Here is a 57,671-nt window from a genome sequence, read left to right on the forward strand (position 1 = left end):
CAGCTTGAGGGAACAAACAAGGGCGTTTTTGAAACCTTGCAGAATGCGGTCAATGAGTATGTTAACACCAATCAGTGGACTAATGCCCAGTTTTCGCCTAACGAGAAAATTGAGTGCACCCTGTTTTTCACGATCACGAAATATGATGAATCGTCAGGAGCAATGGAAGGTTCGCTTCAGGTGCAGTCGATCAGACCGGTCTACAATTCGTCATACACAACAACTCTGATCAACTTCAAGGACAACAAGATTGAATTTTCATATCAGGAAAACGAACCTCTGATCCATTCCGAAACCAGCATGGAGAGCCAGCTGACACAGATCCTGAATTTCTATATCTATCTGATTCTCGCTGTGGATTTTGATTCGTTTTCTCCGCGTGGAGGCGATCAGTTCTTTGAACGTCTTGAAGCGATTGTACATCAGGGCCAGTCATCGGGCGAAAGCGGATGGAAAGCGTTTGAAGATACTAAGAACAGAGCAGCCGTGCTTGCGGCTTTCACTGATCCGTCAATGCGCAAGATGCGCGATCTGTATTACAGCTACCATCTGCAGGGGCTTGACCAGATGTCGGTCAGTCCGGATAAAGGGCGTAAGACCATTGACGAGTCATTGGACATACTGACTGAAATCTATAAGGTAGCGCCAATGTCCGTCGGGCTTTCGATGTTCAAGGATGCCAAACTTGACGAACTTGTAAATATATATTCAAAGGGCACTGCAGAAGAGCGTCAGCATGCCTATGACGTGCTTTCGGCGATATTTCCCACTGAGCAGCAGCGTCTCGAAAAAATCAGACGTGGCGATCAGTGATAACCTCCGTGCTAAGATTATATACATATTATATACGGTATAAAGCCTACTCTCTCACTGAAACTCTCACTCATAAAATATTCAAGATTTGTTAGAATCACTCCACATATCGAACTATGCGTTGATTGACCTGATTGACATTGACTTCCATCCCGGATTCAATGTTATCACCGGCGAAACCGGAGCCGGCAAGTCAATCATTCTTGGTGCTCTCTCACTCCTGCTTGGCGCGAGGGCTGATACCCGTGTGGTGACAGACCCTGAGACCAAAAGCGTTATTGAAGCAGTGTTTTCAGTCAAAGACTATCCCTTGCTTAAGGAATTCTGTCTGCAGGAAGACATCGAGTGGGATGATGACCGCTGCATTCTGCGGCGTGAGATTTCTCCCGCAGGGCGTTCGCGCGCTTTTGTAAATGACTCCCCGGTTCCTCTTGCGAAGCTGAGAGAGGTCAGTCTCCATTTGATCGACATACATTCCCAGCATCAGAATCAGCTGCTTTCAACCCCCGCTTTTCAGCTTGACGTGATTGACACTCTTGCCGGTAATTCCAGTCGGCTTAAGGCATATCAGGTAAGGTTCAATGCCTTGCGTGAGGCAATCAAGCGACTGAAAACCGCGCGGGCGAGAATAGAACGTTCGCGTGAGGACGAAGAGTTTACCCGCTATCAGCTTGAACAGATCGAAGAACTCGGATTGCAGCGTGGCGAACAGGCCGAACTTGAACGTGAGCGCGATGTGATGACAAATCTTGCATCCATAAAGGAGGCCTTGGCCAAAGCTACGGGTGCGCTCGACGGAGATAATGGCGGAGCTTTGCGTCTGGTGGATAGGGCAATCGAGGCATGTAATGAACTTGGAGACCTGCTTGATGCCTCAGATGCAATTCCGGAACGTCTGGAGTCTGCGAAAATAGAACTGGCAGACATAGCCTCGACTTTCTGTGTGCTTGACGAAAGCCTTGGAGCTGATCCGGCTGCATTGGCCTCGATTGAAGAGCGGCTGGGGGCCATCTATTCTCTCTGCCACAAGCATCATGTGGCTGATGCCGATGGCCTGATTGATCTGCGTGATTCTCTGAGAGAGAAACTCAGGGCTCTTGACAGTTCTGACGAGACTCTCGAAGAACTTGAACGTGACGCGCGCAGGGCAAAGGCGCTTGCCAGAGAGGCCGCTCAGGAAATATCCAATGCCAGAAAGGAAGAGGCCGAGCGTTTTGGCCGGCGGCTGACAGAAATAGCAATGCCTTTGGGTATGAAAAATCTGCGTTGTGAAATCAGCGTGACTCCGGCAGATATGACCGCTACCGGATGTGACAATGTTGAATTCATGGTGGCATTCAACAAGAATCAACCTCTGATGCCGGTTGGAGCCACTGCATCCGGCGGTGAAATTTCCCGGCTGATGCTTTCAATAAAGTCGATCATCGCTTCGCGTATGCAGTTGCCAAGCATTATATTTGATGAAATTGACACCGGAGTGTCAGGTGATGTCGCTAACCGTATGGGGCAGATGATGAAGGATATTTCAGAAAATATTCAGGTCACTACGATTACGCACCTTCCTCAGGTGGCATCAAAAGGCGCACATCAGTATCGGGTCTATAAAGAGGATGACGAGCAGTCGACCCACACCCGCATATCGCTTCTGAGCGATGAAGAGCGAGTACGATCGATAGCTGCTATGCTTGGAGGAGCAGACATTGATGAAACGGCCATTGCGGCGGCAAGAAGCCTGCTGGCCCAGAGATAATAAGAAGGAATAAGTTACAAATATAATAGAAAATAGAATAAAGACGTGGATCGCAACGATTATATCTATGGCCTCAGGGCTGTTATGGAGGCTATCGAAGCCGGCAAAGAAATTGACAAAATCTTTATAGCTAAAGATCTGCAGGGAGACCTTGCGTCGGAGCTGATTGCGTTGGCTCGTGCCAACAGAGTTGTGATGCAGCGTGTGCCCGTGGAACGCATCAACCGTATCACCCGTAAGAATCATCAGGGCGTGTTGGCAATGATGTCGGCTGTGACATATCATAGGCTTGATCATCTTGTGCCTGAATTGTATGAGGCCGGAATATTGCCGTTTATCGTGCTGCTTGACGGTATGACAGATGTCAGAAATTTCGGAGCTATAGCCCGTACATGTGAATGTGCCGGGGTTGATGCTATTGTTATTCCGGAACATGGCAGTGTGTCGGTGGGTGGAGATGCGATAAAGACATCAGCGGGAGCCTTGCATCATATTCCGGTGTGTCGTGTCTCTTCGATCGCGTGGGCTGCTAAGTTTTTGCGTGAGAACGGATATAATGTTGTTGCCGTGACAGAGAAATCTGATATTAACTATACGGAAGGGAAGTATTCCGATCCGGTGGCCATCGTAATGGGGGCTGAGGATGTTGGCATCTCTCCGGAGGCCATGAAGCAGTGCGAGACACGCGTAGGTATTCCGATGTTTGGAAACATCGGATCGCTTAATGTTTCGGTGGCAGCCGGGGTAATGATCTACGAGGTGGTACGCCAGCGCCTGGAAGCCAACCTTGAAATTATCTGATACTGAACGATTCCTTAAAGCAAAAAAATGCAGGGGCCGAAGTTTTCCCGAACTTCGGCCCTAATTTTTTTGCCCGCAGGGCAGACCCATCGATGTGACGACCAGAAGTTTTTGGCCGTCAGGGCCTGTCGTGCCGAATGCCATGCAGTTTCCTCCTTCCCTTATTTTCAGTTTTGCAGCAAGCTGTGGTGCGCTCAGAGGAAAATTCCTGACCGCTACATTTATATGTGGGTAATTGGCGGAGAAACGTTTCACTGTCTTTTTGTCGAATGGCAGTACCTCAAGTATGCTGAAATATTCACCGGGAAAGGATGTCGGCAGTGACCGAGTGGTAAATAGATTAGTGTTAGGGTGCAGCCTGTCCACATCGTAACGTGCTGACAGCAGTTTCATGCCGCCTCCTTTCATCACGGCGGGATATGGTTCAAGCAGAAAACCTCCTTTTTCTGGCAGAGCGTAGGCCGGTACTGCCTGAAGTTCCTCTTCAGGAGTAAACCGGAACGGCTCCTGGCCGACTGTCAGGCAGGATGTTGACAATCTTGACGGCTGATTCTCAGCGTAGCCTTCGTGATTGTCAATCACAAGCACAAGTTCCTTGCATTCCTTTACGGTGCCTATGGTCATGATGTCGCAGCTGATACCTGATTCTTCAATAGTCTTTTTGATGTCAAGCATCGGCGAGGCCTTGACGATCAGCCTCCGGCAGCGTGACAGGAGCAGAGGCATGATGGGGATTATGTCTGGCTGGCAGTCTTTAAGGGCAAAGTGTCGTCCGGCATTGTCTCGACGGGCAGGATCGATGAAAATAATTTCGAAACATCGGTTGTTATCCTTCAGCCAGCTGATGCTGTCACCTTCAATAAGGGATAGATTCTGGATACCGAGTGCCTGGATGTTGGCTTTGCCGGTCGTGTAGGTGTCATGGTTATATTCCAGCGCTGTCACATGTGCGGCCTTTGATGCGAAGTGGAATGCGTCGATTCCAAGACCGAATGTCATGTCAAGCACATTGCTTCCGGCTGCTATCAGATCAGTGTGGAGCCGGGCGATGGCATCGGAGGTAGCCATTTCGGCCACTGCGAGAGACGGAAAGCTGAAATTTTCGCATCGAAGGGTCTCAGGAAGCTTTGACGCCGTTTTGCTGCGGCATTCAAGCTGCAGGATATGGTGCATCATGGTGGGATCTCCATGATGTTTTAGCCGTAGTCTGTTGAAGTCCTCTTTCACTCCAATACGTTTTTCCGGGGTGTCGAAGCCTGAAAGTCTTTGATGTAGTTGGGGACACTGTAGGCGATGTCTATGAATTCCTTGCGGGAGTAAGCGCGTTCGGCAAGAGCTATCATGTCTATAGCCAGCGGATGGATGTCAGGGATGAAAGTTACATTAGGTGCTGAGATCACTTCGCGGGCCTTGTCGCTGCCGTTGCCGAACATAAGTATGCGCGGATAGCGGGTTATGAGATCCTGGTAGCTGTCAGGGTCAAGGATAAGGGCTTGCTGTTCCATTACCGGTTCGAGGGCGAAGTTGAAAGCGGCGGTATAGACCTCCATGCGTCGGGCATCGACCATCGGGACGAAAATTTCATCGCCTTCAAGTTCCTGTGTGAACATTACGTTGCAGGCCATGATTCTTAACGTGTCTATTCCGATCAGGGGAATGCCAAGTGCGTAGGCAAGCCCTTTGGCTTCAGACAGACCGATGCGCAATCCGGTGTAGCTTCCCGGACCTAAAGAAACAGCGACAGCTTCAAGCCGTAGGTCCTTTTCGCGGGCAAAATCGAGGCAATATTTGATATAGTCGCTGAGAAGGGCGGCATGATTTCTGCCACCGCCTTCTTCCTGATGGGCAAGGACCATTCCTTCGGCGGTAAGAGCCACCGAACAGTGGTCGACAGAGGTTTCGATGTTTAGGATTACGGCCATTGTGATGCAGTAAGTTATGGATTGCAGACCCGGAGAAAAGGCCTGATAGTGAAAATTTAAAACAAAGTTACTTGTTTCTCCCGATAAATTACTAATTTTGTGAGAAAATATTGCTCTAATAAAACCTCATATCATGTTATACTCAATGACGGGATTCGGAAAAGCTGTGGCCGAGCTTCCCGGAAAGAAAATCACGGTTGAACTTAAGTCACTTAACAGCAAGCAGATTGATATAGCAGCCAGAGTGCCGTCTTCTTTGCGGGCTGAAGAACTTGCAATGCGCAACCTGATTGCGGCGTCATTGGAACGTGGTAAAGTCGATCTTACGATATACGTTGAAAATGTCGCATCTGAAGCCACTGTGCGTCTGAATGTATCCGCTCTCAGAGCCTATAAGGCAGATGTGGAGCAAGCTGCGGCTGAACTTGGCATACCATCGCCTGCCGACTGGTACACGGTGCTGATGCGTTTTCCTGATGTCATAAAAAGTGAGACTCCGGCCCAGGCTGACGATAATGAAGTGGAGGCTGTGATGACAGCCCTTTCAAAAGCCATAGAAGCTCTGATGGCTTACCGCCGGACTGAGGGCGAAAAGCTGGAAACGTTTTTTGCGGAACGCATAGACCGTATAAGCGAATTGCTCGCTCAGGTGCCGCAGTATGAGACTGAACGTGTGGAGCGCATACGCACACGCATGGAAGAGGGCTTGGCCAAGATTCATAATGTTGATTATGACCGCAGCCGTCTGGAGCAGGAACTTTTCTTCTATATTGAGAAGCTTGATGTCAATGAGGAAAAGCAGCGCCTGACCCAGCATCTGAATTATTTCACAGAAACCCTTGCGACAGCAGGAGGCCAGGGTAAGAAACTCGGATTCATTGCTCAGGAAATGGGGCGAGAGATCAATACTCTCGGATCAAAAAGCAATCATGCACAGATGCAGCGTCTGGTAGTGCAGATGAAAGATGTGCTGGAGCAGATAAAGGAACAGGTGCTTAATGTGATGTAAAAAAAATCTGGCTAAACCGATTTTTACAGATGAAAGGTAAGATTATCATAATTTCAGCCCCTTCCGGAACCGGCAAGTCGACTATCATCAATGCTCTGCTTGATCGAGGTGAGATTGACATGAAGTTTTCAATCTCGGCTACAAACCGTCAGCCTCGCGGAGAGGAAGTGCATGGAGTCAATTATTATTTCCTTTCCGATGATGAATTCCGCAGCGCTATAGCCCAGGATGCTTTTGTAGAATATGAAGAGGTATATCCCGGCCGCTTCTATGGCACTCTCAAAAGCGAGGTGGAAAGAATAACAGCCGAGGGGCATAATGTCATACTTGATATTGATGTCAAGGGCGGAGTCAATGTCAAGAAACTTTACGGAGAAGATGCTCTCAGCATATTCATACAGCCACCGGGGCTTGAGGTGTTGCGTCAACGACTGACCTCACGAGCGACTGACAGTGCCGAAGCTATCGAGCAGCGTCTTGCCAAGGCTGAATATGAGCTTTCGTTTGCTCCGGAATTTGACCGGGTCGTGGTCAATGACTCTTTGGACCGTGCGGTTGCGGAAGTTGATACAGTGATTAAAAATTTTCTTTCAGTTTGTGTGGAAGAGTGTTGAGATCCACCATCTTACAGATAAGGAGAAATAAATGATCATAGGTGTATTAGGCGGCTCGTTTAATCCGGTGCATATCGGACATATGATGCTTGCCAGCTATATCCAGCAGTTTACAGATCTTGATGAAGTGTGGCTCTCGCTTTCACCTCTGAATCCACTGAAGGCCGGATCAGATGAGCTGATACCGGATCTGATACGGCTGAAAATGCTTGAGCTGGCCATTGGAAATACCTCAGGACTGAATATCTGCGACTATGAACTGTCGATGCCGCGGCCGTCATACACAATAAATACGTTGCACTACCTTGCGAAGCGTTATCCGCGTCATAACTTCAAGCTGATCATAGGCAGTGACAATTGGAAAATCTTTGACCAATGGAAAGACCATGAGGCAATAATATCGGAATTCGGAGTAATTGTATATCCGCGTCCGGGTTATCCGGTTGGAACGATATATGACGATGGTGTGGATGTGGTCAACGCTCCGATGGCTGATATCTCCAGCACGTTCATCCGTAAGGCGCTGGCGCGCGGATGGAGCATGAACTATTTTTTGCCTCAGGGCGTATATGATTATATAATTAAAAATAATCTTTATGGAACTGGCTCCTAATTCACTCGCTTTTATAGCGTTGTGCAATGAATATTGCTGTGCGGTTGAAAACTGCCGAGAATCGGATCCGTCTGATTTTGTATCGTCGATGCTTCGGTTGCTTCCGAGAATCTATATCGTAGCTTCGGATCTCAGGCCGACACCTCTGATGGAGGATGTAGACCCCTATATCGAAAGTTATCTTGAAGAAGACTATTATGAATCTCTCAGACGGGAGATGGAGAATATGTTAGGCCCTGATGATGTCTATCTTGAAGTGTTCGAGGAAGATATGAAGTATTCCGATACTCCGATCGGAATGAGTGTGGCCGAAGGCCTGAGCGATATATTTCAGGTGCTTTACAATTTCATCGCTATGGTGAAAGATGCGCCGGAGGAGGTTGTCAACGTGGCTCTGCATGCTGTGAAGGCGGATTTCCAGGCTTACTGGAGCCAGCGTTTATGCAATCTGCTCAGACCGCTAAACCACATCCACTATTCATCAGACGCAGAAGATGATGATGAAACTGATGACTGAATCCGGCCTGACGGCGATATTTTAATATTGAATAAGAAAAACAATATATTTTTACAGATTATGTCAATTCTGAAGGAAAATTGTCCTGTAGGGTTCTGTAGCGATCATGCGGGCTATGAAATGAAAATGGTGCTTGAAGGCTATTTTGATTCAATGGGTATCGAATATAAGGATTTTGGCACCAATTCAACTGAGAGTTGTGATTATGCTGACTTTGCGCATCCGTGTGCAGCGGCTGTCGAAAACGGAGAATGTTATCCGGGTATAGCACTATGTGGTTCCGGCAATGGCATCGGCATGACTCTTAACAAACATCAGGGCATACGTGCCGCTCTCTGCTGGAATGTGGAGCTTGCCGAACTGGCACGCCGTCATAACAATGCCAATGTGCTTGTGCTTCCCGCACGTTTTATTGATAACGTTACCGCAATAAATATTGTCGAGACTTTCCTCAACACTCCCTTTGATGGCGGACGTCATGAACGTCGCATCGAAAAAATCCCCGTATCGGGATGCGGATGCAAGCCGGGGGAATAAGATCATCAAACAGTTGTTCGCAGGATGTTTCTGTGACAAAAAAATAAAAAGATGCGGCCGGAGGGGGCTGCATCTTTTTATTTTTTGCGCTGTAATGTTTTTTAGCGCGATGATTTGCAGTGGGAAAATCAGTCACCCATCGTGCGGAGGAGTTCGTCATTGTCGGAAGTGCGTTCCATGCGGTCCTTGATGAATTCCATAGCTTCGATTGAGTTGCGATCGCTGAGGAAGCGGCGTAGAATCCACATGCGGTTAAGGGTTTCATTGCGCAGGAGCAGGTCGTCGCGACGGGTTGAGGATGCCATGATGTCGACTGCCGGGAAGATGCGCTTGTTGGAGAGCTTGCGGTCAAGCTGGAGTTCCATATTGCCGGTTCCCTTGAATTCCTCGAAGATCACCTCGTCCATTTTTGAACTGGTTTCTGTGAGAGCTGTTGCGATAATGGTGAGCGAGCCTCCGTTTTCGATGTTTCGTGCTGCGCCGAAGAAGCGTTTGGGTTTCTGGAGGGCATTTGCATCGACACCGCCGGAGAGGATTTTGCCTGAGGCCGGTGCGCAGGTGTTGTAGGCGCGGGCCAGACGGGTGATGGAGTCGAGCAGGATTACCACATCATGGCCACATTCAACCATTCGTTTTGCTTTTTCAAGTACAATGGAGGCGATTTTGACATGACGCTCTGCCGGTTCATCGAATGTAGATGCGATTACTTCCGCATTGACGCTGCGGCTCATGTCGGTTACTTCTTCCGGGCGTTCGTCAATAAGGAGAATCATGATGTAGGTTTCGGGGTGATTCTCGGCAATTGCGTTGGCGATGTCTTTCAGAAGTATGGTCTTACCTGTCTTCGGAGGTGCTACTATCAGACCTCGCTGTCCTTTTCCGATGGGGGAGAACATGTCGACCACACGTGTGGAAATGTTGCTTGAACGGCCTGAGGTCAGGTCGAATTTTTCGTTAGGGAAAAGCGGGGTGAGGTGCTCGAATGCCACGCGGTCGCGGATGTATTCGACAGAACGTCCGTTGACGCTTTTCACAGAGCTGAGCGGGAAGTATTTGTCGCCTTCGCGTGGGGCTCGTAACGTGGCATCGACAACGTCGCCTGAGCGAAGGGCATATTGCTTGATCTGTTCTTTAGTGACGAGTACATCGTCAGGAGAAGCAAGGTAATTGTAATCGCTTGATCGGAGAAATCCGTGTCCTTCGGGCATGATTTCAAGCACTCCGGTTGTTTCGATTATTCCGTCAAAGTTATAGGCCTGTTGTTGCTGGCGCTGTTCGAACTGCTGGTTTTTGTTGCGGTTCTTTTTGTTCTTTTTGCCTTGGGGCTGCTGTTTTTCCATGCCCGGTTCGCCGAGGACTATAGGAGCCTGTGGTATCTGGGGCTGTGGCTGCTGCGGCTGAACAGGCTGCTGTTCTTTTTCCTGCTGCGAACGGGGTGCGAACGTGCGTCCGCCAGAACGGGGAAAGAAAGAGCCGAAAGAACTGTCTTTAGGGCGAAAATCGCGTTTAGGCTGTGGCTGCTGGTTGTCGACGTTGGAAATGGCGGTCTGTTCGTTGGTTTGGCCTGGGCGGATAAACACGCCGTGGCGTGGGCGTTCATCCTGGGCAGATTCCTGGTTTGAAAAAGCCGGTGCCGGCAGCTGTTTGGGCATGGGCCCAGTGATGCCTGCGGTTTCAGCATTGCTTCCTTCGGTTTTGTTTTCTTCTTTTGGGGATGAAACCTCAGCGTTGTTTTCATGCGGTGCGGAGTTTTCTGAATCAACGGTTGCTGGGGGGGTGTCCTGTTCAGGCTGCGGATTGCGCGGCGGGCGACCGCGACGACGTTTTGGCTGTTGTTCGCCTTGTGTCTGTTGGCCTTCGGTAATTGTTGCTGGGGTGTTGTCTGTGGCCGGAGGTGTCGGTTCAGCAGCTTCAACAGCTGTTTCAGCGGCAGGTGCGGATTCCATTTGGCTGTCGGCGGCTGCTGCCGCACGCGGTTTGCGGCCACGTTTCTTCTGCTGCTGAGGCTGTTCGGTGGCCTGAGGCGCGTCTTGTTCAGAGGTTTCCGGTGCCGGTTCTTCTTTCTTTTTTCGTGTCTGTTTCTGCTGATTCTCGTCTTTTACGTCTTTGGATTCTTTTTTGCCGCGACGGTTTTTTTGAGGGGTGTTAGCGGTCGAGCTGGCTGCGACATCACGCGCCTGCTTGTCAAGAATCTCGTAGACGAGATTTTCTTTATCGTCAAGGTTGATTTTCTTTATGCCGTTGGTTTGTGCGACTTCCCGCAGTTGCGAGTCGTCCATGGCTTCGAGTTCGGAGTAATTATACATATATAATAATATATAATGTCAGTTGGAAAGCAAGTGCGTCACCACACTTGGTTTGCCTTAAAGTATTATTTTAAATGCAAAAAAATGATTGTCTTGGGGGGAGTTGGATCAAGATTCCGTATATCCGCAGTAATCACATTGAATAAAATGGAGTTTAAAACGGAAAAATAAATAGAAGAAGTTGATTTTGTGACTCTCTTGTTTTTGGCAGCTTCCCATTTCAGAGATTCCGTGAAAACGGATCATAGGTGGATACATTGTGGCCAATGTGAGATGGTGGAATAGCGGTGCCGGAGATTGGTGGCTGACCTGTGAGGTCTCAAAGCCAATGCAAAGATACAATCATTTTTATGATTTAACAAATTAAATTCAAAAAATGTTTTGTGCTTCGATTTGGAATCTTCGGGAATTTTAATTCAGAATATCATCGGTAAACATAGAAAAGGTTTTGAAGTGAACTTTAACTTTTTGCATTGATGAATTTTCAGATAGTTGAGTTGCTGCTGTCAGATTAGTTCGTAACTTTGCACCCTCGAAGTGGAGTGCGTCTGACAAGCACTCTCAATAACACATATTTGAGATTATGATACTACAATGTGCTGTGCTATTCTCGTTTTTAGCATTAGGAGAATTGGTTGTGTGGCTTACGGGCATACCGATTCCGTCAAGCATTATCGGCATGCTGTTGCTTACAGCGGCACTGAAGATGAAAATCGTTCGCGTTTTCTGGGTTGATAAGGTGGCAGACTTTCTGTTGAAGAATCTTGGTTTCTTCTTTGTCCCCGCCGGCGTAGGCCTGATGAATTGTCTTGGGCTGCTGAGTGATCAGTGGCTTCCGATAGTCGGGTCATGTGTGATAAGTACATTTTTGGTAATTGCGGTGACCGGCTGGGTTCATCAGTATGTGCGCCGCGCAGCATCTTCACATCGTCATGAACTTTATAGAGAATAAATTTTTCCTGATAGCACTGACTTTTGTAGTCTATCTTGCATCGCAGCTTCTGCAGAAGCGTACCGGCATATCATTTCTCAATCCGATTTTGCTGACAATAATTGTGCTGATCTGCATACTTCTCGGCTGTGGGGTCGATTATGAGTCATATGCCGAAGGCGGACAGTATATAGAATTCTGGCTTAAGCCTGCGGTGGTGGCTCTCGGTGTGCCTCTTTACAGACAGCTTGAGTCTATCCGCAAGCAGTTATTGCCTATTTTGGCTGCAGAACTGGCCGGATGTGTTATCGGCACTGTCTCGGTGGTTGTTGTTGCCAAACTTCTGGGCGCGACTTCAGACGTGGTCATTTCTCTTGCGCCGAAATCAGTCACTACTCCCATTGCGATGGAAATTGCATCGACTCTTGGTGGTATTCCGGCTCTGACTGCCGCAGTGGTGGTGTGTACAGGAATCTTCGGCGGGATCGCGGGTTTTAAAATGATGAAACTCTCACATGTGAAGAGTCCGATTGCCCAGGGGCTGTCGATGGGAACTGCGGCACATGCTGTCGGGACTTCCGTGGCAATGGAAAGCGGCTATCGATATGGCGCTTTTTCATCGCTTGGGCTGACCCTCAACGGGCTGTTCACAGCTCTGCTTACCCCTTTTATACTTTCGGCTCTCGGTTATACTCTCTGAAAACTGTGGTTAGGCTATAGTTATAGTGAGCAGAGTGTATAATATAAATGTACAATATATTAAGGTGGTGAAGCCTGATGGTGGTCCCGGTTGTGTCCGGATTGATAAAGTGGCAGATAAAAATCATAAAAAACAGTCTGTATAGGCAGGTTGATTTAAGAAAAATTTGTAAATTTGCAGCGTTAAAAACATTAACGACGAAAAAAAATAGGTCTTTAAAAGTATGATAAATCGAGTTTTGATCCGAATCAAAGTGGTCCAGCTGCTCTACTCTTATCTGTTGTCACAGAGTGAATTCAAAATAGAGCCTCAGGTTGAAAATCTTTCACGCGACAAGAAATATGGTCATGAACTTTACCTCGATTTATTGTTGATGATTCTTGAATTGTCGGGTTTCGATGTTTCAGGTGGTCGTCGCCAGTCGCCGTTACGGGGTATTGCCTTGAACAAGCATATTGAACGCAATGCCTTGGGCCGTTCATTGAACAGCATAGATGAGATCCGCACACTGATTCTCCGTGACCGTTCCGGAGTGGCTCTGTTTGATTCCGTTATTCCGTCAATTTACGATGCTATTCCGTCACTGCCTGCCTACAAAAGCTATATCCGCTTGAAAAAGGCTGAGCTGAAGGATGATGTGGCTCTGTGGGTGTCAATTATCAACAATCTGATAGCTGACAATCCTGAGTTCATCACAGCCGCCCGTAAGAATCCTGATTTCACAGTGGCCGGCTTTAATCGTGGTATCAGCTCGTTGCTCCACACATTGAACGAGTATAACGACAACCGTTCTCTGTTCAACCATGCCCGCCATGCGCTTGACTATTCGCTTGACAAGGCATATGAGCTTTATCACAATCTGCTTCTGCTTTCGGTTGAGATCACACGTATGCAGGACCAGCGGTTGGATGCTGCCAAGCATAAGTATCTGCCAACGGATGAGGATCTTCATCCGAACATGCGCTTTGTTGACAATAAGTTCATCAAGGCTCTCTGTGAAAATGAAGATTTCAACGCCTACATGGATGAGCACAAGCTTTCGTGGGATGCGGATTCCATCATGGTCAGAGGTCTTCTTGACAAAATAATGGAGAGTGATCTCTACAAGGAATATATGGCGCGCCGCGAGGAAAGCACCTATGAAGAAGATTGTGATTTCTGGCGTCAGGTCTATAAAAATATCATCCTTCCGGGTGATGACCTTGCCGAGGTCCTTGAGTCGAAGTCTGTGTATTGGAACGATGACCTCCATGTTGTCGGTACGTTTGTACTGAAAACAATCCGCAAATTCGGCCAAAGCAAGACTGAAGGTGCTGACATCAGGCTCCTTCCGCAGTTCAAGGATGATGAAGACAGCCGCTTCGGTGCACGTCTGTTTGAAATCGCTGTTAAGAACTGTCAGGAGTATCGCGAACTGATTGATTCATTCGTGAATGAACATAGATGGGACTCAGAGCGTCTTGCATTTATGGACATCGTTGTCATGGTGACAGCCATCACCGAGCTTCTGAATTTCCCGGCTATTCCGATCGCAGTTACACTCAATGAGTATATAGAGATCGCAAATGCCTACAGCACACCGCGCAGCGGCGCGTTTATCAACGGTATTCTCTACTCAGTGATAAATCATCTCAAGTCAGAGGGCAAGCTCATCAAGGCCTGAATCCTTCCGGCTCAATAAAAATGAATTCATAATTATAAAACAAAAGATTTATGCTTAACACAATTCTCCTCCAGTCAATGAACAGCAGCTGGGCAAATATTCTTATGATCGTGGCGCTCATCGCAGTGTTCTATTTCATGATGATCCGCCCCCAGCAGAAGCGTCAGAATGAAATCAAGAAATTCCGCGAAGGTCTCAAAGTCGGCGATGCTGTAGTTACAGCCGGCGGTATTTACGGTAAGGTGAAAGGAATCGATGACACTACTTTCACAATCGAGATCGCACGTGACGTACGCATCACCGTTGACAAAGGATCGGTATATCCTTCAGCTCAGCAGGCTGCAAATGACGCTGCTGAAAAGGGTAAGTAAAGACGATCGGTAGATTGGCATCCTAACTACTACGTCAACGGCTCAGGCCATGAACGAAAAGGCAAAAAAACTAAACGAAAAAGTGACCGCGGCTCTGCATTCGAGCCGCGGCCAAAATGTTTTGCTCTATCTGCTGTTTGTGGCTGTGGCTTTTGTGTTCTGGGTGTTTCTGTCGCTTGACGCAGAGGTGCAGCGTGATTTCGATGTGCCGGTAGAGATTCAGGAAGTGCCTGACAGTGTCACGATGATAGGGCTGGCTCCAGCTTCGATCGGAGTCAGTGTCAAAGGCAAGGATTCGCAACTGCTCCGTTTTTTCTGGGGCAAGATGTCGCCCGTCAAATTCAAATGGGAAGAAAATATCGAAGGATATTCGTTTGTGCTCGGTCGTCCGAAACTTGAAGCTAAACTGCGGGACTATTTCGGCAATGCCGTGCAGGTACTTTCATGCCGTCCTGATTCATTACGCCTGCCGTTTACTACCCAGTCGGGCGTCAGAGTCAAACTGAATGTTCAGGCTGATGTCCATCCGAATCTTCAGTATATAATTTCAGGTCCGGTTTATGCAGATGTGGACTCTGTGACTCTTTATTCAGTGGAAGATTTGCCACATACGCTCAAATTTGTGTCGACAGAGCCTATCGTCAAGTCTGATCTGCGTGACACGATGCGCTATGAAGTCCGTGTAAAGCCCATAGCCGGAGTCAGAATTATTCCGGATGTTGTTACAGTGACAGTGCCCGTCGAACCGCTGATTTCCAAGAAGCGCAAAATCTCCATTGAGGTGACCAACCGTCCGGATGACAGGAATCTGATCACATTCCCGTCAAAAATAGAGATCAGTTATCTTGTGCCGATGAGTGCTTATAATGACGACTATCCGGTCAAAGCTTATGTGGACTATCGACAGGCGCGTTCCAGTGTCAAAAAACTGCCGGTTACTCTTTCGGCTCTTCCAAGTGTGTATCACAATCTCAGTTTCGCTCCTGACAGTGTGGAATATATTATCGAGAGTGTGAAGTAAAAATCATAAACGAATGCTGACAGCGATAACAGGTGGAATAGGGAGCGGGAAAAGCATCGTGAGCAAAATTCTTGCCGCGATGGGCTATCCGGTGTATGACTGTGACAGCCGGGCAAAGTTGCTGATGGATCAAGATGATCAGATAAAAAAGGCTCTATGCAGCGAAATCCATGCAGATTGCGTCAGAACCGACGGCAGTATAAACCGAGAACGGCTGAGTGAGATTGTATTCGGAGATGCCGGAGCCCTTTGCAGGCTAAATGCGATTGTGCATGCTGCCGTGAGGTTGGATCTGAAAAGGTGGTGCGGGGCAAACATCGGCTCAGGGCGGCTGTTTGTGGAAACTGCAATCCTGTATCAGAGCGGACTTGATGTAATGGTTGATGATGTGTGGAGTGTCGATGCGCCGGCAGAATTGCGCATAGAACGTGTGATGGCCCGCAATTCGTTCAGCCGACAGCAGGTTGAGGCAAGAATCGCATCGCAGGATTCGTATGTTCCTACCATATTACATCCGAGGGTGTTTTCAATAATTAACGATGGATGCATCCCGCTGTTGCCTCAGATTGAAAATTTGCTCGGCCAGGAGATGTACTGAGTCTCGTTTGTTTTTTCTCATTTTTTCGTTTTTTTCTCGTTTTTTTGCCGGGCGGTTAATTTGGCTCTGTGTGAAACAATATTTCATGTCATGGGGCGTTATTCATAAAGGCCATGTCTGCTTGCTGCAGAGCAGGGTCAATATATTCACATTGTGTAAATACGCTGTGTGAGAACATTCACAGTTAGTTTTCGGTAACCTTAGAATCAAAAATATAATGAAGGCTCAGTTCGCAATTATCGGCATAGCCATGCTCCTTGCTGCCACATCGTGCAGAACATCAAAAGATTCGTTGAATTATTTTGAAGATACACGGGCAACCAATGATATAGAGTTTAATCTTCAGGATTGTAAAATAAAACTTGAACCGCATGACGAGCTTTTCATTTCGGTTACGTCACTCATGCCAGAGGCTACGGCGCAATATAATCTTCCTCTGGCAAATCCGGCAAAATTAGGATCTCTTCAGGAATCAAGCCAGATGCGTCAGCAGACATATGTTGTAGATTCCAACGGAGATATCAAATTTCCGATGCTTGGCCAGATTCATGTTGAAGGCATGACTACCGAGCAGCTTGCCGGATATCTTACTGAGGAAATATCGAAAGAGGTAAAGGACCCGATAGTAAAAGTGGAACTGGTAAATTTCAAAGTCAGCGTTCTTGGTGAAGTCAGGATGCCCGGCACGATAACAATTCCGGGAGAGAGAGTCTCGATTCTTGATGCCCTTGGCCAGGCTCAGGATATGACAGAATATGGTGATCGATCAAACGTATTGGTCATACGCGAGGAAAACGGCAAGGCCACATATCACTATATCAATCTGAACAAAAGCGATGTGATGACATCTCCGTATTATTTCCTCCGGCAGAATGATGTTGTGGTAGTCTCTCCGAATAAGGTGCGCCAGGACAATTCGAAATACAACAACAACAATGCGTATAAGCTTCAGGTGACATCTACTATTGTCAGTGCCTGCTCTGTTATTGCGTCTTTGGTTATAGCTCTTACAGTTAAATAAGATATTGATTTTTAGAATTATGGATTTGACCAACGATAATATAACTGAAAAATTCGATTTTCGTTATTATATCCGGTTGTGCCGCCGTTATTGGTACTGGTTTGTGATCTCGGTAGTGCTCTGTGGCGGAATCGGCGTCTTCTATGCTCTGTCTACAGTGCCTGTTTATCAGGTCGTGGCCAATATTCTTATTTCGGATGAAGACAGCAGCCGCCCGTCCAATGCCATGAGTGAGCTTGCCAGCCAGTTTTCTGCAGGAAACATGATGGGAGGAACCAACTCTGTGGACGATGAAATCAATGTGGTCCGCTCTCACTCCAATCTGCGCCAGACAGTAAAGGATCTTGGATTGAATACCGGTTATACAGTAACGAGATTCCGCGTTTTTGATCGTGATGTTGCTGACAAGACTCCGGTTGTCATGACCTGTGATCCGGCTATAGCCGACACACTTGGCTGTTATATCGGTTTCAAGGTTGTAGTCAATAAGGAGCATAAGGTCAGTATAAAAGCCAAAGCTAATGACAAGACTGTAATAGCAGATGTAAAGGATAAGCCTTTCCCGGTCACGCTGTCTACGCCCTATGGCGATTTCGTTTTTGACAAGACCAAGTATCTGAAAAAAGGGAAAGGGGTCAAAATGACGGTCGGTTTCAGTAGCTATGACGCTTCGGCTGAGGGACTTGCCGAAAGTGTATCAATATATATACCGAGCAAAAGGGCGAATATAATATCGTTTGCTGTCCATAGCCCACATTCGCAGTATGCACAGCGGATTCTGAATACTATAATTGATAACTACAACATTTCCGGTATAAATGAAAAGCGTAAAAAGGATCAGAAAACAGCCGATTTTGTTGCAGAACGTCTCGCTTCGATAAGTAAAGACCTGAATCTTTCGGAAGAGGATATCGAGCACTATAAGCGAAGCAATAAGCTGACTGATGTAGGTGCGGATGCAAGCAAATGGATGTCTCGTTCAACCACTCTGGAGTCACAGATAATGAATGCCGAGACTGAGCTCCATCTTCTTGAGATGACACGTGATTTCATTAACGAACCGGGAAATGAATGGCAGCTTATACCGGCTCTTAATGTGAATGCGGCTGTACCGGTAGATGCTTATAACGGGCTGCTTCTTCAGAGAATGCAGTTGCAGAACACGGCACGTGGCGAAAATGCGATTCTGAAAAAATTGGATGAACAGATCTCCGCATTGAGAGATAATCTGAAAAAATCACTTCATAAGGCCTATGAGAATGCCTCAGTGAGACTGCATGATCTTCGGGTACAGGCTGGAGAATCAAAAGCACAGCTGAGCAAATTTCCTGAATATGAACGTCAGTTCGGGAATATAAAACGCCAGCAGGCAATAAAAGAGGAATTGTATCTTTACCTTTTGAAAAAGCAGGAAGAAACCAGCATCGCATTGGCTAATTCAATGCCGAGAGCCAAGATTGTAGATGAGGCTTACGCGCTGTCTGAGCCGGTCAATCTGTCGAAAAAGAAACTCGTTGCGATCGCTCTGTCCATAGGGCTGATAATTCCGGTAGTTCTCATCTTCTTGTTTGACAAGTTGAAAAATAAGTTTGATACCATCGGCGAACTTGAGCGCCTCACTCCGGTTCCTGTCCTGGGTGAAGTATGCAAGAAGACAGATGCCGGTTCTCCGCTGGTTGTGAAATCAGTTGGTGGAAGCACATCTGTGGCGGAACTGTTCAGACTTATCAGATCGAACCTTCAGTTTATACTTGGCAATACCGGCTCTAAGGTAGTATTGCTGACATCTACCATTTCAGGTGAGGGCAAGTCGTTCATCTCCATAAATCTTGCGTCCTCGTTTGCGGTGCTTGGCAAGAAAGTGCTGCTGATGGGTCTTGATATCCGCAATCCGAAGCTGGCAGAATATCTTGAACTGTCTTTAACAGACGGATTCACATCATATATCGCCAATGAAAATATCACATTGGATTCGATAATACAGCATGATGTGCTGGAAAAAAATCTCGACATAATTGTCGCCGGCCCGATTCCTCCGAATCCGTCTGAACTTTTGCAGTCTGAAAGGGTTGATGACCTGTTTGCCAGACTCCGGACAGTCTATGATTACATCATCATAGACTCCGCTCCGGTCGGAATGGTAAGCGACACATTCTCACTGGTGCGTGTAGCCGATGCGACTGTCTATGTCACCCGCGCTAACTATACCACGACCAAGGAGATCGGCTTCCTTAACAAACTTTATGCAGGAAAACGTCTGCCGAAACTGTCGGTTGTGCTCAATGGCACTAAGACAGCTGCCGGTTATGGCTACGGCTATGGCGAGAAATCCGGCAAATAAATCAATCAAGTGTCGGGAATGAAAAAGGCTCTGTTTGTCCTGACTCTGTTTTCAAGCATCGGATTTTTTAATCCGATGCAGATTTTTTCGCCTCAGTTGACGAAGCTGATGTTCTATCTGTGTATCTGCATGTGTGCTTTGCTGGCTGTGACTGACGGCCGCTCACTCCGGGGGATTGATTATCCTAGGAAGAGCTATTGGCTGTTTATGCTGATGATTGCGGTTTCAACTGTTTCAGCAACAGCTTTTCATCCGCAGTCTTATTCGGTAACACTGATGTCGACTCTGCCGTATTTCTTAGGATATTTCTTTTTCTGGATAATGTTGAAGCTGGCTTTGCCGGAAAGGTTTATTCTGAAATGGATGTTTATCGGTTGTCTGTTGGCCGTGCCGGTATATTTCATAAATCTTTTCAGTTTCCCTAATGTGGTTTTCGGGGAGGAATTTAACCTTGATACTTCAAGAGGCATGCTGCGTGTCCCGGTGTTTTTCTTGGAGATAATGGCCTTTTTTCTGTTCTATGGTATCAATCAGCTACTGCTTGGCCGCGGGCGCAAGAATTTATGGATAATGATCTGTGGAGTTTGTACACTGATGATTTTCATGTCTGTGGTCCGTCAGGTTATTTTGTATTCAATGGTGCTCTGCATTCTGTTCCTGCTGAAAAGATCATCCTGGACAAAAAAACTTATGGTTGTTGCGGCCGGTATTATTGTTGTTGTATATGTCCTGCCGATGATTCCGGCTTATAATACAATGCTGGAACTTTCAGGTGATCAGCTTGAGGAGAATGAAGAAAAAGAGAATGTCAGAATTGGAGCCTGGCGTTATTATACGTTTGAAAATCAGACAAACGGGCTTACTCCGATTATCGGTAATGGCTCTCCGTCATTTGGCAATAGTGTCTGGGGAAATGTATTTGATGACGCGATCGAGGACAATGGATATTTATATGCCGATGTGGCTTGGGCCGGTATCATTTATCTTTTCGGATGGACAGGATTTGCCGCTTTGCTGATACTGATACTCAAAGCCGTGTTTAAACGGAAAATTCCTGAGCAAGAGTACCTTACTTACTGGTTCGTTTTTATCTTCCTTTGTGGCATCGGATCAGGCGTGTTTATCTATTATAACTCGATCATCAGTATAATGATCGGCCTTTATTTAGTTTTTGGGACGAATGAAAAAAACAGCGATAATAATCCTCAACTACAACAACCCGTCTGATACCATTGCCTGCATAAAGAGCGTGGAGCGGTATAATACAGCTCCTGTAAAGTATGTCATAGTAGACAACGGATCAACAGACGGCGTTTCTGTCCCTGAAATAGACGCATTCCTGTCAGGCGCTTTCGCCGGAGGGTATAAGTGTGTACAGGAGACCGATGCAGTGTCCGGCATTCTTCCGTATGTTACATTTCTGACAAGTCTGTCGAATGACGGTTACGCGCGAGGCAATAACAAGGGAATAGCATTGACCGCAGATGATGACGAAATTGACCGTCTGATGATCCTGAATAATGATATTCTTTTTATCGAGGATATAATACCTGCGTTGAAGGAGGCTCAGGACAATCTTCCGGCCTGTGCGATCATAAGTCCGTTACTTATGAACGGCAAAGGTTCCGGCATCGACTGGAATTGTGCCCGAAAAGATACAACCATTGGTTCATGGGTTAAAAATAATTTCCTGGCTCCGTATTACTGGTTGTGCAAAAAGAGTGTCTACGAAATTTATCGGGAGTCACTTTTGCTTTATAAGAAGGAAGAGCCTTATCCTGAATTCATGCCTATCGAACTTCCGTCTGGATCCTGTATGCTTGTAAAGAAAGACGTCTTTGCGGCGATAGGTAATTTTGATCCGGCGACATTCCTTTATTATGAGGAAAATATACTTTACCGGAAACTATTGAAACTTAAGCTTGGTAACTATATAGCCACCGGCTTGCGCTGTGTCCATCTGGGTGCTGCTACAATGGCTAAATCGCCGTCAAAAATTGTAGCCCAGGCAGCAAAGGCGAGCCGCTCATACTATGTAAGGACTTATCTCGATTCTCCGTGGTGGCAGCGGGCCTTGTTGAGTGTGAGTGATGCCTGGCTTCAAGGGTTCGTCTTTTTTAAAAGTATAGTAAAAAAATGATTGCATAATGAAATTGTCTGTAATCACCCCCGTCTATAATAGAGCCGATTGTGTTCTCCGGTGTCTGGAGAGCGTCGCTTTACAGATTGGCTGTGGAAGAAATATCGAACATGTGGTTGTTGATGACGGCTCAAAAGACAATACCGCAGAGTTGATCAGGACTTTCGCTGATGGCAAACCACATGTGAAGACCGTGTTTTTTGATCAGAACCGAGGCACAAATGCGGCCCGTAACGCAGCGGTCAGCCAAGCGACGGGTGATTATTGTGTAATACTTGACAGTGACGATTATTTTACACCAGATGCCTGCGATGTCATACTGAATGCGATAGAATCGTTTCATGATGCACGGTATTTTATGTTCACGCGCGATGATCGCACAGAGGAGTTCGACAGCCGCTATGGACAGGGTGCTATTGTTAGATACGGCTATAGCGATGTGCTTAATGGTGAAGTGGCAGGAGACTACATACATGTCATTCCTCGAAATTTACTTGAAAAATATCCGTTTGACGAGGGACTGAAGATATATGAATCACTTATCATCCAGCAGATTTATCGAGAGGTAGGGGAGATGGTATTCATGAACAAGACCATTGTGATAGCAGAGAGAAACCGCTCTGATAGTGTCACCTGGAACACGTTGCGGACAAATGAAAAGGCTATCTCCAGAAAACTTCAGGCGGCTATGATGGAACTGAAATTATTTGGCGATGACTATCTTGGCATAGGCAATCGGAAATATGTCGACAGCCTATATTTTAATATTGTGGACAATGCCGTTTTGATGAACGATTACCGATTGGCAAAAAAATATATTCCGTCACTGGCCGGTTGGCGTAAATTCCTGATGCGCGTGATAGTCATAGGCCGTCTGGGGACGATATACGGTAGATGTCTCAATAGATATCTGAATTTTAAATATCGCTCATATGGCATCGAGGTGAAAAAATGACCGTTGAAAAGCGTGAACTGTAAAATATCTATTGACCGTGAAAACTATGGATAAAGAAAAATCAGTGCTTTATAATCTGGCCGCAACTCAACCTATGAGTGGCACAATGCGTCATGGCGGCGGCATATATGGTGAGATCGTATTGCGGAAGATTATAGAACTCAGACGGAATGTGACGGTTGCATATGATTCGCGGTGTTGGCTCAATCCGGAAATGATAGCCCTTTGTGAAAACAATTCTGTTGAGCTTGTCGATATATCTCAATGCGGTTTTCAGTCTGTGATTGACAGCCGTCGGATTGATATTTTTTATTCGCCACAGCCTTTGGATGAATTGTATAGGCTGGAAAACTGCGAACTGGTTGTGACCATCCATGATCTTCGCTCTATAGAATTGACATTGGACCGAAAAATGTTCTGGCGATATAAGATGCAGCTCTCCATGCAGTTGAAAAATTTGCTTGAGATATTGTCTCCATCATTTATTCGCCGTCATCGTTATCGTAAAAACGAAAATTTCATACGCAAGCCTAATTTGCGTTTTGCGGTTGTCTCTAATCACTCATTAGGATCTGTAAATCTGTTTTTCCCTGAATCGGTCGAGAAGGATATTCCGGTGTTCTATTCTCCGTCAACATCGCTTGATTTAGTAGACAGCCGTAAAGAAGCTCCCGATTTTTATCTCCTTGTAAGTGCCAACCGATGGGAAAAAAATTGTCTTAGAGCCATTATGGCTTTGGATCAGCTTTTTTCAGAAGGGCGCCTGCCTGGAAAGCGTGTGGTCATTACCGGCGTCAAATCTGCTGATTACTTTAGATATAAAATCAAAAATGCGGGATTCTTTGATTTTAGAGGCTATGTCAGTGATGAGGAGTTGAACCAGCTCTATCACGATGCCTACTGTTTCATTTATCCTTCGCTGAATGAAGGATTCGGCTATCCTCCGTTGGAAGCCATGCGCTATGGAGTTCCCGTCCTGGCATCTCCATTTTCATCAATAAGCGAGGTTTGTGGTGATGCGGTGTTGTATTTCAATCCTTTCAGCCTTGATGAAATCAAAATCCGCATTATCCAGCTTGAAAATAAGGTGCTTTATGAACGCCAAAGGGCAAAAAGCCTGGAACGATATGATTTTATCACCGCATGTCAGAAAGAGGATCTGGAGAAATTTGTGAGATTCATATATAATGGCCCTCTTATATAGGTGTTATACATTCAAGCCTGTTTTGTGCTTGTTTAACAGCAATAAAAAAGCGTTGGGATCAATTTCCCAACGCTTTTAATGCTTTCTTGTTAAGCTTCACCTTGTATTTCTTTCTCAGAGCCTTGATCCATTCGCTTTCGAGTAGCTGCTGATAGTCTGAGGCTACAGTTCCGCGGACATCATTGGCTTCTTCGGGAGCGTCGATCACGCGGCCGGCATATCCGAACCAGGCAGTCCATTTGCCGGGTGCTTCCGGCCGTTCGCCATTGAAAGCCACATTATCGACGATCGCATTTTCGCCTTTTCCGGTGACCACTTTTTCAATCTTGATGCTTCTGCCGTAGTTGGCGCGCATGACGGATACAAGTGAGTCATTTTCTACCTTATTTGCGGCAAGATATTTCTGCGCTTCGCCGGCGATGGAGTCATTTGTCGTAAAGATGACATAACCTTTGTAGTGAGGTTTGTCCCAGGTATATTTCGCACGGTTGGCTGAGAAAAATTTCTGAAGACCTTCGGTGTCGGAAGCTGAGCGCTCCCATACATTACGGTTGCTGATTTCAAACAGCAATATGCCATCGCGATACTCATTTGTGAGATTGCGGTATTCACTGTTGTTTTCCGCAAGGTTCTTTCGTGTTTCCTCTACAACTGTCTCGTTGATCTTGTTTTCAAGACCTGAGTTTAACACTGTGAATGCGTCATTTGCTCCTTCCAGTACGTTTGAGGGGATATAGTTTATGACATCTCCAATGCTTATGACGCGTTTTCCAACAGTGGCGATCAATGAGTTGTCAGCCTGAAGTGATCTCAGTTGCTCGGCAGGTGAGTCGCCAGTCATTCTGGATCTTGCCTGCATGAGGCCTGTAGAGTCAATCTTGACTCCAAGTTCGGCTTTCAGCTGCGTCAGCCGTTCGGTTTCAGGCATCACTGAGCGCATGTCACGGCTGATTGCTGCCTTTATGCGTTCTGATTCTTCGGCCAGAGAGCCGATGCCGCGATGGGCTAAAGTCTGCACGATGTGATAGCCATATGCGGTTTTGAATGGAGCGGATATGCCTCCGTCTTTAAGACCGAACGCTGCGTCTTCAAACTCTTTTACCATTTCGCCGGGACCAAACCATCCGAGTCGGCCGCCATTGGCTGCCGATCCGGGGTCTTCGCTCTCAGCACGAGCGATCGCATCAAAATCACCTCCGCTGGCCAGCAGATTGTAAATCGAATCAATCTGTGCTTTTTTTGCAGCTCCTTCTTCCTCCGAGAGGCCATTGGTCAGTTTAAGGATATGGCGTGCCTCGACTTTTCCCGGATTGGGGCGTTCATCTTCAACGCGGATGATATGGAATCCGAAAGGAGCATCTTCTATCACAGGCGATATTTCACCTACCGGAGTTTCCCAGGCGGTTTTTTCAAATGGATAAGGATAGCTGTTGACATTGATGTAGCCCATTGATCCATTGTTTACACGGGCAGAGCGATCTGATGAATATCTGACAGCCATTTCTCCGAAATCAGCCGAACCGTTTACGATCGCTGTGCGGATGCTGTCGAGTTTCATCCTGTTTGCCTCTTTTTCATCGTAAGTCGAGCCAAGGGGGAGCATGATGTGGCTGACTTTACGAGATGTGGCCATACGGGCATAAGCTTCTTCGATAAGACGTTTTTCAACAATAGAGTCACGAAGATACGGACGCGACAACTCCGCGCAATAACCGTTGAATTCTTTGGTGAAAGCATCGGTCTGATGCAGGCCCGCGGCTTCTGCATCGGCAACCTTAAGCTTGTAGACGATAAACATTTCAATGTATTCGTCAATGCTCTGAGGGGCCAGTTGCTGGAGATTATTCTTATGGTACAGATATTCGAATTCGCTTTGCCGGACATCTTTCCCGTTAATCGTCATGAGCACGGGATCTGCGTTTTTGCTCGCTGAGGCCGACAGTATCGCAGCACAAGCCAGAGCTGAAATTATGAATGGCTTTTTTTTCATTGCGTTTGATTATAGGTCAGATACTATGTAGTATGCACCGGTTATATTGTATAGTACTTTTAAGTAACGGATATCAGGCGTGATTATTGCATATCCGGAGGTTGGCCTGGCCTAAAAAAACTCCGGCAAAAGGATCTATAAACCTAATGCCGGAGTGCTGTTTTTGCAAGGATGATGTCGTTTATCTTGCCGATGCGCTATAGTTGGGGGCTTCGGATGTTATAGCCACATCGTGGGGATGGCTTTCTGCCACACCTGCATTTGTGATGCGGGTGAATTTGGCTTCGTGGAGACGTTCGATGTCAGGCGCTCCGCAATAACCCATACCTGCACGCAGACCTCCGAGCATCTGATAGACAACTTCGTAGAGCAGGCCTTTGTATGGCACACGTGCTGCAATGCCTTCCGGCACGAGCTTCTTTGCATCTGTTTCGTTTGCTTGGAAGTAACGGTCTTTCGAGCCCTTTTCCATAGCTTCGAGCGAGCCCATGCCGCGATATGATTTGTATTTACGGCCGTTGTATATGATCGTGTCGCCGGGCGATTCCTCAACGCCGGCAAGCATTCCGCCAAGCATTACGCTATAGGCGCCTGCGGCCAATGCTTTTACAATATCGCCTGAGTAGCGGATGCCGCCGTCGGCGATCAGGGGAACGCCTGTGCCCTTGAGAGCTTTCGCTACATCATAAACAGCGCTGAGCTGAGGCACACCTACACCGGCTATTACGCGGGTGGTGCAGATAGAGCCCGGACCGATGCCTACTTTCACGCCATCGGCGCCATTCTCTACAAGATATTTGGCGGCATCGCCTGTTGCGATATTGCCTACAACTACATCAATGTGCGGATATTTCTCTTTGACAGCTTTAAGTACTCCTACTACTCCGCGGCTGTGGCCGTGGGCTGTGTCAATGACGATAGCATCTACTCCGGCCTCAACAAGAGCATCAACACGGTCCATAGAGTCACCGGTCACGCCTACACCTGCGGCAACGCGCAGACGGCCGAGTTTGTCTTTGCAGGCATTGGGCTTGTCTTTGGCTTTGGTAATGTCTTTATAGGTAACAAGACCGACAAGGCGGTTGTCTGAGTCGACCACCGGGAGTTTTTCGATCTTATGCTGCTGAAGTATGCGGGCAGCTTCTTCAAGGTTGGTTGACTGGTTGGTCACAACCAGATCGTCTTTAGTCATGACCTCGTCTATCGGGCGAAGAGGATTCTGCTCGAAGCGGAGATCGCGGTTGGTGACAATGCCGACAAGTTTGCGGTCTTCGTCGACAACAGGAATTCCGCCGATATGATACTCTTTCATCATGTTGAGGGCATCAGCGACAGTGCTGCCTCGACGAATGGTAACAGGGTCGTAGATCATGCCGTTTTCAGCACGTTTGACAGCGTGGACCTGACGAGCCTGCTCGGCGATCGACATATTCTTGTGGATGACACCGATGCCGCCTTCACGTGCGATGGCAATAGCCAAGGCTGCCTCGGTGACGGTGTCCATAGCGGCCGACACAAGGGGTACGTTCAGCGTAATGTTGCGGGAAAATCGGGTGGAAAGGTTCACTTCGCGCGGAAGCACTTCCGAATAAGCCGGAATAAGGAGGACATCATCGAATGTCAGTCCGTCCATTTTTACTCGATCAGCAATAAATGACATATAACGATTAGAATTTATTGCGTGCAAAGTTAATCAAAATTTTCCATTCAACTGATAATGTCCGGCCAAAAATATTTGTGCTTTCACCAATATTATTTACTTTTGCATTATGGATGTGCCGGTCAGTGGCATGTCTTGATTGTCGAGATACGACCTCGTCGGATCTGCTCCAGAGTCCTTAACGTTAAAGGTTGTTTTTTACAACTTCTAAAAATACATTTCAATATGAAAATCGCTGTAATAGGTGCCGGTGCAATGGGTGGAGCTGTAGCTTCTGGACTATGTGCCGCCGGATGTGATTATAAAATTACGGTGTCAAACCCTTCGGCCGGTCATCTGAAACCGTTAAAGGAAATGGGCATTGCGGTTACGTCAGACAACACAGTGGCTGTGCGCGATGCGGATATTGTGATCCTTGCGGTAAAGCCGTGGATAATTGAGTCGGTCATCGCAGAAATCAGACCTGTTCTTGATTATAGCCGTCAGACTGTAGCGGCAATTGTGGCAGGTGTGCCAGGGCGGCAATTGTGTGAATGGTTTTTGAAAGATTCCGAATTGCCTCAACTTATGATTGTCATGCCGAATACTGCAATGGAAGTTGGATCGTCAATGACCTTTATAGTTCCGGTTAATGCCGGTGAAGCATCGGTAAGCGCAGTGGAAGGCATATTCAATAGTCTTGGCACTTCAATGGTGATTGACGAGGCTCATCTGCCTGCGGCGACAGCTTTGGCTTCATGCGGCATCGCTTATGCCATGCGCTATGTCAGAGCGTCTGTTGAAGGCGGGGTAGAACTCGGTTTTAAAGCTTCACAGGCGCAGCAGATTGTCCTTGAGACACTCAAGGGGGCGGTGGCCTTGCTCCAGCGCCCCGGTTCACATCCGGAGAGTGAGATTGACAAAGTCACCACTCCCGGTGGACTGACAATCCGCGGACTGAATGAAATGGAACATGCCGGATTCACATCTTCTGTGGTCAGAGGGCTGAAAGCCTGCGTGAAGTGAAAAAAGAAAAGCATCAGATTCAATGAATAACGATATTGCAGATTCGCGCCGGATTGTGGTCAAGGTTGGAAGCAACGTGCTGACCCGCTCAGACGGCAAACCGAATGTCACAAACCTCTCGTCGCTCGTTGACCAGATCGCGGCCTTGCGTGGTCTCGGCCATGAGGTCATACTCGTTTCGAGTGGAGCAGTGGCCTGTGGCCGCGGGGTTCTGAAACCGCAGCGACAACTCGATGCTGTGGCCCAGCGTCAGCTTTATTCCTCGATAGGGCAGATACGTTTGATAAATCTTTACAACAGCCTTTTTTCGGAATATGGCTATGTGGTGGGGCAGGTGCTCACGCAAAAGGAAAATTTCGGCTCGCGTGAGTCATATCTCAACCAGCGCGCATGTATGCAGACAATGTTGGAAAACGGAGTCATACCGATTGTCAATGAAAATGACACGGCTTCTCTGACAGAACTGATGTTTACAGACAATGACGAACTTTCGGGGCTGATTGCGGCGATGATGGGTGCTGACGTGTTGATAATTTTATCTAATGTTGATGGCATCTATGACGGCTCACCTTCAGATCCTGCATCCAGACTAATTGAAAAGGTTGCTGCCGGAACAGATCTAAGTTCCTGTGTCGTATCCTCTAAAAGTGGTTTTGGCCGTGGCGGCATGGGGACAAAGTGTGGCATAGCCCGTAAACTTTCCGAAGAGGGTGTCACGGTTTATATAGCACGTGGAGACAGAGCGGATGTGCTTGTGGATCTGATCTGCCGTCCGCAGACTGTTCCCCACACCGAGTTTGAAGCTTGCCCGCAGACCGTCAGCAATATCAAGCGCTGGATAGCCCATAGCGGAAGTTTTGCCAAAGGTGTTATCCGGGTTGATGACAAGGCTGCCTCAATTCTTCGGAGCGACAAGGCTGTCAGCCTGCTTCCTGTCGGAGCTGTGTCGGCTGACGGTGACTGGGAGGAGGGCGACATTGTGACCTTGCTGACTGAAGCCGGTGAAACAATAGGCTATGGACGTGCCGCCGTTTCAGGTGCCGATGCAAAGAAAATGGCAGGCCGCCGTGGTGGCAGACCGCTTGTGCATTATGACTATCTTTTTATTGAATGAGCGGACTGATATCCGGATTCCGTCTCATAGTTTACATAATAGGTGCTTATGACAGAAGATTATAATGAAATATTCCGCCGGGTGAAAGATGCATCGCGGACAATTCCGTCACTGACTGACTGGGAACGGTCTGAAATCCTATGCAAGATTGCAGGTGAGATCGAAGAGTGTCAGGAACTGCTTCTTGCCGCCAATCAGAAAGACCTTGACCGTATGGACAGAACAAATCCTCTCTATGACCGCCTGCAGCTTAGTCCTGAAAGACTCGGTTCCATAGCGTCAGATATGCGGAATGTTGCGTCACTCTCATCTCCGCTTGGCGAGGAAATCGAGAGACGTACCCTACCGAACGGGTTGCTGATACGGCGTGTGCGTGTGCCGTTCGGAGTGATAGGCGTGATCTATGAAGCCAGGCCAAATGTCACATTTGACGTGTTCTCTCTGTGTTTTAAAAGTGGGAATGCCTGTGTGCTTAAAGGGGGGCGTGATGCAGAAAATTCAAATGAAGCAATAGTCTCACTGATCCGTCGGGTGCTTTCTGGCAATAACATTTCCCCCGATATAATCTCGCTTCTTCCTTCTACTCATGATGCTACCGGCGTGTTGCTGAATGCTGTCGGCTATGTGGATGTCTGTATTCCACGCGGAGGCCGCCGGCTTATAGATTTTGTCCGTGACAACGCGCGTGTGCCTGTGATTGAGACCGGAGCAGGGGTGGTCAGTGCGTATTTTGATAAATCCGGTGACCTGAAAATGGGATGTGATATAATAGCCAACGCCAAGACGCGCCGTGTGAGCGTGTGCAATGCGCTTGACACTTTGATTATCCACCGAGACCGTCTTTCAGATCTTCCGGTTTTGTGTGAGCGCCTTGCATTGAAGAATGTGCATATATATGCCGATGCCGAATCAATGTCTGTTTTGCGCGGATCCTATCCCGAATCCTTGCTGTCTCCGGCCGGCTGTGATACTTATGCGACCGAGTGGATGGATTATAAAATGGGTGTGAAAACTGTTGCTGATCTCAATGAGGCGATCAGGCATATTGCCGTCTATGGGTCCGGGCATAGTGAATGTATAATAACGGATGACGGCTCTGTGGCCGACAGATTTCAGCAGGAGGTCGATGCAGCATGTGTCTACGTCAATGCCCCGACCAGTTTTACTGACGGCGCGCAGTTCGGGCTTGGGGCTGAAATCGGCATCAGTACCCAGAAACTCGGACCGCGCGGACCTATGGGATTGCGGGAAATCACAACTTATCGTTATATGATCAACGGTAACGGTCAAGTGCGCCCCTGAGGGAGTAAAGAGGGCGTTGAAATGTGCAATTCCCTAAAATGCGGTTATTTCCGGCAGATCTGAAATAAACAGACGGCTGCGTTCCCAAATCGGAATACGCAGCCGTCTGTACTATCAGTTATTTATCGAAATTTTGCTTTGTCAGATCATTGAAGCGATTACATCTTTGATCTTCTGTGCAAGAGCGTCTGCCTCAGCCATTGTGGCAGCTTCACTATAGATGCGGATGATAGGTTCGGTATTGGACTTGCGAAGGTGAACCCACGAATCCTCAAAGTCGATCTTCACGCCGTCAATATCAGTGATCTGCTCGCCTGCGAATTTTTCCTTGACAGCTGCAAGGATTGCATCGACGTTGATTTCCGGCGTGAGTTCCATTTTGTTTTTGGCGATCTCATAAGCCGGGTAAGTCTTCTTAAGTTCGCTCACCTTCTTGCCGCTTTTGGCAAGGAGGGTAAGGAAGAGGGCTACGCCTACCAATGCGTCACGGCCATAGTGTGCTGCGGGATAGATGACACCGCCGTTGCCTTCGCCGCCGATGACAGCGCCTGTCTCTTTCATCTTTGTAGTTACATTGACCTCTCCGACTGCCGCTGCGGAATATTCACATCCGTGACGGTGTGTGACATCGCGTAATGCTCTTGAAGAACTGAGATTGGAGACTGTTGAACCCGGCGTGTGGGCGAGCACATAGTCAGCTATCGAGACAAGAGTGTATTCTTCGACAAACATTTCTCCGTTCTCCATGACAATTGCAAGACGGTCCACGTCAGGATCGACAACGAAACCTACGTCAGCCACACCTTTGGCCATCAGTCCTGAGATCTCAGTCAGATTCTGAGGTATGGGTTCCGGTGTGTGGGCAAATTTGCCGTTGGGCTCACAGTTGAGTTCAACAATGTTTTTCACTCCGAGTGCGCGGAGTAGCTGGGGAATAACCACACCACCTACGGAGTTGACAGCGTCAACAGCCACTGTAAAGTTAGCTTTGCGGATAGCCTCCACATCAACAAGATCAAGTGCAAGCACCTGCTCTATATGGCGAAGATTATATGTATTGTTGGTGTATTCATGGCCGAGGTCATCGACTTCCGCGAAAGTATAGGCTTCCTCTTCAGCTATGCGGAGCACCTCTTTGCCTTGCGCGTCATTCAGAAATTCTCCGTTTTCATTGAGAAGTTTCAGCGCGTTCCACTGTTTGGGATTGTGGCTTGCGGTAAGAATTATTCCGCCGCAGGCTTTTTCTGCGACAACCGCGATTTCAGTTGTCGGGGTGGAGGCCGGACCGATGTTGATCACATCGAAACCCATTGCGGTCAGAGTGCCGACAACTATGTCATTGACCATTTTGCCACTGAGGCGGGCGTCGCGGCCGACTACGATAGTGCGGTTTGTGCGGCTTGTGTTTGCTGCGATGAATGTTGCGTAAGCGGCGGTGAATTTTACAATGTCAAGTGGAGAGAGGCCGGTGCCGGGAGCTCCTCCGATTGTACCGCGGATTCCTGAAATGCTCTTGATGAGTGACATGAGTGCTATTAGATCATTGATTTATAATAAGTGATAGTGTAGAGGTAAGGGACAACGTATGACATATCGGTTTCCGGACCGGCTTGCGATTTGATTACGATGTTCACCTTTGAGTTGTAGCCAAGGAAATAGAGCGGGCGCTGGATGCCTGTTCCGTATTGGGTAGACTCGCTCACACTTGTATTTTCGAAAAGGAAAAATGTCGACTGGGAATTCATCGAGTCCGCATTGCCGGAGCCGATTAGTGTGTTGTCAGCTCCGACCACATAGTAGAACAGATTGTATCTGGTAAAGCGGAAGTAGACGCGGTCGTTTTTCTTTGGTTTTTCATCGGTACCGACAGAAATGACCTGCATGTAGACGTTTGAGTCATCGTCGATCCGATAATAAGGAGCGTCTTTTGACGGATCTTTTTCAAGAGAAGCCATTATCTCTACGATGGCCTGTTCGTAAGCGGCTTCGTCAGCTGCTGTCTGGCCTGATTCCTCATACATTTTTTCTGCGATGTCACGGCGGGAAATGAAAACTGAATCAGAAGGAACGTAATTGACCACGTGGTGACGTACCAGAAAGTCGTTGACTACATAATTTTCATCAGCGAGAAGTTCTGCATAACTTTTTGAATCATCGCAGGAACTTGTCAGAAATGCAAGTGCGATAATGGCGAATATGGGGAAAATTAACTTTTTCATTGAAGATATTTGTCGTAAGTTGGAATAATTTCAAGTAGTTTCTGAAGTGCCTTGTCAAGAGGTCCGTTAAATTCGCCTCCGGCGGCATTTGTGTGCCCTCCGCCTCCGAAATGCTCTTCGCAGATGCGGCTGACTGAAAACTCACCTTTGCTGCGCATTGAAACTTTCACGCAATTTTTTGCATCTTCGCGCAGAAACACGGAGTAGGTGACCTCAGGCATTGAAAGCGGGATATTTACAAGTCCTTCGGTATCTCCTTTTGAATAGCCGAATTCTTTCAACTCATCCTCGCTGAGCATGATTACAGCGGCCCGGTGTGGCTGGAGAATCTGCATGCGGTATTGTGCAAACCCCATGATCCTGATCCTTGATTCGGATGATGTGTTCATCACAAGTTTATAGAGATTGTCTTTGTCAATCCCTTTGCGCATCAGGTCATGGATGATGAGATATAGATCGGGATCATTTGAATTGTAGGAGAAATTGCCGGTATCGGTCATCATGCCGGTATAGATGCAAGCGGCCGAGTTTCTGGTGAGATGACGTGTCCAGCCTGCTTGCCACATGAAGATATAAAGCAGGGCTGAAGTCGAAGATATTTCAGGGCGTGAAATTACTATCTCACCTTCTATCCGGGGATCAAGATGGTGGTCGATCACAACCTTTTTTGCCGGAGATTTGCTTATGGCATCAGACAATCGGTCGACCCGTGTAATGTCATTGAAGTCAAGACAGAATATGAGGTCGGCATCGGCAATCAGGTCATGGACGCGGTCACCGTTGCGGGTAGCGGCAACTATTTCGCGTACGCCGGGCAGGAATTGCAGGCTTCGCGGAGCGCAGTCAGCTGTGACTACAGTTGCGTTTTTCCCAAGGGCCTTTAGGATGAACCAAAGTGCGCATGACGAGCCTAAGGCATCTCCATCAGGGCTTACGTGACAGGTGATGACAATGTTGCGAGTGGCCAATACGAATTGTTTGACCCGGTCGACAACCGCCGGATCAAGTTCTGTGAGAAAACGTGAATGTCTCTTGAATTCTGCCATAATGGTTGCAAAATTACAAAAAAATGACGGATTTTCAGTCTTGCGAAACGCTAAATATCATTTATTGTATTTTCAGGATTTTATTTTTTGGTAAAATCAGCAGGAAGCGGGCGCCTTTGGTGTAAGTTGTGTCCAGAATGACGTCACCTCCAAGTATTCTTGCAAGCAAGCGCGAGATGGTCAGGCCAAGCCCTGCTCCTTGTGTCTCTTTGTCGAGTTTTACGAAGCGTTCGAAGATCAAATCTTTCTTATCGGCCTTTATGCCTATTCCGGTATCCGTTACGCTGAATGTCACTGTCTCTTTCTCGCTGTCAACGCTGTAAGCGAGCGTGATGCTTCCTTTCGGAGTGAATTTTGCAGCGTTAGTGAGCAGGTTCAGTAATATCTGGTGGACGCGTTGAGGGTCGGTAAACAGACATATGTAAGGCGAAGCTGTGTCAAACATGAGGGCTACGTCCGGACTGAGGCGGTGGCGCACGCCGTCAAGCACCATCGTACAGAGCGGACGCAGTTCGACCGGGCGGTTATGGACTGGTACGGACTCGCTGTCTATTTCAGAGATATGTAGCACATCATTTATGATTGTTGACAATAGTTCGCTGTTGAGTTCCACCAGTGAAGAGAAGCGTTCAAGATATTTCTTGTTTGAGGCATCAGAGCAATCTGTGATTAATTTGCAGTATTCATTGATGGCTTTGAGCGGAGCTTTGACTTCATAACTCATGTTTTTGATGAAGTCGGTTTTCATATAATTGGCTTTCTGAGCTTCATCACGGGCTTTGAGCAGATCTGATTTTGACTTTTCAAGATGGCTGCTTTCTGCTCTCAGTGCGCGGTTGCTCTTGTCAAGCGTGCGGGCGAGTTTCCGATTGTTGCGATAGAGTCTGAAAAGAATCACTACGGAGATCAGCAATATGAATATTGCGACAGCTGCAATCGCAACTATCATATACATGCTTTCAGCTTCGGCATTCTGCTTTTCAAGTTGGAGTTTGTCATAACTGTTGCGCATTTCGTATGAGTCATAAATAACCTGTAGCTCTTTATATTTCTCGTCGAGGCGTTCGCTCAGATATGATTCGAGCTTCTTGTTGTAGCGGCGCGAGGCTTCAAGCAGTGTCTCTTTGTCATTGACAGCTTCGGCGCACTCGATTTCATTTCGCAGGAGCTGCATGAGTCTGTAAGAACTGTTAGTCACATAGGGTGTATTGATGCAGTGCTTTATGTGTTCCAAGGCTTGCGCATAGTTCTTGATCGCCATGTTGTAGAAAATCTGTGGGCCGGGGTAATTTCTGTTTGTTTCTGCAACCTCCGGATTTTTAGCCACAAGCTGCATGGCGAGCTTATAGTACTTTTCTAATTCGGGCTGACTCAGTTTTGTGTGGTTTGACAGTATCCGCTGATAGATGACATAGCGAGAAGAGTCATAGTTGCGGAAATACCGCCCGCGGTCTTTATATTGTTTTTCCAATTGGCGGATTGCCTCCAGTGTCTTTCTGTCACATTGATATGCTTTTTCAAACTGGTTGGCCTGACTGTAGATAAGTGCGGCATGTACGTAATAGGCGTTATGAAGTGATATCGCTGATGCCGGCAACTGCTGGATCAGGGTGTCAAGCTTATCGACATAGCGGGTCAGCATGGCATCGGAACCGGTGCGCGAGAGCATGGTGCAGATGGAGTGTAGCAATACAGCCTGATCGTATATATCTGTAGGTTGGTTAAGTGTATGCGTATTGATCAACTCCTGAAGCAATTCACGCCGTTTGGCTTCTGACGCGTGATTGGCCCGATGTATGTTTCGGGCAAAGCGCAGGAAAGTGCGGGTCTCTTTCAACTCGTCAGATGATGCGCGGTAGGGGCTGTCAACAGTCGGAGTGGGACCGTCATGATAGCTGAGGGTTTTGTTATATAGCTCCATCAGCATGGAGTCGTTAGCCAAATAGCGGTTGGCGAGTTGGCGGAGTATGTTGAGAGCGGCGCTGCTGTTGCCTGCACGGTTGGCGACATCGAATAGTTCCAGACCAAGCAGATTGCCATTGGCTCGTGGAAGCACGTCATATAGATTTTCCATGATCCAGAGAGAGTCTGCCGGGGTTTCGGCCTTAGACAGGCAAATGTAGAGAGAGTCGGCTATTTGTTTCTGAGTCTCCTCGGTGGTCGCGGTGCTGCGGACGGACAGAAGAAGAAACAGGCATGCAAGAAATATGTATTTTGTGCTCATGACGGTAGGAATGGTCGAGTGGTGGCGGTTTGTTGATTTTGATAGCTGCCGTGCCTGTCAGCTGTCAAGTCCCAGACCTGGGCGCTTGACAACAGTAATTATTTCATCCGGAGTGTTGACAATGTTGTCGGCGTGGTGGTCGCGCAGTTCTTTCACCGACCGGAATCCCCAGCTTACTCCGCATGAATCCACGCAGGCCCTGCGTGCGGTCTCCATATCGACTCCGGAATCACCCACGTATAATACTTTCGACTTTCGGGTCGGACATTTGGCCAGGATCTCAAAAACAATCGAAGGATCTGGCTTTGTCGGCACGCCTTCTTTCTGGCCTTCTACAGCACACCAGTTGATATCAGGGAAATAGTGACGGATCAGAGACACGACTGCTGCCTGGTATTTGTTTGATGCAACGGCTAATTTAAGCCCCATTGATTCGAGTTCTTTAAGCAGTTCAGGGATGCCGGGATAGGGTTTGGTCAGATCGGTTTTGTGCTCGTTGTAATATTCAGTGAATTTCTCAAGGACCTTGGCCACGGTTTCCGGTGTCTTGTCGTCTTCCGGCAGTGAGCGCTCAATCAGGCGCGTGATTCCATTGCCGACAAATTTTGTGTATGAACTGAGATTGTGTTCTGGGTAGCCGAAAGATCTGAGCGCATAATTGGTTGCGGCACCAAGATCGGATATGGTGTCAAGCAGAGTTCCGTCGAGATCGAAAATGACGAGCTGTTTCATGCTGTTTAGTGATATGTTGATATTGACCGGGATTATCCGGTTTGTAATTGTCTGTTGAATGAGATGTCAGAATGGATAGCCTACGGCAAAATGGAATGTGGCGTCACGGTGCCAGTTCGGGTGGACTATGGGCCATCGTTCCTGGCCGGTTGCGGGGTTGTGGGCTTTCATGCCGAGGTCAAGGCGCAAGAGGAAGTAAGTGAAGTCGAAGCGCAGGCCTAAGCCATAAGCGGCAGCGATCTGTTTCCAGAATGTGTCGAGATGGAACATGCCTCCCGGCTGGTTTTCGTAGTTGCGTATTGTCCATATGTTTCCGGCATCTACAAAGACTCCACCTTCAATTACCCAGAAAAGTTTGGAACGGTATTCGAGACTCAGATCAAGGCGGATGTCACCACACTGGTTGATGAAGTCAGTCACTGAATTGCGTGAGTCATAACTTCCGGGACCGAGTGTGCGGACTCCCCATCCTCTGACGCCGTTGGCTCCTCCTGCATAGAAGCGTTTTTCGAATGGCAGGACTGTCGAATTGCCGTAAGGCACACCAATGCCGGCTCCGGCGTGGAATGCGAGTGAGTGGCGCTGGTTGAAGTTGCGGGTGATAGCATAGTCCACCTCTCCTTTTACATATTGGGAATAGTTTATGCCGAACACATTGTAGGAACCGTTGTCTTTCCTTGCGTTTGAGAGTGATGAGATGGCATAAAGGAGGTTGCCGGCGGTTTCTACAGAAGCACGGAGGGTGTAGACTCTCGGCTGGAGAGTGTATTTTCGCAGCAGAGACGACGGTATCCTCTTGTTGGTGTAATAATAGCGGTATGCCATGCTCATGATGAAATGGTCCTCATAGCTGTAGCGCAGCAGTGGATTGTCAGGGGCTATCTGGTCAAGAAAGTCAAGAGTGCTTTCAGGCAGATAGACGTAATTGATGTCTATCAGGTCGAAATTGTGGCGTCGCGTGTTGTTGCGGTTTACCCATTTGTATTTCCATGCTGCGCCGGCTATTATTCGGGTGTATTCCGGCCGTTCCTGATAATTGAATGAGAGGGCGAACTCTGTGTCGACATTGAGTTTGTGTTTGACGCTCTGAGAGGCGAAGGGGAATTCAAATTTCGGGAAGGTAATGCCGATTTCTCCTGCATATTCTGTGTAACGGTCGTTGATCAGGCCGTTGAACTTGCCTGAAAGGCTTTCGTAATTCATGCGCAGGCGGGCTGTCAGAAGCTGAGATCCCTTGGCGAGATTGCGGTGCTGGTATGTGGCTCCAAGCCCGAAGCCGAAATCACCTTCCGAGTTTGTGCCTTCGACGTCGAATGTGACTGACTGTTTTTTGTTTCGTGCAAGCAGGATGTAGGCATCCAGTTCATGCCGCCCGTTTTCGCTCCCGGTCGGAACTAATTCGATGTTTATTGATTTCAGTATGCCTAGCCTGGCGAGGGCTTCGTATGTACGGTCTACATCCGAGGCCCGGTAGAGGCTGCCGGGAGTTATAAAGCATTTTTGCTGTAGGATTCCCGGTTTCAGATAATGGTCTTTGCCGTAGATGACAGTGATGTCTTTATAGACAACAGTGTCACCTGCGATATCTGATGATGAGTTGTAGCCGGAATTGCTTGTGACGAAATATACCTTGTTTATATAATATATATTGTGATTTGTCGTGCTGTCGGCTGGCTGTGGTTTGTTGGCTGAGTTTCTGGGAGCCCGGACTGTAAGGGTGAGATCTACATCCTTATTGAATTCAGATGTATCGGCATAGAAAGTGATATATTCCTTGTTGAAGGAATAATATCCGTGCTCGCGGAGCCTTTGGGTGATAAGTGCGCGTTCGGAATCAAGATTGTCGCGGTCAAAGCGATCGCCGGGATGGATTGAGAACTGGGCGGAGTCGGCAAGAATCAGTTTTCTGACTGCTGAATCGGGAATTTCATGGCGAATAATCGCAATGCGTCTGGGCTCACCGGTGTTAATTTTATAGGCGACCTTGATTTTCTTTTCAGCCGGCATCATCATGGTGTCAGCAGTTACTTCTGCTTCAAGATAGCCACGGTTCACAAGAGCGAGCCTGAGTTGCCTTACAGATGCGTCGGTAAGCGATTGAGAATATATGACCGGAGCCTGCCCCATGCGACGCACCCAGCGGTTATACCATTTTGTCGAGTCTTTGCCTGACAGGTTATAGGTGCCTAACTGGAGTTTCCAGAAGCCTAACACCTCATGGTTCGGCGACTGTTTCAAATAGTTTATCAGATCATGGCTACTTACGGATTTATCGCCGGAAATCTCAATGCTGACATCGTCAAGCATGTATTTGCCGCGTGGCACATGACGGGTCGCACTGCAACTCCACAAGGTAGTGAGAGCACACAGCGAGACAATGGTCATCAGGATTTGCGATTTTCTACGCATATTAGTGTACAAAATTACATTTCCCTGCTCAAATAACCAAGCCGAAGGCTTAAAATCGCAGTCAGCGCAGGCTGCTTAACCCGCCGGGAGCGATAAAAACATACAGTTTAATATTTAATTGCGAAAAATATTGTTGGGTATTGTGAAAATTTGTATTTTTGCACCACTTTTCCGATAATTCACACACAATATAATATCCGGCAAAGTCCAAGTGACTGATTTAACTGATTTTTTTGTTGACTTTACTCCGATTGCAGAGTGGATTCTTTATCTGATATTATTGCATCGGCCTGATAACCGGTTAAACACAAGATTTTGCATGGATGTCATATATGGATTTAAATGACACCAATCATTATTTTAGACATATGTACAAATCCCTTTCACGACTGTCATTGACTGCCGTTGCCGTGGCATCTATGCCATTGACCGCATGTATTGATGACAATTACGACCTCTCGGACATTGACACAACCGCCGAGATCAAGGTGAACAATCTTGTTGTTCCTGTCAATCTTGACGAGATAACTCTGTCAAATGTGTTTGATCTTGATGACGAAAGTGTGGTCAAGGAAGTCGACGGCATATATGCAGTGCTTGTCGATGGAGAATTCAAATCTGAAGACCTCAAGGTCAATCCTGTCTCGCTTGCCCGTCCGTTCATCCCTGACGCATCAACCACAATTTCTCTTGTCAACGGAAATACCGACATCGTTATCCCTCCGCTGGGCATCGGGGAGCAGAGTTTTACTTATAGTATAGAAGGCTTCAATACATCGTTTACCTATACGTCAGCAACTGTCGACAAAAGCATCCGTTCGTTGTCAAAGATCGCTGTCGACTGGACCATTGATATCACCCTTAGTGTGCTTAATAGTGGAAAAGCATTCAAATCAGTGGCATTCCGCAATCTATATCTGAAACTTCCTGTCGGTCTTCATACGCCGGACTACGTTTCAGATAACGGAATCATACATCTGTCTGACATCAACCTCAGTTCAGGTGTCATGAGCCATAAGGTAACCATCCGGGTGGATGAAATTGACTTTGCAAAACTTGCTGGTCAGGGTCTCTATTCTTTTGTCCCGGATACTTCCGGTAAGAATCCCGGAACTCTCACCATCCGCGGAAGCATCGGGGTTGAGGACGGATATGTGGTTGCCGTGACAAACAATAACATATCTTCAGTCCCGACTCAGACCACTCTGACTCTTTCTTCTGTCGGATCTGACATAACAGTGAATGCTGTTGACGGTGAGATCTGTTATAGCATCAGCGATTTCAACGTCGATCCCGTAGCGCTCAATGATCTGCCTGATCTTCTGCGTCAGGACGAGACCAATATCACTATGGCCAACCCTCAGCTCTATCTTTCGATCAACAACCCCCTTGCAGGCTACAGCCTAGATGCAAGCAGCGGCCTTACCCTTACCGCATGTCGTGAAGACGGTAGCCGCAAGCTTTATTCTCTTGATGCAGGCGAGTTGATCAATATAGGCCATAATGCGGGCATTGCCGGACCTTACAAATTCTGTCTTGCACCCGATCCCTCGGCCGCAGGTTCGTTCGAAGGTTTTGCCAATGCTGTTCCGGTGCGCTATCAAGGGCTTGGCAATGTGCTCAGCGGCAACGGTCTTCCTTCAACTATCGAAGTGTCGTTTGATGATCCGAAAGTGGGCCCTGGCAAGGTTTCCAACTTTGCTGTTCCCCAGACACTTCAGAAGCTTGAGGGTGTTTATAAGTTCTATGCGCCGCTAAATCTTGGCGTAAATTCAAAAATCGTTTATGACGAAGTGACTGACGGCTGGAGTGACGAGACTCTTGACAAGGTTACAATTGAGAAACTCAAGTTAGGTGCCACAGTGTCAAACTCTCTGCCATTCGATATTGTTCTGTCCGGATATCCGGTTGATGAGCAGGGAAATCAGTGTAAGGATCTCGCCACTGGCAAACCTGTGGGCCTCGGCAGTATTACAGTGAGAGCCGGCGAGACATCCTCCATAGAACTCGAAAGCACAGGAACGATAACTGGCCTTGACGGTGTCCGCTATTTCGCTACAGCCGTAGTGACAAAAGACGGTGTCACTCTCCGTCCGGATGACACTATAAAGCTGACAGGCATCAAAGCAACTGTTTCAGGCTTCTATATTGACGAACTTTAACCTCAACCATACCCTTAAAAACATAGTAAGAAATGAAATCCAATATAAAAAATCTGGCCGGATGGGGGATGGCTGCGGTTATAGCCCTGTTTCCCGCAGGCCTTTATGCCCAGAATCTTCAGTCGGGATATTTTGATGACAATTACCTCTATCGTTTCCAGTCAAACCCGGCGTTCGGCAATGAGGGTCACGGTTTTGTGGCTATGCCCGGAATCGGCAACCTTAATGTAGCCACTAACGGAACAATCGGTATCAACCACATACTCTATAACGTCAACGGTCAGACCACCACTTTCCTTAACCCGGAAGTGAGCGCCTCGAAAGTGCTTGACGGGCTCAAAGACAAGAGCCGCCTTGGTGTAAGTCTGCGTGAGACTGTAATTGCGTTCGGATTCAGCGGCCTCGGTGGCTACAACACAGTGAGCGTGAATGCCCGTGCCGATGTAGGCGTGGCTCTGCCGAAAGATATATTCCGTCTGGCAAAACAAGGTGTCGAAAACTCCACCTATGATCTTTCAGATCTCAATGTGCGCGGAGCCGGATGGGCTGAAATCGCACTCGGTCACTCTCGTCAGATCAATGAAAAACTCCGCGTAGGAGCTACTCTCAAACTTCTTGTGGGCGTCGGCTCTGTAGAGACCAATATCAATTCTGCCAAACTTCAGTTGCGCGAGGATACCTGGGTGGCCAATGTCGATGCCGAACTGCATGGAAGCCTCAAGAATCTGAAATATAAGACAAAATACAATGAAGATACTCACCGCGATTATGTCAACGGCGTTGAGGTCGAGGATTTCTCGCCTGTCAGCGGCTATGGTGCGGCTGTAGACCTCGGTGCCGTCTATCGGCTCAACGATGACTGGGAGTTCTCGGCATCGCTTCTTGATCTCGGCTTCATCTCCTGGAACAACAACCATGTGGCCTCGACCAATGGCAATCAGCAGGTAGTCACAGACGAATACACATTCAATGTCGACAACAATGACTCATGGGACGAGTTCAAGGATAATCTTTCTATGCTTTATCAGCTCGAAGACCTTGGCGACACTGGCAGTCGTACTTCTGGCATTGGTGCTACGATGAATATCGGCGCCCAGTACACTCTTCCGGTCTACCGTCGTGCAAAGTTCGGATTTCTGAACACAACCCGTGTCAACGGTCCGTTCACCTGGACTGACTTCCGTCTGTCAGCAAATGTAGAGCCGGTAAAATATCTTTCAGCAGGTGTCAATTTCGGTGTTGGTACTTTCGGCGCGTCATTCGGCTGGATAGTCAACCTGAAAGTTCCGGGCTTTAATCTGTTTGTCGCTTCTGACCGCACTCCCTGCAAACTTGCAAAGCAGGGTGTTCCCCTCAATTCAAACGCTAACGTTAATTTGGGCATGAATATTCCGTTCTGACAGGCTGATCACAAACTCATATTGTCCCTGGCATGTGTGGCTTTGGCTGCATATGCCGGGGATTTCGTTTTGGCAGACTGTCTGGCGGCCACCATTTTAGATGCGGGTTGGAATTTGGATTTGTTTTTTTAGCAAGGGTTTAGTAATTTTGCAAAATTTCAAAGGAGAACCTCTTAAAAACAAGTATAAAAATTTTATAGACAGCAATATGAAAGGTAAGATGTCGCCGATGATCATTCTGATCATAGTCCTGGCAGTTCTTTTGCTTATCGCCGTAGGGTTTGGGGTCACACAGGTGGCTTCTCTCAAATCAGAAGTGAATGAAGCCCGTCTTCAGAATGAAGAACTGCAGCTTCAGAACGAGCAGCTTCAGCTCTCCAGTGAGTTTGATATGCTTAATGCCGAGTTTCAGCAGTATGAAGACCAGGCCCAGCGTCTGGCCAACGATACCATTCTTGCTAAATATACCGCAGCCAAAGCCAAGGTTGAAGAGCTCATGAAAGAGCTTAAGAGCGAGAAAGTAAAGTCTCAGGCCCGTATCAATGAACTTCAGAACGAGATCTCAACACTCAAGGGGCTTCTCCGTCACTACATAGCTCAGATTGACTCACTGAATAAGGAAAACGCCGGTCTGCGCGCTGAAAATCAGGAGATCAAGGATCAGAACCAGCGCCTGTCATCGCAGGTGCAGGAGGTCACTCGCAACAATGAGACTCTCAGCGAGCGTATGACACTCGCCGAAAAGCTCAATGTCACGGGTGTGACTCTTACGGCACTTAAGAAAAACGGCAAAGTTGAGAAAAACGTGACCAAGGCCAAGCAGCTGATGGTGACATTTACTATACCCCAGAACAACTCCACTCCTGTAGGGGAGAAAGTTATCTATCTGCGCATCGTGAATCCGGAAGGTCAGTTGCTCGGTGGTGCCGGTTCGTTCTCGTTCGAAGGCAAATCAGTGCCGTGCAGTGCACGCAAGAGCATCGAATATGCCGGCGATGAGATTGCCGGAATCAAGATTTACTGGGATGTGAACACAACTCTGACCCCCGGAGACTATACCGTGGAACTGTTCACTGACGGCTATCGTCTCAGCTCACGCCACTTCACATTGAAAAAATAATAGGGGAGATGGAGCATTTCTGGCAATCGATAGACAATGTAGAACTGACCCCTCTGACAGCGATTCTTCGCATAGTGGCCAGTCTGCTACTTGGCAGCCTGATCGGGATCGAGCGTAAGCGCAAAGGGCAGATGGCCGGGGTGCGCACATTCTCGCTCATCTCGATGGGAGCCTGTATTGCCATGATGCTTTCAATTTACGTCTGCCAGGAAACGGTCGGACTGCTGCGTGGCGATCCGAGCCGCATCGCGGCTCAGGTTTTGTCAGGTATCGGTTTCCTTGGCGCCGGCACAATAATCCAGATGAAAGGCTCGGTCCGCGGTCTGACCACCGCCGCCGGCATATGGATTATCGCCACGATAGGCATGGCTGTAGGGTGTGGCCTTTACCTGATCGCATTCGTGGCTACGCTGCTGGTGCTTTTCGTGCTGACGATTCTCGAACAGATCGAACATCGGGTCAACGTTGGGAATGAAGCGCGAACAATCCGGCTGAAAGTCAAAGGAATCGTGAAATCAATAGAGCCGTATCGCGATGTGCTTGCACGTTACAATATCCATCTCTCACGTGTGTATGTGGAATATGACTACGAATCATCTACAACGCGGCTTAATCTGCTGATCCTTATCCGTGAGCACTCTGATTTTATCGAGGTCTTCTCGGCTCTCCATGACCTGCGCCCCACAATCTCCATATCTCTGTCAAATCAGGCTGATCTGAGCTGACACCAGTCAATACGACAATTCGCCTCTTACGCATGTTACTGAATCTTATTCTTGCCAATGCCACACAGGTGACTGAGGCTTTCAATGTAGAGGGCCTGATCCGCGATCTGGCCTTTCTGCTTATACTCGGTGCTGTAACCACCCTTCTGTTCAAGTGGCTTAAACAGCCGGTGGTTCTCGGTTATATAGTAGCGGGATTTCTTGCCAGCCCGAATTTTGAATATCTGCCGTCTGTAACCACAGAGGATAATATCGAATTCTGGGCCCAGTTGGGCATTGTGGTGCTGCTTTTCTCGCTCGGTCTGGAATTCAGCTTCAAAAAGCTTGTGAATGCCGGAGGGTCGGCTGTGGTGACGGCTCTGTTTATTGTCTGCGGCATGATGGGCGCGGGCTTTGCCGTAGGGCATATGCTCGGTTTTTCTCATATTAACAGTCTGTTTCTTGGAGGCATGCTGTCAATGTCTTCCACCACTATTATAATAAAGGCGTTCACAGACCTGAATCTGCGTCACCGCAAATTTGCCTCGCTGGTATTTGCCGTGCTTATTGTGGAAGATCTTTTTGCCGTGCTGATGATGGTGGTGCTCTCGTCAATAGCTATTAACAGCAGCGTAGAGGGCGGAGAAATGCTCTACAGCGTCAGCAAACTTGCATTCTTCCTGATCATCTGGTTTGTTGTCGGAGTCTTCGCGTTGCCGTCTCTGCTCAATTCCCAGCGCCGATTTCTGAATTCCGAAACCTTGTTGATCATATCAATGGGGTTGTGTCTTGGCATGGCTGTATTCTCGGTTGCCTGCGGTTTTTCCCTGGCACTCGGAGCTTTTGTGATGGGGTCGATTCTCGCCGGCACAAGTTTTGCCGAGCGCATCGAACGTGTCACCATTCCGGTCAAAGACCTTTTCGGCTCGATATTCTTTATTTCAGTGGGCATGATGGTTGATCCGGCTATCATCGCACATTATTGGCTTCCGATCCTGATTCTGTCGGCTGTGGTTATCTGCGGTATGATCTTTTTCGGTACAACCGGCATGTTGCTGACCGGTCAGTCATTGCGGGTGGCCATTGAATCCGGATTCTCGCTTACTCAGATCGGTGAATTCGCCTTCATCATCGCATCTCTCGGCATGTCACTTGGAGTCCTTGATGCGCAGATCTATCCTATTGTAGTAGCCGTTTCGGTGGTCACAACCTTTACCACTCCTTATTTTATCCGTATGGCCGATCCGACCGCCAATTTTGTGGAAGCGCATCTGCCAAGACGCCTGCACTTCCTCATTAACCGCTACACAGAGGAGGCTACAACTTCAGCCAGTGCCACCCGTCAGCTCTGGCATTCACTTTTCAAGCGTTATCTCTGGCGCGTGGTCCTGTATTCGATAGTGCTCATAGCCATGTCGCTGATTTCGCTTGATTATATAGTGCCTACATTCACCGGACTCTTCCCGAACTGGGGGCGCCTGTTTGCTACCGTGGTTTCACTGCTTTTCATGGCTCCCTTCTTGCTGGCCATGACCTATCCGGCATCAAAGAAGACCGAGCGCGAGCGCCTGATCGCGGCCAATGCCCGGTATGACGTGCCTTTGATCGTCATGACCATAGTGCGTCTGCTTATAGCCATGACAATTCTCGTTTATCTTCTCAGCTCGATCTACTCGATGAAGGTGGGATGGACCATAGGGGTAGGGCTGTTCTTCATACTCGTTTTATCGTTTTCCAAATCAGCCCACAAGCGCATGGTCCGCATCGAATCGCGTTTCATCGACAATCTCAACGAGCGTGAGCTGCGGCGTAGCGGAGCCAAGAACCGCCTGGTGCCCAATATGCACCTTGCCTATATGACAGTCGGCTATAAATGTCCATTTGTCGGCGAACAGTTGAAAAACTCTGGGTTGCGCAGCCGTTTCGGCGTTTCGGTAGCCTCGATTCAGCGAGGTGGTGATCTGATAATGGTTCCCGGTGCTGAGGAACGGGTTTTCCCCGGTGACGTGCTTGGCGTGATAGGTACGGATGACGAGATTCAGAAACTGCTGCCGGTTGTGGAGGTTGCTGACGATGAAGCTCCTGAAGTCTCGGCAGATGACATCCGGCTTACAGGAGTCCGCCTGAAAGCCTCTTCGCCCCTGATAGGAAAGACGATAGTCAGCTCGAATTTCCGAAACGTCTGGGAGTCACTGCTTGTGTCAGTCCAGCGTGACGGCGATTACCTTCAGCCAGATCCATCAATCGTTTTTTCAGAGGGTGACACGATCTGGGCTGTAGGCTCTGTAAAGCGTCTTGCCGATATTGAGGGCTGATAATTTGCAAACTCGGTGGAAACATTGTAACTTAGAGGCGTAAAAATGATTGCAGACATGAAAATTATCAGACCCACCGGTGAACCATCCGGCCTGACGGTTGTTTAAAAATTGTAAATCGAAACATAACCCCTCAAATAGATAAAAGAAATGAAAGCATTAAACATTGTTCTCGCAGTTATCGGCGGCGCTGTTGCCGGCGCTACAGTTGGTCTTCTCCTTGCTCCTGAAAAGGGCGAAAAGACTCGTCGCAACATAGTGAAGTATCTTGAAAGCAAAGGCATCAAGCTTCAGAAGAGCAAACTTGAAGAACTGGCTGACGAAATCGCTGAAGAGATCGAAAAGTAAATCAATAATATTCAGTACAAAACTCTGTTAACACCCAATAGAAGAATTATGTCAAATCTGTCATTGCTCTACGCATTTATCGGAGGCGCTATCGTCGGTGCCGGAGCCGCTGTGCTTTTTGCTCCTGAAAAGGGTGAGGATATCCGTGCGCGTATCGCCGATCTTCTCCGCAAAAAAGGTATCATCTGCTCTGACAATGAGATTGATGCTCTTGTCGAACAGCTCACCACCGAGATTGACGACTGATCCGTCTATCGAATTTTCATTGCCGCTGCATCATGGCAGCATAAACGCGTAGCTTTGTCGCCCCGCTGACTTCCGCTGAGACTGTGGGGCGACCAAGTGTCGCGAGTTCATCACTCTCTTACACTGTGCGTTATTTCGCACATTTATCATCTATGCCCGACAAACAACAGAATCAGTTCAGTGTGCTGTGGGCTGAATTGCGCTCCGCACTGAAGTTAAACATAGACTATGCCAGACTGACGGCAGCCGAAAAGCTTACCATGCTTCTTACAATGCTGTCATTCTCCCTGTTGGCATTTGTCCTCATTTCTCTGATCATGTTTTTCCTATCGCTCGCAGTGGTGCGTTGTATCGCTACCGGGGTAGGCATGATCTGGGCTTATTTTATAATGTGTGGCTTCTATGTGCTTCTGCTTGCTGTGGCTCTCGCATTCAGAAAGCAGCTGATCATAAATCCGATTGCCCGCTTTGTTTCACGTCTTTTCTTCAATCCCTGACATCACAGTTATGAGCACAGCAAAGGAACTTCCTCACGAAAAAGCCGAATGGAAGGGCTATACACTTGATGAACTTCGCTATATGCGGGCCTATACAGCAGCACGCATCGAAATCAGTCGCGACCGTTTGAAACGCAACTTCACCGGTCTGAAAAAAGCTAATCCTGTGAAATCAGGAGGCATGCTTGGCAAGGTGCTTGGCACTCTCAGCTATCTTGACATAGCTCTTGTTACTTTCCGCCTCGGAAGCAAGGCATTCAAGATAATGCGTTGGTTCAAACGAAAATAAACTATCATAATAAACAAACAGAATAAACAAAGAACACTCTGAAGTGAACGATTACATAGAACTGCGTCTCGATGCAACCCCGTGTGACGAGACCCGTACCGATATTCTTGCCGCCCTGCTTGCCCAAGCAGGGTTTGAAAGTTTTGTGCCGGATGAAACCGGACTGACCGCATATATAAAGGCCGAACTTTTTGACCACAGAGAAATTGATTCCCTTTTGGCTGATTTCCCTATGGAGACCGCGTTTACAGTCAGCCGGAAACTTGTAGAGGGCCAGGACTGGAACAAGGAATGGGAGAAAAACTACTTTCAGCCGATCGTGATTGATGACCAGTGTGTCATCCACAGCTCTTTCCACAAAGACATTCCCGAATGCCGTTATGACATTGTCATAGACCCAAAAATGGCTTTCGGAACCGGCCACCATGCCACAACTTCGCTTGTCATCCGCCAGTTGCTTGCCATGAACCTCCAGGGGCTCAATGTGGTTGACATGGGCACAGGCACCGGAATTCTTGCCATCCTCGCAACCATGCGAGGCGCCCGCCGGGTAGATGCGGTGGAGATTGATGAATTCGCCTTTACAAACGCGGTGGAAAACATGCGTCTGAATTCAACTGAAACCGTTGAGCTTCATCTCGGAGATGTTGCAGAACTTGCAAAGGTAAGGAATGTGAACCTGTTCATTGCCAATATCAACCGCAATATTATTACTGCAGACATTGCAGCCTATGCGGCCACTCTTGCCTCCGGAGCTACAATGCTGCTGAGCGGATTCTATGAAGAGGATATTCCAGTCATCATGTCAGCCGCCGAACCCCTCGGTCTTACCTATAAATCACACACTACCCTCAACCGCTGGTGCTGCCTGAAACTTTGCACAGCTTGAGCCAATCATTGCTAAATTATAAGTCTCGCCAATTATTGAGGCTATTAGGAGGAAATATTTTGTCTATTTTAGTGAATTTTGGCGGAAATTAAGTAATTTTGCACCCTCAAACGGGGGGACATTGGGGACCGTTGCCTTTATGCTTTCTTCCGATTGAAATGTTTCCAATAAAGAAAAATCGACACTGAGATGTGTCGGCATAACAGTATATATAGTAACTAAGGAAGTTTTCTAATGAATTTTGCAGCTTCTCTTGATTTCAAGCCGAAATTGGTTTCGACTCTGAAAAATTATTCCTTTGACAAGTTTAAAAACGACCTTGTGGCCGGTATAGTGGTAGGCATTGTGGCTCTCCCGCTTGCAATCGCCTTCGGTATAGCCAGTGGTGTCAGCCCCACAGTCGGTCTCATCACAGCCATAATAGGCGGCTTCATTGTTTCGGCAGCCGGCGGCTGCACGGTGCAGATCGGTGGCCCTACAGGCGCGTTCATCGTGATAGTCTACAATATCATTGCCAATTTCGGTCTTGAAGGACTGGCGGTAGCAACACTGATGGCCGGACTTATCCTTGTGGCTCTCGGCATATTCCGCCTCGGAACAGTCATCAAGTTCATTCCTTATCCGATTGTGGTGGGTTTTACGGCAGGTATCGCGCTGACAATCTTCTCCACACAGATCAACGACTTCTTCGGACTTGGATTGAAAAACGTGCCGAGCGAGTTCATCCCGAAGTGGGGCATGTATCTTTCAAATTTCGGCAATGTCGACTGGATCACTCTCGGAGTCGGACTTGCAGCACTGGCAATTATCATTGTCACACCCAAAATTTCCCGACGTCTGCCCGGTGCGCTGATCGCCATTATACTCGTGACACTTGTGGTGTCACTTGTGCCCGGTCTTCATGTCGAGACTATCGGCGATCGTTTCGGCTCACTATCCACTGACATACCAGAACCTCACGGATTTGAGCTGAGCATGGCCACGATCAACCGCCTGCTCCCCTCGGCATTCACAATCGCGATTCTCGGAGCTATCGAATCACTGCTGTCAGCAACCGTGGCTGACGGTGTGACAGGAACACGCACCAACAGCAACACCGAACTTATCGGCCAGGGCATGGCCAACATCATCGTGCCTTTCTTCGGTGGCATCCCCGTCACCGGAGCGATTGCCCGCACAATGACCAACATCACCAACGGCGGACGCACTCCAGTGGCCGGCCTTGTCCATGCCATTGTCCTCTTCATGATCTTCCTCTTCCTCATGCCGCTGATCAACCTGATCCCGATGGCCTGCCTTGCTGCAGTCCTGATTGTTGTCAGCTACAACATGAGCGGCTGGCGCACAATCCGTGCCATCTTCCACAATCCGAAGAGCGACATCTCAGTGCTTGTCCTTACCTTCCTTCTGACCGTCATCTTCGATCTGACCATCGCAATCGAGATGGGGCTCCTTCTTGCTGTAATCCTCTTCCTGCGCCGTGTGATGGAAAACACTGAGATCAAAGTTTACTCCGAGCAGCTTGACATTGCCGAAGGTTCTGAAACCACACATCACGAGATGCTCAACGTCAATCCCGGCGTGGAGGTCTATGAGATTGACGGCCCGTTCTTCTTCGGTGTCGCCACAAAGTTTGATGAGCTGATGCGCACCACCATCGGCGAGAAGCCCAAAGTCCGCATCATCCGTATGCGCAAAGTGCCGTTCATCGACTCTACGGGCATACATAATCTTGAAGTGCTCATCAAGTCATCGCATGACGAGAATATCCAGGTGGTTCTTTCCGGCGTGCGTGAGAATGTGCGCGCAGCGCTTGTCAACGCCGGTGTCAATACGCTCCTCGGCGATGACCATATCTGCGACCATATCACAAAGGCTGTTGAAATGGCCAATAGGCTGGCTCCTGCCTCAGCTACGGCTGCAGCTGCAGCCACAGTCTGATAAGAGCCTCTGAATAACGAAAAAGCCTGACACTCGCGTCATGTCCGCGGGCTGTCAGGCTTTTTTGTCACCGGTCGCTGTCAGCCGGCAGTGTGTTAAGAAGCTTTTGGTGTGTGTTATCTGGCGTATCTCTGTAATTCTTTGAGTGTCAGGTGGCCTTCATATATAGCTTTGCCTGTAATGACTCGCCGCAGGCCGAGTGCGTCAAGGCGCTCGATGTCACGGATTGAGCTGATGCCGCCGGAGACGGTGAACACAACATCCGGAAACGCTTCCTGAAGACGTGTGTACATACCGAAAGCCGGACCTTCAAGCATTCCGTCTTTTGATATGTCGGTGCAGATGGCCTGGGAAAGACCCGACGGGATAAAACGGGCAAGCAGATCGTCAATCGTATCGGCTGTTTCCTCCAGCCATCCGCTGACGGCAACTTTGCCGTTGCGCACATCGGCTCCGAGTATCAGCTTCTCGCCGCCATAGGTCTGTAGCCATTCAGTCATCAGTTGAGGTTCGCGGGCTGCTATGCTGCCGATGATCGCATAGGTTGCTCCTGCGTTGAACACATCTTTCAGCGCCTGTCCGGTTTTTATGCCTCCTCCCCATTCAGCCGTCACTCCGTTGATGCGGGCAATCTGTTCGAGGGTGTGGAGATTACGCGGAGAACTTGCCTTGGCACCGTCAAGGTCAACGACGTGTATGCGTGTCAGCCCGTGGTCGGCAAAACGTTTCGCCATGTCTTCAGGCGAGAGATTATAGTCGGTGCAACGGTCATAGTCGCCTTGAGAGAGCCTGACGCACTTTCCGTCGATCAGGTCAATGGCAGGGATTACTTCGATCATCGTTTTTTATCTGTTGGTGTATCTGGGGGATAGACTTGGCAGTGAACCGTATATGTTTTTTGTGGCATGCATGGCCTACAGTTTCAGGAAATTGGCGAGAATCTGCTCGCCGATGTCGCCGCTTTTTTCGGGATGGAACTGAGTACCGTAGAAATTTTCATATTTGAGCGCCGCGCTGAAAAGAGTGGTGCCATAGCGGGTGGTCGCGATGGTGTCAGGACAGAGATTGGCATAATATGAATGCACATAGTAGACATAGCTTCCCCGGCCGATATCTTTGAGCAGTTTCGATTCCAGATTGTTGATTCGGTTCCAGCCTACATGGGGCACCTTAAGACCTTCTTCTTCAGGGAAACGGCGGATATGGGCATCGAAGATCCCCAGGCAGTCAACATCTCCTTCCTCCGAGTGGCGGCACATAACCTGCATGCCTACGCAGATGCCGAGCACCGGATGGCGTAGATTGCGGATCACTTCACAAAGTCCGCGTTCCCGCAGACGTTCCATAGCCTCGGCATCGTTTCCGACCCCCGGCAGGAGAACCCGCGAGGCACTGCGTATCTCTTCCGGATCCGAGGTCAGTTTCCACTCGGCTCCGAGGCGGCTGAGGGCATTTTCTACCGAACGCAGATTGCCCATTTCGTAATCTATTATGGCTATCATATGATTCCTTTGCTTGATGGCAGGTTATAGCTGAACACGTCACGTCGGACGGCCATGCGTAGCGCACGGGCGAAGGCTTTGAACACACCTTCGATCAGGTGGTGGTTGTTTTCGCCGCGCGCGCTGATGTGGAGATTGCAGCGCATGGCGGAGCAGAGCGATTTGAAGAAGTGGCTGTACATCTCTGTAGGGGTGTCGCCTACATATTCGCGTGTGAACTCCACGTCCCATACAAAATCAGCCCTGCCTCCGAAGTCGATCAGTACAAGGGCTTTGCACTCGTCCATCGGCAGCACGAATCCATAGCGGTCAATGCCGGTTTTCGATCCGAGAGCCTTGTCTATCGCCTGGCCGAGCACAATGGCGATATCTTCCATCGAGTGATGTTCGTCTACTTCAAGATCGCCGTCACATTTCAGATCGATCGAAATTCCGGCATGGTGCGGGATCTGCCAGAGCATATGGTCGAAGAATTTCAAGCCGCTGTCTATCGCCGAGGGCAGATGCCCGTCAAGGTCGAGCGTCAGGCTGATGCGTGTTTCAGACGTGTCTCGTACTATTGAAACCATGCGGTCTGCCGAGAGAATATGGCGGGCAATCTCATCCCAGCTGTCGCTGACGAGTTCGCATCCGTCGATGTTTTCGGTGTTGCCGGCGTGGCCTATGAGTATGCCGCGGGCACCTAAATTGCGCGCGAGTTCGATGTCGGTCATCCTGTCGCCGATAACGAAACTTGTTGCCAGGTCATAGTCACCGCCGAGATAGGCGGTGAGCATTCCGGTGCGCGGTTTGCGGGTCGGAGCGTTGTCAGCCGGAAACGAACGGTCTATCAGTATATCGTCAAACCTCACGCCTTCTCCTTCAAGAGTGGAGAGCATGCGGTTGTGGGCCGGCCAGAAGGTCTTTTCCGGGAATGAGGCTGTTCCGAGGCCGTCCTGATTCGAAACCATGACCAGTTCATAGCCGCGGTTCATCAGTGAGCGGAGCCCGAAGATTGCGCCGGGTACGAATTCGAGCTTCTCAAGCGAGTCGATCTGCTCGTCGGCCGGCTCTTTTATGATTGTGCCGTCGCGGTCAATGAAAATAGCTTTCTTTGCCATAGCTGAGTTGGTTTTGCATGAGTAAAGTCGGTTCGTGGATATCAGAATTTTTCAAGAAGAGCCACCACGCGGGCATTTTCTTCGGGTGTGCCTACGGTGAAACGCAGGCAGTTGCCGCAGCCTGTTACCTTGTTGCGGTTTCTTACGATTACTCCGTGTTCTGTCAGATAGCTGTACATCGCATCGGCATCATCGACTTTGACGAGCAGGAAGTTGGCATCCGAAGGATAGACTTTTCTGACTTTAGGAAGGGCGGCCAGAGTCTTGGCGAGATAATCGCGTTGCTGTCTGATTTCCTCCACCTGGGGGCTGATGTCAGTTTCGGCGATGCGTCTGAGCAGTCCGGCCTGTGTCGGACCGTTGACATTGTAGGGATACTTCACCCTGCCATACAGTTCGGCTATTTCAGGCACGGCAAATGCCATGCCCATACGCAGCGAGGCCATGCCCCAGGCTTTCGAGAATGTCTGCATCACTATCAGATTGTGATGTGTGGCTATATCTGCAAGAAGCGATGGTTCAGCCGAGAAGTCTATGTAGGCTTCATCAACCACCACCATGCCGTTGAAACTGTCGGCCAAACGAAGAATGTCGGCACGGCTGAATGAATTTCCGGTCGGGTTGTTGGGCGAACAGATCCACATCAGTCTGCTGTTTTCATCTGCGGCCGCGAGGAGCGCCTCTACCGGCAGAGAAAAGTCCTCGTTCAGTGCCACGCTGCGCAGTTCTACATCATTGATATAGGCGCTTACGGCGTAGACCCCGTAGCTCGGAGCTATTGCAATGGCATTGTCAATTCCGGGGCGGCAGAAGATGCGATAGGTGAGGTCGATGGCCTCGTCACTGCCTGCGCCACCTATAAATATATTATCGGCCGCTATGCCTTTCAACGTGGAAATCGCTTTTTTCAGCTCCTTCTGATGGGGATCGGGGTAGCGGTTGAGTCCGGAGGGATAGGGGCTTTCATTGGCGTCGAGCCACACGGAGATGTCGCCACCTTTGAATTCATCACGGGCGGTCGAGTATGGCTCCAGAGAGAGTATGTTGGGGCGTACAAAGCTCAGAGGATTCATTGCGGTAGAGGTGTTTAGGTGTCGGATTGGGTGCGTACGCTGACGGCAAGCGCATGAGCGTCAAGCCCTTCGGCTTCGGCCATTGCGGTGATAGCAGGCGCGAGCAGTCCGAGGCCTTCGCGCGTGAGTTCCTGGTAGGTGATCTTGCGCATGAAACTGTCGAGGTTCACGCCGCTGTAGGCCCGCGCCCAGGCAGAGGTGGGAAGTGTGTGGTTTGTGCCTGACGCATAGTCTCCTGCGCTTTCCGGAGAGTAATTGCCTATGAACACACTGCCTGCCGCGCGTATCTCCTGGGCCACTGTCCAGGGTGATTTCATAGAGATGATCAGGTGTTCCGGCGCATAGGCATTGACAAAATCGATCATGTCATCGCGCCCGTCCATTACAATCAGACGGCTGTGGGAGAGCGATCCGGCCACAGAGTCCTCGCGGCTGAGTTTTTTTGACAGGCGGCTGATTTCAGCCTGCGTCTCTGACGCGATGCGCTCGGAGGTGCAGACGAGTATCGCCTGGCTGTCAGGCCCGTGTTCAGCTTGCGAGAGGAGGTCTGCGGCGATGAATGTCGGGTTGGCACTGTCATCGGCCATTACGAGAACCTCGCTCGGACCTGCGGGCATGTCAATAGCCACAGTTGCTGAAAGCTGCTGCTTGGCTTTGGTGACATAGCGGTTGCCCGGCCCGAAGATCTTGTCGACTTTCGGAATGCTTTCGGTGCCGAGAGCCATTGCTGCGATGGCCTGCGCGCCGCCTATTCTGTAGATCCTGTCTATGCCGCAGACAGCGGCTGCATAGAGTATCTCAGGTGCTATCGGACGGTTGCCGCTCTGCGGTGTGCAGAGTATTATCTCTTTGCATCCGGCTATTCGGGCAGGGCAGGCGAGCATGAGCACTGTGGAGAAGAGCGGGGCACGACCGCCTGGTATGTAAAGCCCTACGCGGTCAATGGCCACAGGCTTCTGCACGCAGCGGACGCCGGGCATTGTCATTACATCGACATCGGTCGGGCGCTGGGCCGAGTGAAAGCGTGTTATGTTTTCCTTGGCCAGGCTGATGGCGGCTTTGACTCCATCGCTGACCTTGGCGCATCCTTCGGCTATTTCAGCTTCCGAGACTTCGAAACAGCTGATTTCAGTGTGGTCGAAGCGCAGGGCCATATTGCGCAGAGCTTCGTCTCCACGCAGTCTGACGTCAGCGATGATTCCGCTGACGGCTTTGTCGACCGCCGGATCATCAGGAATGTTGCGCTCGGTAAGCCGCGGCCACTCGGCGCGCGGCGGATTTATATAGGTATCCATTGTTGTGTCTGATTAAGTGCCCTCTTATTTGACAATGTTTTCAAGCACGAGCACGAGTATGTCTTCGGCTCCGATGCCTTTCAGCTGCTCGATTTTTTCCCAAAGCTGCGATTCAGGGATCACAGCATGGAGTGAAAGCCATTCCGGATCAGCCAGATGCAGGATTGTAGGGCTTTTCATTCCGGGAAGAATCTTCAGGGCTTCGTCAAGCGATGATTTCGGAAGGTTCATGAGCACATATTTCATGCCACGGCTTTCGATTATAGAGCGGAAGCGGAAACAGAGCTTGTCAAGTTCCTCCTGCTTTTCGGCCGGAAGATCCGGTGTGGCTATCAGTACAGATTGAGATTCGAGCACAGACTCCACTTCCACGAGGCCGTTCTGTATAAGAGTGCCTCCGGAAGAAACAATGTCAAAGATTGCATCGGCCATGCCGATTGCCGGAGCTATCTCCACCGAACCGGTTATGGTGTGGATCTCGGCGCTGATCTCTTTTTCTTTAAGAAAGCGCGAGAGTATGGCGGGATAAGATGTGGCTATACGGCGGCCGTTGAACCATTCGAGCCCTTTGTAATCGGCCTCGCGTGGCACTGCGAGACTCAGACGGCAACCGCCGAATCCGAGCGGTATTATCCGATGGACATCCACGCCTTTTTCTTCCACTTCGTTGAGCCCGACAATTCCGAGATCGGCTGTGCCCATTGCGACAGCCTGTGGAATATCATCGTCACGGAGTAGCAAAAGATCTACTGGGAAGCCCTTGGCATGGGCGATGAGGGAGCGGCTCCCTACTGACGCCGAGATTCCCGCATCGGCAAGCAAAGCCATTGTTTTTTCGTTGAGGCGACCTTTGGCCTGGATGGCAATTCGTAACATATATTGTAATAATCCTTAGAAATTGATGCGCAAAGATACGGTTTTTATTCTAAAATGCAATCAAAGAGATCGCTTTTACTCATGAAATCTTTCAAGTCGGAGAAATCCGCTGGCTGGCAACTTTCAGAAAGTTTGCATAGCTCGGAATAAGTTGTTACCTTTGTGAAGTACTCCTCGCGCTTTGATTAAAGAATACCATAAGAATGATAAACACAAACGGAGACAATGAAAAGACACGTGTAATCGTGTCATTGACATCTTTTCCTGCTGCGATACGATTTGTATTGCCGACCGTGAAATCAATTCTTGCAGGGTCTGTGCTTCCTGACAAAATTGTGCTTTATCTGACATATTCCCAGTTTGAAAATTGCGGAATTCCGCAAGAT

General features: G+C 48.5%; 52 protein-coding genes (2 of these 52 cut by a window edge). 35 read left to right on the plus strand and 17 right to left on the minus strand.

Annotated features, from left to right (window positions below):
* From porD to rlmB, 3 genes are all read left to right on the plus strand, one after another.
* Positions 1-813: the 3' portion of a type IX secretion system protein PorD gene (gene porD, locus C5O23_RS03315; RefSeq protein ID WP_107031602.1), read on the plus strand. Its footprint begins 93 nt before the window's first position; only the last 813 of its 906 coding nucleotides appear in the window; its start codon lies off the left edge, out of view; the stop codon is at positions 811-813.
* An 88-nt stretch (positions 814-901) separates the two neighbouring features.
* The gene (recN, locus tag C5O23_RS03320) at positions 902-2,563 is read left to right on the plus strand and encodes a DNA repair protein RecN (RefSeq protein WP_161553540.1); all 1,662 of its coding nucleotides are present in this window, start codon (positions 902-904) and stop codon (positions 2,561-2,563) included.
* Between the two features lie 45 nt (positions 2,564-2,608).
* Entirely contained in the window at positions 2,609-3,364 is a 756-nt protein-coding gene (gene rlmB / locus C5O23_RS03325) for a 23S rRNA (guanosine(2251)-2'-O)-methyltransferase RlmB (protein ID WP_107031541.1), read from the plus strand.
* 60 nt (positions 3,365-3,424) lie between these two features.
* Here the strand turns inward: rlmB and C5O23_RS03330 are convergent, their stop codons facing one another.
* Both C5O23_RS03330 and tsaB read right to left on the minus strand, forming a co-directional pair.
* Positions 3,425-4,591 (minus strand): class I SAM-dependent methyltransferase, encoded by a 1,167-nt coding sequence (locus C5O23_RS03330; protein WP_205743421.1) that lies wholly within the window; start codon positions 4,589-4,591, stop codon positions 3,425-3,427.
* A complete protein-coding gene (gene tsaB / locus C5O23_RS03335; protein ID WP_107031543.1) occupies positions 4,588-5,286 on the minus strand; it encodes a tRNA (adenosine(37)-N6)-threonylcarbamoyltransferase complex dimerization subunit type 1 TsaB in 699 nt (232 codons plus the stop codon). Before tsaB ends, C5O23_RS03330 begins: the two co-directional genes overlap by 4 nt.
* 133 nt (positions 5,287-5,419) lie before the next feature.
* Here tsaB and C5O23_RS03340 point away from each other — a divergent pair, with 133 nt between their 5' ends.
* Genes C5O23_RS03340 through C5O23_RS03360 form a run of 5 tightly spaced genes read left to right on the plus strand, consistent with a single transcriptional unit; the run spans position 5,420 to position 8,576 of the window.
* A complete protein-coding gene (locus C5O23_RS03340; protein ID WP_107031544.1) occupies positions 5,420-6,295 on the plus strand; it encodes a YicC/YloC family endoribonuclease in 876 nt (291 codons plus the stop codon).
* Between the two features lie 29 nt (positions 6,296-6,324).
* Positions 6,325-6,909, plus strand: coding sequence for a guanylate kinase (gmk, locus tag C5O23_RS03345; RefSeq protein WP_107031545.1), 585 nt, complete (start codon positions 6,325-6,327; stop codon positions 6,907-6,909).
* Positions 6,910-6,940: 31 nt separating this feature from the next.
* Complete coding sequence (gene nadD / locus C5O23_RS03350; RefSeq protein ID WP_107031546.1) at positions 6,941-7,522, plus strand: nicotinate (nicotinamide) nucleotide adenylyltransferase; 582 nt, start codon at positions 6,941-6,943, stop codon at positions 7,520-7,522.
* A complete protein-coding gene (locus C5O23_RS03355) occupies positions 7,506-8,039 on the plus strand; it encodes a DUF5063 domain-containing protein (RefSeq protein WP_107031547.1) in 534 nt (177 codons plus the stop codon). The genes nadD and C5O23_RS03355 overlap by 17 nt, the downstream gene beginning before the upstream one ends.
* A 60-nt stretch (positions 8,040-8,099) precedes the next feature.
* Positions 8,100-8,576, plus strand: coding sequence for an RpiB/LacA/LacB family sugar-phosphate isomerase (locus C5O23_RS03360; RefSeq protein ID WP_107031548.1), 477 nt, complete (start codon positions 8,100-8,102; stop codon positions 8,574-8,576).
* 128 nt (positions 8,577-8,704) lie between these two features.
* Here C5O23_RS03360 and rho read toward each other — a convergent pair whose 3' ends face one another.
* Positions 8,705-10,882, minus strand: a complete 2,178-nt coding sequence (gene rho, locus C5O23_RS03365) for a transcription termination factor Rho (RefSeq protein ID WP_107031549.1) — start codon at positions 10,880-10,882, stop codon at positions 8,705-8,707.
* A 583-nt stretch (positions 10,883-11,465) separates the two neighbouring features.
* Here rho and C5O23_RS03370 point away from each other — a divergent pair.
* From C5O23_RS03370 to C5O23_RS03425, 12 genes are all read left to right on the plus strand, one after another.
* Positions 11,466-11,834: a CidA/LrgA family protein gene (locus C5O23_RS03370; RefSeq protein ID WP_107031550.1), complete on the plus strand. Its 369-nt coding sequence runs from the start codon at positions 11,466-11,468 to the stop codon at positions 11,832-11,834.
* Positions 11,815-12,513 (plus strand): LrgB family protein, encoded by a 699-nt coding sequence (locus C5O23_RS03375; protein WP_107031551.1) that lies wholly within the window; start codon positions 11,815-11,817, stop codon positions 12,511-12,513. The genes C5O23_RS03370 and C5O23_RS03375 overlap by 20 nt, the downstream gene beginning before the upstream one ends.
* A 223-nt stretch (positions 12,514-12,736) precedes the next feature.
* A complete protein-coding gene (locus C5O23_RS03380; protein ID WP_107031552.1) occupies positions 12,737-14,176 on the plus strand; it encodes a transcription antitermination protein NusB in 1,440 nt (479 codons plus the stop codon).
* 50 nt (positions 14,177-14,226) lie between these two features.
* Complete coding sequence (gene yajC / locus C5O23_RS03385; RefSeq protein ID WP_107031553.1) at positions 14,227-14,547, plus strand: preprotein translocase subunit YajC; 321 nt, start codon at positions 14,227-14,229, stop codon at positions 14,545-14,547.
* A 49-nt stretch (positions 14,548-14,596) separates the two neighbouring features.
* Positions 14,597-15,568: a YbbR-like domain-containing protein gene (locus C5O23_RS03390; protein ID WP_107031554.1), complete on the plus strand. Its 972-nt coding sequence runs from the start codon at positions 14,597-14,599 to the stop codon at positions 15,566-15,568.
* A gap of 13 nt (positions 15,569-15,581) precedes the next feature.
* Positions 15,582-16,166, plus strand: a complete 585-nt coding sequence (gene coaE, locus C5O23_RS03395) for a dephospho-CoA kinase (protein WP_107031555.1) — start codon at positions 15,582-15,584, stop codon at positions 16,164-16,166.
* Positions 16,167-16,383: 217 nt separating this feature from the next.
* Positions 16,384-17,187, plus strand: coding sequence for a polysaccharide biosynthesis/export family protein (locus C5O23_RS03400; RefSeq protein ID WP_107031556.1), 804 nt, complete (start codon positions 16,384-16,386; stop codon positions 17,185-17,187).
* Positions 17,188-17,206: 19 nt separating this feature from the next.
* Complete coding sequence (locus C5O23_RS03405; protein WP_107031557.1) at positions 17,207-19,528, plus strand: GumC family protein; 2,322 nt, start codon at positions 17,207-17,209, stop codon at positions 19,526-19,528.
* A gap of 18 nt (positions 19,529-19,546) precedes the next feature.
* Entirely contained in the window at positions 19,547-20,755 is a 1,209-nt protein-coding gene (locus C5O23_RS03410) for a hypothetical protein (RefSeq protein WP_107031558.1), read from the plus strand.
* Positions 20,709-21,668 (plus strand): glycosyltransferase family protein, encoded by a 960-nt coding sequence (locus tag C5O23_RS03415; protein WP_107031559.1) that lies wholly within the window; start codon positions 20,709-20,711, stop codon positions 21,666-21,668. Before C5O23_RS03410 ends, C5O23_RS03415 begins: the two co-directional genes overlap by 47 nt.
* A gap of 7 nt (positions 21,669-21,675) precedes the next feature.
* Complete coding sequence (locus C5O23_RS03420) at positions 21,676-22,623, plus strand: glycosyltransferase family 2 protein (protein ID WP_107031560.1); 948 nt, start codon at positions 21,676-21,678, stop codon at positions 22,621-22,623.
* 46 nt (positions 22,624-22,669) lie between these two features.
* Complete coding sequence (locus C5O23_RS03425; protein WP_107031561.1) at positions 22,670-23,827, plus strand: glycosyltransferase family 4 protein; 1,158 nt, start codon at positions 22,670-22,672, stop codon at positions 23,825-23,827.
* A gap of 58 nt (positions 23,828-23,885) precedes the next feature.
* Here the strand turns inward: C5O23_RS03425 and C5O23_RS03430 are convergent, their stop codons facing one another.
* Positions 23,886-25,817: a peptidylprolyl isomerase gene (locus tag C5O23_RS03430; RefSeq protein ID WP_107031562.1), complete on the minus strand. Its 1,932-nt coding sequence runs from the start codon at positions 25,815-25,817 to the stop codon at positions 23,886-23,888.
* A gap of 181 nt (positions 25,818-25,998) precedes the next feature.
* Complete coding sequence (gene guaB, locus C5O23_RS03435) at positions 25,999-27,477, minus strand: IMP dehydrogenase (protein ID WP_107031563.1); 1,479 nt, start codon at positions 27,475-27,477, stop codon at positions 25,999-26,001.
* Between the two features lie 225 nt (positions 27,478-27,702).
* Here guaB and C5O23_RS03440 point away from each other — a divergent pair, with 225 nt between their 5' ends.
* From C5O23_RS03440 to C5O23_RS03450, 3 genes are read left to right on the plus strand one after another with little or no spacing between them, the layout of a single operon-like run.
* Complete coding sequence (locus C5O23_RS03440) at positions 27,703-28,482, plus strand: pyrroline-5-carboxylate reductase family protein (RefSeq protein ID WP_107031564.1); 780 nt, start codon at positions 27,703-27,705, stop codon at positions 28,480-28,482.
* 22 nt (positions 28,483-28,504) lie between these two features.
* On the plus strand, positions 28,505-29,596 hold the full coding sequence (proB, locus tag C5O23_RS03445; protein WP_107031565.1) for a glutamate 5-kinase: 1,092 nt from the start codon (positions 28,505-28,507) through the stop codon (positions 29,594-29,596).
* A gap of 48 nt (positions 29,597-29,644) precedes the next feature.
* A complete protein-coding gene (locus C5O23_RS03450; protein WP_107031566.1) occupies positions 29,645-30,898 on the plus strand; it encodes a glutamate-5-semialdehyde dehydrogenase in 1,254 nt (417 codons plus the stop codon).
* A gap of 141 nt (positions 30,899-31,039) precedes the next feature.
* Here the strand turns inward: C5O23_RS03450 and glmM are convergent, their stop codons facing one another.
* From glmM to tamL, 6 genes are all read right to left on the minus strand, one after another.
* The gene (glmM, locus tag C5O23_RS03455) at positions 31,040-32,425 is read right to left on the minus strand and encodes a phosphoglucosamine mutase (protein ID WP_107031567.1); all 1,386 of its coding nucleotides are present in this window, start codon (positions 32,423-32,425) and stop codon (positions 31,040-31,042) included.
* Positions 32,426-32,433: 8 nt separating this feature from the next.
* Positions 32,434-33,117 carry a DUF4827 family protein gene (locus C5O23_RS03460; protein WP_107031568.1) on the minus strand — a complete coding sequence of 228 codons (684 nt, stop codon included), beginning with the start codon at positions 33,115-33,117 and terminating at the stop codon, positions 32,434-32,436.
* The gene (locus C5O23_RS03465; RefSeq protein ID WP_107031569.1) at positions 33,114-34,163 is read right to left on the minus strand and encodes a DHH family phosphoesterase; all 1,050 of its coding nucleotides are present in this window, start codon (positions 34,161-34,163) and stop codon (positions 33,114-33,116) included. The genes C5O23_RS03460 and C5O23_RS03465 overlap by 4 nt, the downstream gene beginning before the upstream one ends.
* Before the next feature lie 61 nt (positions 34,164-34,224).
* On the minus strand, positions 34,225-36,387 hold the full coding sequence (locus C5O23_RS03470; RefSeq protein ID WP_107031570.1) for a sensor histidine kinase: 2,163 nt from the start codon (positions 36,385-36,387) through the stop codon (positions 34,225-34,227).
* Positions 36,388-36,444: 57 nt separating this feature from the next.
* Positions 36,445-37,119 (minus strand): HAD family hydrolase, encoded by a 675-nt coding sequence (locus C5O23_RS03475; RefSeq protein ID WP_107031571.1) that lies wholly within the window; start codon positions 37,117-37,119, stop codon positions 36,445-36,447.
* 66 nt (positions 37,120-37,185) lie between these two features.
* Positions 37,186-39,528: a translocation and assembly module lipoprotein TamL gene (gene tamL, locus C5O23_RS03480; protein ID WP_240597641.1), complete on the minus strand. Its 2,343-nt coding sequence runs from the start codon at positions 39,526-39,528 to the stop codon at positions 37,186-37,188.
* Positions 39,529-39,896: 368 nt separating this feature from the next.
* Here tamL and C5O23_RS03485 point away from each other — a divergent pair, with 368 nt between their 5' ends.
* The 11 genes from C5O23_RS03485 to C5O23_RS03535 all read left to right on the plus strand — a co-directional run bounded on the left by C5O23_RS03485 (position 39,897) and on the right by C5O23_RS03535 (position 51,439).
* Positions 39,897-41,690 (plus strand): hypothetical protein, encoded by a 1,794-nt coding sequence (locus C5O23_RS03485; protein ID WP_107031573.1) that lies wholly within the window; start codon positions 39,897-39,899, stop codon positions 41,688-41,690.
* Between the two features lie 32 nt (positions 41,691-41,722).
* A complete protein-coding gene (locus tag C5O23_RS03490; protein WP_107031574.1) occupies positions 41,723-43,090 on the plus strand; it encodes a DUF5723 family protein in 1,368 nt (455 codons plus the stop codon).
* A gap of 208 nt (positions 43,091-43,298) precedes the next feature.
* A complete protein-coding gene (locus C5O23_RS03495; protein WP_107031575.1) occupies positions 43,299-44,210 on the plus strand; it encodes a hypothetical protein in 912 nt (303 codons plus the stop codon).
* Between the two features lie 8 nt (positions 44,211-44,218).
* Positions 44,219-44,935 carry an MgtC/SapB family protein gene (locus C5O23_RS03500; RefSeq protein ID WP_107031576.1) on the plus strand — a complete coding sequence of 239 codons (717 nt, stop codon included), beginning with the start codon at positions 44,219-44,221 and terminating at the stop codon, positions 44,933-44,935.
* 32 nt (positions 44,936-44,967) lie between these two features.
* Positions 44,968-47,229, plus strand: coding sequence for a cation:proton antiporter domain-containing protein (locus C5O23_RS03505; protein WP_107031577.1), 2,262 nt, complete (start codon positions 44,968-44,970; stop codon positions 47,227-47,229).
* 150 nt (positions 47,230-47,379) lie between these two features.
* On the plus strand, positions 47,380-47,577 hold the full coding sequence (locus C5O23_RS03510; protein WP_107031578.1) for a YtxH domain-containing protein: 198 nt from the start codon (positions 47,380-47,382) through the stop codon (positions 47,575-47,577).
* Between the two features lie 48 nt (positions 47,578-47,625).
* Positions 47,626-47,823 carry a YtxH domain-containing protein gene (locus C5O23_RS03515; RefSeq protein WP_107031579.1) on the plus strand — a complete coding sequence of 66 codons (198 nt, stop codon included), beginning with the start codon at positions 47,626-47,628 and terminating at the stop codon, positions 47,821-47,823.
* Between the two features lie 152 nt (positions 47,824-47,975).
* Positions 47,976-48,320 (plus strand): hypothetical protein, encoded by a 345-nt coding sequence (locus C5O23_RS03520; protein WP_107031580.1) that lies wholly within the window; start codon positions 47,976-47,978, stop codon positions 48,318-48,320.
* 10 nt (positions 48,321-48,330) lie between these two features.
* Positions 48,331-48,609 carry a hypothetical protein gene (locus C5O23_RS03525; protein ID WP_107031581.1) on the plus strand — a complete coding sequence of 93 codons (279 nt, stop codon included), beginning with the start codon at positions 48,331-48,333 and terminating at the stop codon, positions 48,607-48,609.
* 43 nt (positions 48,610-48,652) lie between these two features.
* Positions 48,653-49,498 (plus strand): 50S ribosomal protein L11 methyltransferase, encoded by an 846-nt coding sequence (gene prmA / locus C5O23_RS03530; protein WP_107031582.1) that lies wholly within the window; start codon positions 48,653-48,655, stop codon positions 49,496-49,498.
* Between the two features lie 234 nt (positions 49,499-49,732).
* Complete coding sequence (locus C5O23_RS03535; protein ID WP_107031583.1) at positions 49,733-51,439, plus strand: SulP family inorganic anion transporter; 1,707 nt, start codon at positions 49,733-49,735, stop codon at positions 51,437-51,439.
* Positions 51,440-51,555: 116 nt separating this feature from the next.
* Here C5O23_RS03535 and hisA read toward each other — a convergent pair whose 3' ends face one another.
* From hisA to hisG, 6 genes are all read right to left on the minus strand, one after another.
* A complete protein-coding gene (hisA, locus tag C5O23_RS03540; protein ID WP_107031584.1) occupies positions 51,556-52,278 on the minus strand; it encodes a 1-(5-phosphoribosyl)-5-[(5-phosphoribosylamino)methylideneamino]imidazole-4-carboxamide isomerase in 723 nt (240 codons plus the stop codon).
* Between the two features lie 75 nt (positions 52,279-52,353).
* Positions 52,354-52,941 (minus strand): imidazole glycerol phosphate synthase subunit HisH, encoded by a 588-nt coding sequence (gene hisH / locus C5O23_RS03545; protein WP_107031585.1) that lies wholly within the window; start codon positions 52,939-52,941, stop codon positions 52,354-52,356.
* On the minus strand, positions 52,938-54,041 hold the full coding sequence (hisB, locus tag C5O23_RS03550) for a bifunctional histidinol-phosphatase/imidazoleglycerol-phosphate dehydratase HisB (protein WP_107031586.1): 1,104 nt from the start codon (positions 54,039-54,041) through the stop codon (positions 52,938-52,940). The genes hisH and hisB overlap by 4 nt, the downstream gene beginning before the upstream one ends.
* A 41-nt stretch (positions 54,042-54,082) precedes the next feature.
* Positions 54,083-55,114, minus strand: a complete 1,032-nt coding sequence (gene hisC, locus C5O23_RS03555) for a histidinol-phosphate transaminase (protein WP_107031587.1) — start codon at positions 55,112-55,114, stop codon at positions 54,083-54,085.
* A 14-nt stretch (positions 55,115-55,128) separates the two neighbouring features.
* On the minus strand, positions 55,129-56,409 hold the full coding sequence (hisD, locus tag C5O23_RS03560) for a histidinol dehydrogenase (protein WP_107031588.1): 1,281 nt from the start codon (positions 56,407-56,409) through the stop codon (positions 55,129-55,131).
* Between the two features lie 24 nt (positions 56,410-56,433).
* A complete protein-coding gene (hisG, locus tag C5O23_RS03565) occupies positions 56,434-57,285 on the minus strand; it encodes an ATP phosphoribosyltransferase (protein ID WP_107031589.1) in 852 nt (283 codons plus the stop codon).
* A gap of 335 nt (positions 57,286-57,620) precedes the next feature.
* Between hisG and C5O23_RS03570 the strand changes: the two genes are divergently transcribed.
* Positions 57,621-57,671, plus strand: the start of a protein-coding gene (locus C5O23_RS03570; RefSeq protein WP_240597643.1) for a glycosyltransferase. 615 nt of this gene lie beyond the right edge of the window; only the first 51 of its 666 coding nucleotides appear in the window; the start codon lies at positions 57,621-57,623; its stop codon lies off the right edge, out of view.

The organism is Duncaniella muris (assembly GCF_003024805.1).
Classification (GTDB): domain Bacteria; phylum Bacteroidota; class Bacteroidia; order Bacteroidales; family Muribaculaceae; genus Duncaniella; species Duncaniella muris.

Coding starts and splice junctions, on each gene's coding strand:
- tsaB (WP_107031543.1), bottom strand. CDS start 5,286: ATGGCCGTAATCCTAAACATCGAAACCTCTGTCGACCACTGTTCGGTG.
- C5O23_RS03340 (WP_107031544.1), top strand. CDS start 5,420: ATGTTATACTCAATGACGGGATTCGGAAAAGCTGTGGCCGAGCTTCCC.
- gmk (WP_107031545.1), top strand. CDS start 6,325: ATGAAAGGTAAGATTATCATAATTTCAGCCCCTTCCGGAACCGGCAAG.
- nadD (WP_107031546.1), top strand. CDS start 6,941: ATGATCATAGGTGTATTAGGCGGCTCGTTTAATCCGGTGCATATCGGA.
- C5O23_RS03355 (WP_107031547.1), top strand. CDS start 7,506: ATGGAACTGGCTCCTAATTCACTCGCTTTTATAGCGTTGTGCAATGAA.
- C5O23_RS03360 (WP_107031548.1), top strand. CDS start 8,100: ATGTCAATTCTGAAGGAAAATTGTCCTGTAGGGTTCTGTAGCGATCAT.
- rho (WP_107031549.1), bottom strand. CDS start 10,882: ATGTATAATTACTCCGAACTCGAAGCCATGGACGACTCGCAACTGCGG.
- C5O23_RS03370 (WP_107031550.1), top strand. CDS start 11,466: ATGATACTACAATGTGCTGTGCTATTCTCGTTTTTAGCATTAGGAGAA.
- C5O23_RS03375 (WP_107031551.1), top strand. CDS start 11,815: ATGAACTTTATAGAGAATAAATTTTTCCTGATAGCACTGACTTTTGTA.
- C5O23_RS03380 (WP_107031552.1), top strand. CDS start 12,737: ATGATAAATCGAGTTTTGATCCGAATCAAAGTGGTCCAGCTGCTCTAC.
- yajC (WP_107031553.1), top strand. CDS start 14,227: ATGCTTAACACAATTCTCCTCCAGTCAATGAACAGCAGCTGGGCAAAT.
- C5O23_RS03390 (WP_107031554.1), top strand. CDS start 14,597: ATGAACGAAAAGGCAAAAAAACTAAACGAAAAAGTGACCGCGGCTCTG.
- coaE (WP_107031555.1), top strand. CDS start 15,582: ATGCTGACAGCGATAACAGGTGGAATAGGGAGCGGGAAAAGCATCGTG.
- C5O23_RS03400 (WP_107031556.1), top strand. CDS start 16,384: ATGAAGGCTCAGTTCGCAATTATCGGCATAGCCATGCTCCTTGCTGCC.
- C5O23_RS03405 (WP_107031557.1), top strand. CDS start 17,207: ATGGATTTGACCAACGATAATATAACTGAAAAATTCGATTTTCGTTAT.
- C5O23_RS03410 (WP_107031558.1), top strand. CDS start 19,547: ATGAAAAAGGCTCTGTTTGTCCTGACTCTGTTTTCAAGCATCGGATTT.
- C5O23_RS03415 (WP_107031559.1), top strand. CDS start 20,709: ATGAAAAAAACAGCGATAATAATCCTCAACTACAACAACCCGTCTGAT.
- C5O23_RS03420 (WP_107031560.1), top strand. CDS start 21,676: ATGAAATTGTCTGTAATCACCCCCGTCTATAATAGAGCCGATTGTGTT.
- C5O23_RS03425 (WP_107031561.1), top strand. CDS start 22,670: ATGGATAAAGAAAAATCAGTGCTTTATAATCTGGCCGCAACTCAACCT.
- C5O23_RS03430 (WP_107031562.1), bottom strand. CDS start 25,817: ATGAAAAAAAAGCCATTCATAATTTCAGCTCTGGCTTGTGCTGCGATA.
- guaB (WP_107031563.1), bottom strand. CDS start 27,477: ATGTCATTTATTGCTGATCGAGTAAAAATGGACGGACTGACATTCGAT.
- C5O23_RS03440 (WP_107031564.1), top strand. CDS start 27,703: ATGAAAATCGCTGTAATAGGTGCCGGTGCAATGGGTGGAGCTGTAGCT.
- proB (WP_107031565.1), top strand. CDS start 28,505: ATGAATAACGATATTGCAGATTCGCGCCGGATTGTGGTCAAGGTTGGA.
- C5O23_RS03450 (WP_107031566.1), top strand. CDS start 29,645: ATGACAGAAGATTATAATGAAATATTCCGCCGGGTGAAAGATGCATCG.
- glmM (WP_107031567.1), bottom strand. CDS start 32,425: ATGTCACTCATCAAGAGCATTTCAGGAATCCGCGGTACAATCGGAGGA.
- C5O23_RS03460 (WP_107031568.1), bottom strand. CDS start 33,117: ATGAAAAAGTTAATTTTCCCCATATTCGCCATTATCGCACTTGCATTT.
- C5O23_RS03465 (WP_107031569.1), bottom strand. CDS start 34,163: ATGGCAGAATTCAAGAGACATTCACGTTTTCTCACAGAACTTGATCCG.
- C5O23_RS03470 (WP_107031570.1), bottom strand. CDS start 36,387: ATGAGCACAAAATACATATTTCTTGCATGCCTGTTTCTTCTTCTGTCC.
- C5O23_RS03475 (WP_107031571.1), bottom strand. CDS start 37,119: ATGAAACAGCTCGTCATTTTCGATCTCGACGGAACTCTGCTTGACACC.
- tamL (WP_240597641.1), bottom strand. CDS start 39,528: ATGCGTAGAAAATCGCAAATCCTGATGACCATTGTCTCGCTGTGTGCT.
- C5O23_RS03485 (WP_107031573.1), top strand. CDS start 39,897: ATGTACAAATCCCTTTCACGACTGTCATTGACTGCCGTTGCCGTGGCA.
- C5O23_RS03490 (WP_107031574.1), top strand. CDS start 41,723: ATGAAATCCAATATAAAAAATCTGGCCGGATGGGGGATGGCTGCGGTT.
- C5O23_RS03495 (WP_107031575.1), top strand. CDS start 43,299: ATGAAAGGTAAGATGTCGCCGATGATCATTCTGATCATAGTCCTGGCA.
- C5O23_RS03500 (WP_107031576.1), top strand. CDS start 44,219: ATGGAGCATTTCTGGCAATCGATAGACAATGTAGAACTGACCCCTCTG.
- C5O23_RS03505 (WP_107031577.1), top strand. CDS start 44,968: ATGTTACTGAATCTTATTCTTGCCAATGCCACACAGGTGACTGAGGCT.
- C5O23_RS03510 (WP_107031578.1), top strand. CDS start 47,380: ATGAAAGCATTAAACATTGTTCTCGCAGTTATCGGCGGCGCTGTTGCC.
- C5O23_RS03515 (WP_107031579.1), top strand. CDS start 47,626: ATGTCAAATCTGTCATTGCTCTACGCATTTATCGGAGGCGCTATCGTC.
- C5O23_RS03520 (WP_107031580.1), top strand. CDS start 47,976: ATGCCCGACAAACAACAGAATCAGTTCAGTGTGCTGTGGGCTGAATTG.
- C5O23_RS03525 (WP_107031581.1), top strand. CDS start 48,331: ATGAGCACAGCAAAGGAACTTCCTCACGAAAAAGCCGAATGGAAGGGC.
- C5O23_RS03535 (WP_107031583.1), top strand. CDS start 49,733: ATGAATTTTGCAGCTTCTCTTGATTTCAAGCCGAAATTGGTTTCGACT.
- hisA (WP_107031584.1), bottom strand. CDS start 52,278: ATGATCGAAGTAATCCCTGCCATTGACCTGATCGACGGAAAGTGCGTC.
- hisH (WP_107031585.1), bottom strand. CDS start 52,941: ATGATAGCCATAATAGATTACGAAATGGGCAATCTGCGTTCGGTAGAA.
- hisB (WP_107031586.1), bottom strand. CDS start 54,041: ATGGCAAAGAAAGCTATTTTCATTGACCGCGACGGCACAATCATAAAA.
- hisC (WP_107031587.1), bottom strand. CDS start 55,114: ATGAATCCTCTGAGCTTTGTACGCCCCAACATACTCTCTCTGGAGCCA.
- hisD (WP_107031588.1), bottom strand. CDS start 56,409: ATGGATACCTATATAAATCCGCCGCGCGCCGAGTGGCCGCGGCTTACC.
- hisG (WP_107031589.1), bottom strand. CDS start 57,285: ATGTTACGAATTGCCATCCAGGCCAAAGGTCGCCTCAACGAAAAAACA.